The organism is Streptomyces sp. NPDC104761 (genome assembly GCF_055583445.1).
The window spans coordinates 173,015-219,136 of record NZ_JBVJNZ010000006.1 but is presented as its reverse complement, the minus strand read 5'-3'; the positions used below and the strand labels follow the sequence as shown (position 1 = coordinate 219,136).

The 46,122-nt window shown below is 70.4% G+C and carries 48 protein-coding genes and 1 pseudogene (1 of these 49 running past the window's edge); 20 read left to right on the top strand and 29 right to left on the bottom strand.

Features of this window, described 5'->3' with window-relative positions:
- Nucleotides 1-617, bottom strand: a 617-nt coding sequence (locus ACZ63F_RS18680) for a GNAT family N-acetyltransferase (protein WP_469712259.1), incomplete at its 3' end; no start/stop codon positions are given.
- Between the two features lie 132 nt (nt 618-749).
- Nucleotides 750-1,535 carry a glucosamine-6-phosphate deaminase gene (gene nagB / locus ACZ63F_RS18675; RefSeq protein ID WP_469712257.1) on the bottom strand — a complete coding sequence of 262 codons (786 nt, stop codon included), beginning with the start codon at nt 1,533-1,535 and terminating at the stop codon, nt 750-752.
- A gap of 632 nt (nt 1,536-2,167) precedes the next feature.
- On the opposite strand from nagB, the gene ACZ63F_RS18670 reads away from it, so the two are divergent.
- Nucleotides 2,168-3,634: a sensor histidine kinase gene (locus ACZ63F_RS18670; RefSeq protein WP_352363341.1), complete on the top strand. Its 1,467-nt coding sequence runs from the start codon at nt 2,168-2,170 to the stop codon at nt 3,632-3,634.
- A gap of 182 nt (nt 3,635-3,816) precedes the next feature.
- On the opposite strand, the gene ACZ63F_RS18665 is transcribed toward ACZ63F_RS18670, so the two are convergent.
- Together ACZ63F_RS18665 and ACZ63F_RS18660 are read right to left on the bottom strand one after the other, a co-directional pair.
- Nucleotides 3,817-4,074: a WhiB family transcriptional regulator gene (locus ACZ63F_RS18665; RefSeq protein WP_010353616.1), complete on the bottom strand. Its 258-nt coding sequence runs from the start codon at nt 4,072-4,074 to the stop codon at nt 3,817-3,819.
- Nucleotides 4,075-4,394: 320 nt separating this feature from the next.
- Complete coding sequence (locus tag ACZ63F_RS18660; protein WP_352363270.1) at nt 4,395-5,363, bottom strand: diacylglycerol/lipid kinase family protein; 969 nt, start codon at nt 5,361-5,363, stop codon at nt 4,395-4,397.
- 116 nt (nt 5,364-5,479) lie between these two features.
- On the opposite strand from ACZ63F_RS18660, the gene ACZ63F_RS18655 reads away from it, so the two are divergent.
- Nucleotides 5,480-5,920: a hypothetical protein gene (locus tag ACZ63F_RS18655; RefSeq protein WP_469712255.1), complete on the top strand. Its 441-nt coding sequence runs from the start codon at nt 5,480-5,482 to the stop codon at nt 5,918-5,920.
- Between the two features lie 13 nt (nt 5,921-5,933).
- Here the strand turns inward: ACZ63F_RS18655 and ACZ63F_RS18650 are convergent, their stop codons facing one another.
- From ACZ63F_RS18650 to ACZ63F_RS18640, 3 genes are all read right to left on the bottom strand, one after another.
- Entirely contained in the window at nt 5,934-7,046 is a 1,113-nt protein-coding gene (locus ACZ63F_RS18650) for an RNA polymerase sigma factor SigF (protein ID WP_469712254.1), read from the bottom strand.
- Nucleotides 7,043-7,456 carry an ATP-binding protein gene (locus ACZ63F_RS18645; protein WP_004925829.1) on the bottom strand — a complete coding sequence of 138 codons (414 nt, stop codon included), beginning with the start codon at nt 7,454-7,456 and terminating at the stop codon, nt 7,043-7,045. The genes ACZ63F_RS18650 and ACZ63F_RS18645 overlap by 4 nt, the downstream gene beginning before the upstream one ends.
- Before the next feature lie 272 nt (nt 7,457-7,728).
- Nucleotides 7,729-7,989, bottom strand: coding sequence for a UBP-type zinc finger domain-containing protein (locus ACZ63F_RS18640; protein ID WP_351957889.1), 261 nt, complete (start codon nt 7,987-7,989; stop codon nt 7,729-7,731).
- 61 nt (nt 7,990-8,050) lie between these two features.
- Between ACZ63F_RS18640 and ACZ63F_RS18635 the strand changes: the two genes are divergently transcribed.
- Nucleotides 8,051-9,646: a Na+/H+ antiporter gene (locus ACZ63F_RS18635; protein ID WP_469712252.1), complete on the top strand. Its 1,596-nt coding sequence runs from the start codon at nt 8,051-8,053 to the stop codon at nt 9,644-9,646.
- A gap of 53 nt (nt 9,647-9,699) precedes the next feature.
- On the opposite strand, the gene ACZ63F_RS18630 is transcribed toward ACZ63F_RS18635, so the two are convergent.
- Together ACZ63F_RS18630 and ACZ63F_RS18625 are read right to left on the bottom strand one after the other, a co-directional pair.
- Nucleotides 9,700-10,581 (bottom strand): 1-aminocyclopropane-1-carboxylate deaminase/D-cysteine desulfhydrase, encoded by an 882-nt coding sequence (locus ACZ63F_RS18630; protein WP_469712251.1) that lies wholly within the window; start codon nt 10,579-10,581, stop codon nt 9,700-9,702.
- A gap of 34 nt (nt 10,582-10,615) precedes the next feature.
- Nucleotides 10,616-11,206, bottom strand: coding sequence for an N-acetylmuramoyl-L-alanine amidase (locus ACZ63F_RS18625; protein ID WP_469712249.1), 591 nt, complete (start codon nt 11,204-11,206; stop codon nt 10,616-10,618).
- Nucleotides 11,207-11,505: 299 nt separating this feature from the next.
- On the opposite strand from ACZ63F_RS18625, the gene ACZ63F_RS18620 reads away from it, so the two are divergent.
- The 4 genes from ACZ63F_RS18620 to ACZ63F_RS18605 all read left to right on the top strand — a co-directional run bounded on the left by ACZ63F_RS18620 (nt 11,506) and on the right by ACZ63F_RS18605 (nt 14,865).
- Nucleotides 11,506-12,912 carry a family 2B encapsulin nanocompartment shell protein gene (locus tag ACZ63F_RS18620; RefSeq protein ID WP_469712248.1) on the top strand — a complete coding sequence of 469 codons (1,407 nt, stop codon included), beginning with the start codon at nt 11,506-11,508 and terminating at the stop codon, nt 12,910-12,912.
- 113 nt (nt 12,913-13,025) lie between these two features.
- Nucleotides 13,026-14,126 (top strand): family 2 encapsulin nanocompartment cargo protein polyprenyl transferase, encoded by a 1,101-nt coding sequence (locus tag ACZ63F_RS18615; RefSeq protein ID WP_469712246.1) that lies wholly within the window; start codon nt 13,026-13,028, stop codon nt 14,124-14,126.
- 169 nt (nt 14,127-14,295) lie between these two features.
- The gene (locus ACZ63F_RS18610; protein ID WP_469712245.1) at nt 14,296-14,508 is read left to right on the top strand and encodes a hypothetical protein; all 213 of its coding nucleotides are present in this window, start codon (nt 14,296-14,298) and stop codon (nt 14,506-14,508) included.
- A 9-nt stretch (nt 14,509-14,517) separates the two neighbouring features.
- Entirely contained in the window at nt 14,518-14,865 is a 348-nt protein-coding gene (locus tag ACZ63F_RS18605; RefSeq protein WP_469712243.1) for a DUF952 domain-containing protein, read from the top strand.
- Here ACZ63F_RS18605 and ACZ63F_RS18600 read toward each other — a convergent pair.
- The 3 genes from ACZ63F_RS18600 to ACZ63F_RS18590 form a co-directional block, all read right to left on the bottom strand.
- On the bottom strand, nt 14,862-15,623 hold the full coding sequence (locus tag ACZ63F_RS18600; protein WP_469712241.1) for a VOC family protein: 762 nt from the start codon (nt 15,621-15,623) through the stop codon (nt 14,862-14,864). The genes ACZ63F_RS18605 and ACZ63F_RS18600 overlap by 4 nt on opposite strands.
- Before the next feature lie 18 nt (nt 15,624-15,641).
- Complete coding sequence (locus ACZ63F_RS18595; RefSeq protein ID WP_093499150.1) at nt 15,642-16,061, bottom strand: VOC family protein; 420 nt, start codon at nt 16,059-16,061, stop codon at nt 15,642-15,644.
- A gap of 68 nt (nt 16,062-16,129) precedes the next feature.
- A complete protein-coding gene (locus tag ACZ63F_RS18590) occupies nt 16,130-16,483 on the bottom strand; it encodes a helix-turn-helix transcriptional regulator (RefSeq protein ID WP_093499149.1) in 354 nt (117 codons plus the stop codon).
- A gap of 154 nt (nt 16,484-16,637) precedes the next feature.
- Between ACZ63F_RS18590 and ACZ63F_RS18585 the strand changes: the two genes are divergently transcribed.
- The 4 genes from ACZ63F_RS18585 (at nt 16,638) to ACZ63F_RS18570 (ending at nt 19,634) form a co-directional block, all read left to right on the top strand.
- Nucleotides 16,638-17,792: an inorganic phosphate transporter gene (locus ACZ63F_RS18585; protein ID WP_469712240.1), complete on the top strand. Its 1,155-nt coding sequence runs from the start codon at nt 16,638-16,640 to the stop codon at nt 17,790-17,792.
- A 14-nt stretch (nt 17,793-17,806) separates the two neighbouring features.
- On the top strand, nt 17,807-18,037 hold the full coding sequence (locus ACZ63F_RS18580) for a hypothetical protein (protein ID WP_469712238.1): 231 nt from the start codon (nt 17,807-17,809) through the stop codon (nt 18,035-18,037).
- A gap of 28 nt (nt 18,038-18,065) precedes the next feature.
- On the top strand, nt 18,066-18,977 hold the full coding sequence (gene ppk2, locus ACZ63F_RS18575; RefSeq protein ID WP_469712237.1) for a polyphosphate kinase 2: 912 nt from the start codon (nt 18,066-18,068) through the stop codon (nt 18,975-18,977).
- A gap of 177 nt (nt 18,978-19,154) precedes the next feature.
- Nucleotides 19,155-19,634 (top strand): GNAT family N-acetyltransferase, encoded by a 480-nt coding sequence (locus tag ACZ63F_RS18570; protein WP_469712235.1) that lies wholly within the window; start codon nt 19,155-19,157, stop codon nt 19,632-19,634.
- A gap of 343 nt (nt 19,635-19,977) precedes the next feature.
- Here ACZ63F_RS18570 and ACZ63F_RS18565 read toward each other — a convergent pair whose 3' ends face one another.
- The 3 genes from ACZ63F_RS18565 to ACZ63F_RS18555 all read right to left on the bottom strand — a co-directional run bounded on the left by ACZ63F_RS18565 (nt 19,978) and on the right by ACZ63F_RS18555 (nt 22,665).
- Nucleotides 19,978-20,808, bottom strand: coding sequence for a hypothetical protein (locus ACZ63F_RS18565; protein WP_469712233.1), 831 nt, complete (start codon nt 20,806-20,808; stop codon nt 19,978-19,980).
- Between the two features lie 73 nt (nt 20,809-20,881).
- Nucleotides 20,882-21,739, bottom strand: coding sequence for a hypothetical protein (locus ACZ63F_RS18560; RefSeq protein WP_469712232.1), 858 nt, complete (start codon nt 21,737-21,739; stop codon nt 20,882-20,884).
- A complete protein-coding gene (locus ACZ63F_RS18555) occupies nt 21,736-22,665 on the bottom strand; it encodes an ABC transporter ATP-binding protein (RefSeq protein ID WP_469712230.1) in 930 nt (309 codons plus the stop codon). The genes ACZ63F_RS18560 and ACZ63F_RS18555 overlap by 4 nt, the downstream gene beginning before the upstream one ends.
- A 123-nt stretch (nt 22,666-22,788) precedes the next feature.
- Between ACZ63F_RS18555 and ACZ63F_RS18550 the strand changes: the two genes are divergently transcribed.
- On the top strand, nt 22,789-23,970 hold the full coding sequence (locus ACZ63F_RS18550) for a sensor histidine kinase (RefSeq protein WP_469712229.1): 1,182 nt from the start codon (nt 22,789-22,791) through the stop codon (nt 23,968-23,970).
- Nucleotides 23,967-24,611: a response regulator gene (locus tag ACZ63F_RS18545; protein ID WP_469712228.1), complete on the top strand. Its 645-nt coding sequence runs from the start codon at nt 23,967-23,969 to the stop codon at nt 24,609-24,611. The genes ACZ63F_RS18550 and ACZ63F_RS18545 overlap by 4 nt, the downstream gene beginning before the upstream one ends.
- Before the next feature lie 103 nt (nt 24,612-24,714).
- On the opposite strand, the gene ACZ63F_RS18540 is transcribed toward ACZ63F_RS18545, so the two are convergent.
- Both ACZ63F_RS18540 and ACZ63F_RS18535 read right to left on the bottom strand, forming a co-directional pair.
- On the bottom strand, nt 24,715-25,182 hold the full coding sequence (locus tag ACZ63F_RS18540) for an NUDIX domain-containing protein (protein ID WP_469712226.1): 468 nt from the start codon (nt 25,180-25,182) through the stop codon (nt 24,715-24,717).
- Nucleotides 25,183-25,217: 35 nt separating this feature from the next.
- Nucleotides 25,218-26,547, bottom strand: a pseudogene (locus tag ACZ63F_RS18535) (tetratricopeptide repeat protein).
- Nucleotides 26,548-26,598: 51 nt separating this feature from the next.
- Between ACZ63F_RS18535 and ACZ63F_RS18530 the strand changes: the two are divergent.
- Nucleotides 26,599-27,087 (top strand): tyrosine-type recombinase/integrase, encoded by a 489-nt coding sequence (locus ACZ63F_RS18530; protein ID WP_469712511.1) that lies wholly within the window; start codon nt 26,599-26,601, stop codon nt 27,085-27,087.
- Between the two features lie 7 nt (nt 27,088-27,094).
- On the opposite strand, the gene sodN is transcribed toward ACZ63F_RS18530, so the two are convergent.
- Nucleotides 27,095-27,490: a superoxide dismutase, Ni gene (gene sodN, locus ACZ63F_RS18525; RefSeq protein ID WP_352363237.1), complete on the bottom strand. Its 396-nt coding sequence runs from the start codon at nt 27,488-27,490 to the stop codon at nt 27,095-27,097.
- A gap of 145 nt (nt 27,491-27,635) precedes the next feature.
- Here sodN and sodX point away from each other — a divergent pair, with 145 nt between their 5' ends.
- Entirely contained in the window at nt 27,636-28,088 is a 453-nt protein-coding gene (sodX, locus tag ACZ63F_RS18520; protein ID WP_352363338.1) for a nickel-type superoxide dismutase maturation protease, read from the top strand.
- Here sodX and ACZ63F_RS18515 read toward each other — a convergent pair.
- Nucleotides 27,974-28,621: a CGNR zinc finger domain-containing protein gene (locus ACZ63F_RS18515; protein ID WP_352363235.1), complete on the bottom strand. Its 648-nt coding sequence runs from the start codon at nt 28,619-28,621 to the stop codon at nt 27,974-27,976. The two genes, sodX and ACZ63F_RS18515, sit on opposite strands and share 115 nt — an antisense overlap.
- 100 nt (nt 28,622-28,721) lie before the next feature.
- On the opposite strand from ACZ63F_RS18515, the gene ACZ63F_RS18510 reads away from it, so the two are divergent.
- The gene (locus ACZ63F_RS18510; RefSeq protein ID WP_469712224.1) at nt 28,722-29,504 is read left to right on the top strand and encodes a class I SAM-dependent methyltransferase; all 783 of its coding nucleotides are present in this window, start codon (nt 28,722-28,724) and stop codon (nt 29,502-29,504) included.
- Between the two features lie 65 nt (nt 29,505-29,569).
- Here the strand turns inward: ACZ63F_RS18510 and ACZ63F_RS18505 are convergent, their stop codons facing one another.
- The 3 genes from ACZ63F_RS18505 to ACZ63F_RS18495 are packed head-to-tail and all read right to left on the bottom strand — an operon-like array spanning nt 29,570 to nt 32,286.
- The gene (locus ACZ63F_RS18505) at nt 29,570-30,370 is read right to left on the bottom strand and encodes an amino acid ABC transporter ATP-binding protein (RefSeq protein WP_352363231.1); all 801 of its coding nucleotides are present in this window, start codon (nt 30,368-30,370) and stop codon (nt 29,570-29,572) included.
- Nucleotides 30,367-31,296, bottom strand: a complete 930-nt coding sequence (locus tag ACZ63F_RS18500) for an amino acid ABC transporter permease (protein WP_390640831.1) — start codon at nt 31,294-31,296, stop codon at nt 30,367-30,369. The genes ACZ63F_RS18505 and ACZ63F_RS18500 overlap by 4 nt, the downstream gene beginning before the upstream one ends.
- 30 nt (nt 31,297-31,326) lie before the next feature.
- The gene (locus ACZ63F_RS18495; protein WP_469712222.1) at nt 31,327-32,286 is read right to left on the bottom strand and encodes an ABC transporter substrate-binding protein; all 960 of its coding nucleotides are present in this window, start codon (nt 32,284-32,286) and stop codon (nt 31,327-31,329) included.
- Between the two features lie 584 nt (nt 32,287-32,870).
- Between ACZ63F_RS18495 and ACZ63F_RS18490 the strand changes: the two genes are divergently transcribed.
- Both ACZ63F_RS18490 and ACZ63F_RS18485 read left to right on the top strand, forming a co-directional pair.
- Nucleotides 32,871-34,103, top strand: coding sequence for an NAD(P)-dependent malic enzyme (locus ACZ63F_RS18490; protein ID WP_469712221.1), 1,233 nt, complete (start codon nt 32,871-32,873; stop codon nt 34,101-34,103).
- Nucleotides 34,104-34,398: 295 nt separating this feature from the next.
- On the top strand, nt 34,399-35,364 hold the full coding sequence (locus ACZ63F_RS18485; protein ID WP_469712220.1) for a zinc-binding dehydrogenase: 966 nt from the start codon (nt 34,399-34,401) through the stop codon (nt 35,362-35,364).
- A 25-nt stretch (nt 35,365-35,389) separates the two neighbouring features.
- Here the strand turns inward: ACZ63F_RS18485 and ACZ63F_RS18480 are convergent, their stop codons facing one another.
- Nucleotides 35,390-36,463, bottom strand: a complete 1,074-nt coding sequence (locus ACZ63F_RS18480; protein ID WP_469712219.1) for a PadR family transcriptional regulator — start codon at nt 36,461-36,463, stop codon at nt 35,390-35,392.
- A gap of 1 nt (nt 36,464) precedes the next feature.
- Nucleotides 36,465-37,415 carry a DUF4097 family beta strand repeat-containing protein gene (locus ACZ63F_RS18475; RefSeq protein ID WP_469712217.1) on the bottom strand — a complete coding sequence of 317 codons (951 nt, stop codon included), beginning with the start codon at nt 37,413-37,415 and terminating at the stop codon, nt 36,465-36,467.
- A 273-nt stretch (nt 37,416-37,688) separates the two neighbouring features.
- Here ACZ63F_RS18475 and ACZ63F_RS18470 point away from each other — a divergent pair, with 273 nt between their 5' ends.
- Nucleotides 37,689-37,919 (top strand): hypothetical protein, encoded by a 231-nt coding sequence (locus ACZ63F_RS18470; protein ID WP_469712216.1) that lies wholly within the window; start codon nt 37,689-37,691, stop codon nt 37,917-37,919.
- Between the two features lie 99 nt (nt 37,920-38,018).
- Here ACZ63F_RS18470 and ACZ63F_RS18465 read toward each other — a convergent pair whose 3' ends face one another.
- The 5 genes from ACZ63F_RS18465 to ACZ63F_RS18445 all read right to left on the bottom strand — a co-directional run bounded on the left by ACZ63F_RS18465 (nt 38,019) and on the right by ACZ63F_RS18445 (nt 45,142).
- The gene (locus tag ACZ63F_RS18465) at nt 38,019-38,198 is read right to left on the bottom strand and encodes a DUF6104 family protein (RefSeq protein ID WP_023586593.1); all 180 of its coding nucleotides are present in this window, start codon (nt 38,196-38,198) and stop codon (nt 38,019-38,021) included.
- Between the two features lie 122 nt (nt 38,199-38,320).
- Nucleotides 38,321-42,142 (bottom strand): multifunctional oxoglutarate decarboxylase/oxoglutarate dehydrogenase thiamine pyrophosphate-binding subunit/dihydrolipoyllysine-residue succinyltransferase subunit, encoded by a 3,822-nt coding sequence (locus tag ACZ63F_RS18460; protein WP_469712214.1) that lies wholly within the window; start codon nt 42,140-42,142, stop codon nt 38,321-38,323.
- A 326-nt stretch (nt 42,143-42,468) separates the two neighbouring features.
- Nucleotides 42,469-43,605: a HAMP domain-containing sensor histidine kinase gene (locus ACZ63F_RS18455; RefSeq protein WP_469712213.1), complete on the bottom strand. Its 1,137-nt coding sequence runs from the start codon at nt 43,603-43,605 to the stop codon at nt 42,469-42,471.
- Nucleotides 43,602-44,342, bottom strand: coding sequence for a response regulator transcription factor (locus ACZ63F_RS18450; protein ID WP_093499134.1), 741 nt, complete (start codon nt 44,340-44,342; stop codon nt 43,602-43,604). The genes ACZ63F_RS18455 and ACZ63F_RS18450 overlap by 4 nt, the downstream gene beginning before the upstream one ends.
- Nucleotides 44,343-44,452: 110 nt before the next feature.
- Nucleotides 44,453-45,142 (bottom strand): spermidine synthase family protein, encoded by a 690-nt coding sequence (locus tag ACZ63F_RS18445; RefSeq protein WP_469712211.1) that lies wholly within the window; start codon nt 45,140-45,142, stop codon nt 44,453-44,455.
- A gap of 254 nt (nt 45,143-45,396) precedes the next feature.
- On the opposite strand from ACZ63F_RS18445, the gene ACZ63F_RS18440 reads away from it, so the two are divergent.
- On the top strand, nt 45,397-46,122 hold the 5' portion of the coding sequence (locus tag ACZ63F_RS18440; RefSeq protein ID WP_469712210.1) for a rhomboid-like protein. 72 nt of this gene lie beyond the right edge of the window; only the first 726 of its 798 coding nucleotides appear in the window; the start codon lies at nt 45,397-45,399; its stop codon lies off the right edge, out of view.

Genomic DNA, 46,122 nt, shown 5'->3' with positions numbered 1-46,122 from the left:
GGCGGCTGTGGTTGGGGAGGGGGGGGGGGGGGGGGGAGCGGGGGGGGGGGAAGGCGAAGAAAGCCTTTTGGGGGGTGCCCCACCGGGCCGGGCGCCCCCCCCCCGAACCACTGCTCGGCGCCGTACTCCTCGAACCTCTGGACCTCGGTGAACCCGAGCCTGGCCGCGAGACGCATCGAGCGGACGTTGGCGGTCTGGGTGTAGAGCACCACCGGCTCACCGGGACGCGCGCCGGAGAACCAGTCGAGCGCCGCCGCGCACGCTTCGCGGGCGTATCCGTGCCCCCAGGCCTCCGGCAGGAACAGGTAGCCGAGGTGGGTGTCCCCGGCCGCCAGGCGTTCGGCAGGTGCGTCGGGACTCTGCGCGTTGAGCTCGACGGTGCCGATCGCCGCTCCGTCGAGCTCGACCACGAAGTACCCGGGGCGCCGACCGGGGACCTCGGGCAGCACGCGTTCGAGCTCGGCACGGGGCCGGGGCCCACCGACGTAGGCGCCCACTTCCGGCGAGGTGTTGATCTCGATGACCGCGGCCCGGTCCCGTGCCTCGGCCTCACGGAGCACGAGGCGTTCGGTCCTGATCGGGGCAGGCGGCCAGACGTCGGTTCCCAGCACAGTCATACCGGGCAACGTAGCGCCCCGTAAGGGGCGCTGGGGGTACCCCCGGCCGAAGGCTGGGGGAGGAACTGCGCGAGCAACCCCCCACCCCCCGTCAGTCCGCATCGCACGAACCCGGCAGACGGAACGGAACCGTCAAATCCCCTGCCACTCGGGCTTGTTGGCAAAGGTGTACCGGAAGTAGTCCGCGAACTTCAGCTTCGACGCGGCGGCCTCGTCGACCACCACCGTGGCGTGCCGGTGGAGCTGCAGCGCCGACGCCGGGCACACCGCGGCGACCGGTCCCTCCACCGTCGCCGCGACCGCGTCGGCCTTGCCCTCGCCCGTGGCCAGCAGCACCAGGTGCCGTGCCTCCAGGATCGTCCCGATCCCCTGGGTGATGACGTGGTGCGGCACCTGCGTGATGTCCCCGTCGAAGAACCGCGCGTTGTCGACGCGCGTCTGCTCGGTCAGCGTCTTGATCCGGGTGCGCGAGGCCAGCGACGAGCAGGGCTCGTTGAACCCGATGTGCCCGTCGGTCCCGATCCCGAGCAGCTGCAGGTCCACGCCGCCCGCCCTCGCCAGCTCCGCGTCGTACGCCTCGCAGGCGGCCTGCACGTCCTCGGCCGCCCCGTCGGGGCCGAGGAACGCGTCCATACCGATCCCGAGCGGCTCCAGCACCTCGCGCCGCAGCACCGACCGGTAGGACTCCGGGTGGTCGGCCGGCAGCCCCACGTACTCGTCGAGCTGGGCTATGCGCGCCCGTGAGGCGTCCACCGCACCGGCGCGGACCTTTGCGGTGAGCGCCTGGTAGATCGGCAGCGGGGTCGAGCCCGTGGCCACCCCGAGCAGCGCGGCCGGCTTGTGCCGGAGCAGTTGAGCCATGGCCTCGGCGATCAGCTCGCCACCCGCGGCGGCGTCCGGAACGATGACAACTTCCACGCTGGGCCTGCCGTTCTGAAGAGGGCTGGAGGGGTCTGGAAGGTCTATGTGGTTTAGACCAATCTGATGGGACCAATCTAACAGAACCGACCCCTGTCGCCGGAGGCCGGGCACAGGGAAAGCGGACAAGTGCGAGGTTACGTGAATACGTCAGATGGGGTGAATTGAGGAAAATTTCCGCAACGAGCGGCCGTGTCTCGCCCGGGCCGCCGAAAATTGCCACGGACATCCGCCCCCACGGCCGCTCCCGGCGGGCTACGCTGCGATCGCACCAACTGTGAACAGTCTCCAACGCATGGACACACACCGTGGTCTAGTCCACAATTGCGTACGGGGGCTGAACGAGTACGGCATCAGCCGTACGGCACAGTCACACTCTTCCGTCTTCCCCGCACAGGAAGGCGGACCGAGGAACCGGAGCTCTCTGCCCTGACTGCCCCGGCTCCTCACCTTCGGCCGACCGGGACCGCACACCCCACGGCCGTTGCTGCTCCGGGCTGCGGTGCCGGGAGGGTTGAGGGTCCCTCCCAGGCGCCGCGGCCCGCGGGTGTCTCCGGGCCTCGCCTTCCCGCCGTACTCGCCGATTTTCGGCCATCCACATACCCCCAGGTACGCTCACAGACGTGCCCTCCATGAACGAACTGGTCCGCCAGCACACCGCCCTCGACGACTCCGACCTCGAGTGGCTCCATCTGCTGGTCTCGGAGTGGCAGCTGCTCTCCGACCTCTCCTTCGCCGACCTGGTTCTGTGGGTCCCCACCCGGGACGGCACCCGGTACGTCTCGGTGGCGCAGATGCGCCCCAACACCGGCCCCACCTCCTACCAGGACGACATGGTCGGCCACCTGGTCCCCCGCGGACGGCGGCCCATGCTGGACATCGCCCTGGACGAGGGCCGGATCGTCCGCGAGGGCGACCCGGAGTGGCGCGAAGAGGTCCCCGTACGGGTCGAGTCCATCCCGGTACGGCGCGAGGGCCGGGTGCTCGGGGTCATCGCCCGCAACACCAACCTGCTGACCGTGCGCACCCCGAGCCGCCTGGAGCTCACCTACCTCCAGAGCGCTTCCGACCTGGCGCAGATGATCGCTGCCGGATCGTTTCCCTTCCCGAACCAGCAGGTCGACATGGACGCCTCGCCACGCGTCGGCGACGGCCTGATCCGGGTGGACGGCGACGGCATCGTCCAGTACGCCTCACCGAACGCCCTCTCCGCCTACCACCGCCTCGGCCTCGCCGCCGACCTGCTCGGCCACCACCTGGGCCAGACCACGGCCGAACTCGCCCCGACCAAGGGGCCGGTGGACGAGGCGCTCGCCAAACTCGCCAGCGGCTGGGCGCCGCGCGAGTTCGAGATCGAGTCCGAGGACGGCGTCATCCAGTTCCGGGCGATCCCGCTCAAGCCCAAGGGCACCCGCATCGGTTCCCTGGTGCTGCTCCGGGACGTCACCGAACTGCGGCGCCGCGAGCGTGAGTTGATCACCAAGGACGCGACCATCCGGGAGATCCACCACCGGGTGAAGAACAACCTCCAGACGGTCGCCGCACTGCTGCGCCTGCAGGCCCGGCGCATCGACTCGGAACGCGGCCGGGAGGCCCTGGAGGAGGCCGTACGGCGGGTCGGCTCGATCGCCATCGTGCATGAGACGCTGTCCCAGAACCTGGACGAACGCGTCGAGTTCGACGAGATCGCGGACCGGGTGCTCGCGATGGTCGCCGAGATCTCGCCGGGCAAGGTCACCGGCCGGCGCACCGGCCGCTTCGGGATACTCGACGCCGAGGTCGCCACCCCGCTGTCGATGGTGCTCACCGAAGTCCTGCAGAACGCCCTCGAACACGGCTTCCGCGAGGGCGACACCGGCACCGTCGAGGTCTCGGCGGTCCGCGGCGGCACCACCAAGGAGGCCCGGCTCCTCGTCACCGTCCAGGACGACGGCGTCGGCCTGCCCGAGGGCTTCGACCCGCACCGCTCAGGCAACCTCGGCCTGCAGATCGTACGGACGCTGGTGGAGGGCGAGTTGGGTGGCACGTTCGACATGGTGCCGGCGCCCGAGCGCGGGACCCGGGTGATCCTGGACGTGCCGGTGCGCCCGCAGAAGTGAGCCTCCTGGCGCAGCTCCGGGACAGCAAAGAGCCCCGGACCTGGTGGGTCCGGGGCTGCTCGCTCGTTGCTGCTCTTACTGCTAAGCGCATCGGGGGGTACTGCGCGCTGCGGCTCGGGGGCGGGAGATGCGTACTCGCTGTACGCGCCGCCAAGCTCAGGCTGTCATCAGGGGTGGGACTGTCAGGCGGTGGCCTGACGGGCCCGGTTGCGGGCGGCACGGCGCTTCATCGCGCGACGCTCGTCCTCGCTGAGACCACCCCAGACGCCGGAGTCCTGACCGGACTCGAGCGCCCACTGCAGACACTGATCCATAACGGGGCAGCGCCGGCAGACGGCCTTGGCTTCCTCGATCTGCAGCAGCGCAGGACCGGTGTTGCCGATGGGGAAGAAGAGCTCGGGGTCTTCCTCGCGGCAAACGGCGTTGTGACGCCAGTCCATGGCTGCTACCTCTCCTTGGTATTACATGCACGTTGCTTGTGAATGTGAACGCTTTCACGAATCCCTCAACAAGTGAAGGGCCGACCGCCAGGTTCCCTGGCAGGGGTCCTGTGAGTTGAAGGGGGATTCCGGTGATCAGCGGACGCCGGTGTTGCGGGCTGTCCCGACCGCCACGTAGAGACTCGCAAACCTCAGCGACGGATACAACCCCTTCCGGAAAGTTTTTTTTGATTCCTCGGTGTCGACTGGGTCACAGCCGTACTTCCATGGGGTGGATCCTGGCCTAAACGTTCGAGTGAAAGGACTTTGGCCCGTTCCGCTCACACAATCACACGCAGTGCGCGGCGTACGCCTGTGAACGTCACGCTCGTACGCAGTCCCAGGTGGTCGCCGTCCATCTGGAGGGGGAGTGGGACCTTCGAATGCAAGGTGAACTGGTCCAGATCGTGCAGCGACACCGCGTGCTTGCCGTGGGGTCCCTTCTCGGGGGACGAAGTGAGCAACTGCGTGCCATACCGGGCAGCCGCGGCCGTCGACAGGCGGCTGAGACCGAGTACGTCGATGCCCTTATCGAACGAGGCCTTAGGCGACGTGTACATCGGACGATTGCCGAGATACGTCCAGGGCGAGGTGTTGCAGACTATCGCCACGACAAGATCCGTGACCGGGTCGGCGCCCGCCCGCTCCAGTGTGATCGGCCCGTGCCGGCGGTGCTGCTCGCCGAGGAACTGCCGGACGACCTGCCGCACGTACAGCGCGTGTGTGGATTTCTTACCGAGTTCGCGCTGCTGCTCGACCCGGCCGACGACGCCCGCATCGAAGCCGAGCCCCGCGTTGAAGGTGAACCAGCGGGCCGGGACCGCCTCGTCCTCGGTGCCGGGCGTGCCGGCGGTCAGGCCGAGGCCGACGAAGCGCTCGCGTTTCTCGCGCAGCGCGTCCAGCAGGTCGCCGGTGGCCTCGACCGGGTCGTTGGGCAGACCCAGGGCGCGGGCGAAGACGTTGGTGGAACCGCCGGGGACCACGGCGAGGCCGGGCAGCCGGTCCGGGTCGGGTCCGTTGTGGAGGAGTCCGTTGACCACCTCGTTGACCGTGCCGTCGCCGCCGAGCGCCACGACGAGATCGATGTCCTCGCTCTCCGCCGCGAGCCGTGCCAGGTCACGGGCGTGGCCGCGGTACTCGGTGGTGACCGCCTCCAGCTTCACTTCGCTCGCGAGCGCGTGGATGAGGACATCGCGCCTACGTGCGCTTGTGGTGGTTGCCGCCGGATTGACCACGAGAAGTGCACGCATGGATTGCAGCGTACCTACTGGAAAGTACCGATCCCAGACCGAGTTAGGGATCCGGTAAGAGAGAGGGGCGTGAGCCTCAACACTTACGGGTGGCGGCCGCGGGCTACCCTTCTGGGGTGAGTGAAGCACCTGCGGCTGAGAAGACCGGCGGAATCGAGGAGTCCCGTCCGCGGCGGCTGACGTACGCCGCCGGGCTGGTCGGGCTGGAAGGGCTCGCCCTGCTGGCCGGCGGGGTGTGGCTGGCCGTGCTCGGGGTAACCGGGGATCCGGACGACAGGGGACAGGCGATCACGGGAGGAATCACCGTCATCGTGCTGGCGCTGCTGCCGCTGCTCGCCGCACGGGGTCTGCTGCTGCGCAAGAGCTGGAGCCGGGGCCCGGCGGTGATCACGCAGATCATGGCGCTGCCGGTGGCGTACAGCCTGCTGCAGGCCGACAGCGTGGCGATTCCGGTGGGGATCGTGCTCGCGGTGGTGGCGATCGCCTCGCTGGTGTTGCTGGTGAACTCCGCCACCACCCAGGCCCTCGGGATCAAGGGACCCGGGCGTAGTAGCTGACCTGCGGGGCGCTCTACTCCTCCACCAGGAGCTTCTCCCGCAGCTGGGCCAGGGTCCTCGCCAGCAGGCGTGAGACGTGCATCTGGCTGATGCCGACCTCCTGGGCGATCTGGGACTGGGTCATGTTGCCGAAGAAGCGCAGGAGAAGGATGCGCTTCTCGCGGGGCGGGAGGTCTTCCAGGAGGGGCTTGAGGGACTCGCGGTACTCGACGCCCTCCAGGGCCTCGTCCTCCGCGCCCAGGGTGTCGGCGACCGCGGGCGACTCGTCGTCGGTGTCGGGGACGTCCAGGGACAGCGTGGAGTAGGCGTTGGCCGACTCCAGGCCCTCCAGGACCTCCTCCTCCGAGATCGCGAGCTTCTCGGCCAGCTCGTGCACCGTGGGGGAGCGGCCGTGCTGCTGGGACAGCTCCGCCGTGGCGGTGGTGAGCGCGAGGCGCAGCTCCTGCAGACGGCGTGGAACGCGGACGGCCCAGCCCTTGTCGCGGAAGTGGCGCTTGATCTCGCCGACCACGGTCGGAGTGGCGTACGTCGAGAACTCCACGCCCCGGTCCGGGTCGAACCGGTCGACCGACTTGATCAGGCCGATGGTGGCGACCTGGGTGAGGTCGTCCAGCGGCTCGCCGCGGTTCCGGAACCGGCGAGCGAGGTGCTCCACGAGCGGCAGATGCATGCGGACCAGCCGATTGCGCAGCTCCGCGTACTCGGCGCTGCCCTCCTTCAGCCCGCGCAGCTCGACGAACAGGGCGCGCGCGCCGCTGCGGTCCTGAGGTTCGGCGCGCTCCTGAGGTTCGTGCTGGGTCGCCTGCACCACCTCCGCGGCCAGCGCCTCGTCCTCGGCGTATCGCTCGTGCTCGCTCATCGTCCCGCCCGTCGCCCTTCCGCGAGCCTTCGCCCCGGCTCGGTGCGGGGCCGCGACCCCGCTCCGCCCTTCCGGGGGCGCGCTCTGCACGGCACCCTCCAGACCGGCCCGCGCGGAGGAGTCCTCCGGGTGCGGCCTGGCCTGCTCCGGGATGCCGTCGATGCCGTCAGCCATGCGGCGGGAGCCGGCCCCGGGGCCTTCGCCCCCGGCCGGCAGCTCCCGTGTGCCGCGCTCTTCGTCCCGCACCGGCCCGTCCCCGTTCCTCACGCCGGCCCGGGTCCCGCGCCGCGCTGTTTGTAGAGGCTGATCGACACGGTCTTGTCCTCGTCGACGGCCGACGAGACCTTGCCCGCCAGGGCCGAGAGCACGGTCCAGGCGAAAGTGTCGCGCGAGGGGGCGTGGCCGTCCGTGGTCGGAGCGGAGACCGTGACCTCCAGCGAGTCGTCGACGAGGCGGAAGACACAGCTGAGCACCGAGCCGGGAACGGCCTGCTGGAGCAGGATCGCGCAGGCCTCGTCGACCGCGATGCGCAGATCCTCGATCTCGTCCAGGGTGAAGTCCAAGCGGGCGGCGAGACCGGCCGTGGCCGTGCGCAGCACCGACAGGTAGGCACCCGCAGCCGGCAGCCGGACTTCCACGAAGTCCTGGGTCGCGGGCTCGCCTGCGATCTGGGACACCCTCACCTCCATGGTGGTACAAGCTTTTCGGGGCCGAGGGTCGCCCCCCGGGGTAACGCACTACGTGGTTCAGCGGTGACGCTACCGCGCTCCGAACTTCTCTGTCCCCGGGACCCCGACCCCCTGGCGTCACTCACAGTAAACCTGTGGATACGCTCCGTGTCTAGAGGTCTGCCTTGCCCAATTGGGAAGAGCGCGCGCCGGGTTGACGTACCCCGGCGCCGAACCGTCGAACCGTCGCCGCTGTCGTCTTCAGCAGCCGTAGTGCAGTGTCACACGAGGACGTGGTCGACGAAGCACCAGCGCCAGTCCTCGCCGGGCTCGAACGTCCGCATTATCGGGTGACCGGACGATTCGTGGTGGCCTGTCGCGTGTCTTCCGGGCGACGAGTCGCAGCAGGCGACGTGGCCGCAGGTCAGACAGAGCCGCAGCTGCACCGGGTGCCAGCCCTTGGCGAGACACTCCGGGCAGGTCTCGTTCTGCGGCTCGGGTTCCGGGAGCGGCAGCGCGTCGCGGTGCGTGCACTGTTTCATGATTGCCAGATTACGACGGGTGTGCGGGTGGCCGCGCGGAAAAAGAGGGCGGGCGAGGACCATGGACGTGATGCCACTGCTGTTGCTGGTGGCGGGGAGCGCCGCGATCGCCGGAGCGGCCCGGCGCACCCCTGTGCCCGCGCCCCTGCTGCTGGTCGCGGTCGGCCTGCTCGTGTCGTACGTGCCCGGGGTCCCCGACTACACCCTCGACCCGGAGATCGTGCTGCCGCTGGTGCTGCCCCCGCTGCTGTACAAGGAGGGCACCGAGAGCTCGTACCTCGACCTGCGGGCGAACATGCGGCCGGTGGCGCTGCTCTCGGTCGGGTACGTGCTCTTCGCGACCTTCGTCGTCGGCTGGGCCGCCTATCTGATCGTGCCCGGGCTGCCGCTGCCCGCGGCGCTCGCGCTGGGCGCGGTCGTGGCGCCCACGGACGCGGTCGCGGCCGCCGCGATCGCCCGCCGGGTCGGCCTGCCGTCCCGGCTCACCACGATCCTGCAGGGCGAGTCCCTGCTGAACGACGCCACGGCGATCACCGCGTACCGGGTGGCCGTCGCGGCCGCCGTCGGCGAGGGCGCCTCCTGGGCCGCCGGCATCGGGGAGTTCCTGCTGGCCGCCGTCGGCGGTGTGCTCGTCGGCGTGGTGCTGATGGTGCCGATCCACTGGCTGCGCCTGCATCTCAAGGAGCCGCTGCTCCAGAACACGCTGTCGCTGCTGATCCCGTTCGTCGCCTACAGCGTCGCCGAGCAGTTCCACGCCTCCGGCGTGCTGGCGGTCGTCGTGGTCGCCCTCTACCTCGGCCACCGTGCCTGGGAGGTCGACTTCGCCACCCGCCTCCAGGAGGAGGCCGTCTGGCGGATGGTGGCGTTCGTGCTGGAGTCGGCGGTCTTCGCGCTGATCGGACTGCAGCTGCCGGTCGTCCTCAAGGGCCTCGGCGCGTACGAGGGCATCGACGCCGCCTGGTACGCGTTCGCTGTCTTCGTGGTCGTGGTGGCGGCCCGGTTCGTGTGGATGTACCCGGCGGCCTTCCTGCCACGGATCCTGTCCCGGCGGATCCGTGAGCGGGAGGACAACCCCACCTGGCGCAGCCCGGCGGTCGCCGGCTGGGCGGCCATGCGGGGCGTGGTCTCGCTGGCCGTCGCCTTCTCGATCCCGCTCACCGTGCACGGCGGCGCCGCCTTTCCGCAGCGCAACCTGATCCTGTTCCTGACCTTCACGACGGTCATCGGCACCCTCGTGGTGCAGGGCCTCACCCTGGCCCCGCTGATCCGTCTGATGAAGTTCCCGCCCCGCGACTCCCAGGCCGAGACCCTCGCCGAGGCGAACGCCCAGGCCCAGGCCTCCCGTGCGGCCGAGGCCCGCCTCGACGAACTCCTCTCGGACGACCGCAACGATCTCCCGCCACCGCTCGCCGACCGCCTGCGCACGGTCCTGGAGCGCCGCCGCAACGCCGTCTGGGAGCGCCTGGGCCAGACCAACCCGGTCACCGGCGAGTCGGTCGACGACACCTACCGCCGGCTCTCCCGCGAGATGATCAGCGCCGAGCGCACGGTCTTCGTCCGGCTCCGCGACCACCGCTACATCGACGACGAGATGCTGCGCACCCTGCTGCGCCGGCTGGACCTGGAGGAGGCGGCGGCGTACCGGGAGGCCGGGTGAGCAGCGGAAACCGCAGGGGCTACCGGGACGCGGTCCGCGCGCCCGCCCGCCGGTCAGGCCGTCAGCACCGCCGCCACGGACACGTCCCGCCCCAGGCCGCCCTCCCGCGCCAGCTCGACAAGTCCGTACAGCAACTTGGCGACATACAGCCGCTCCACCCGCACGCCGTGCCGCTCCTCGAAGTCGTCCGCGAAGGAGTCGAGTTCGGGTGTCGTACGCCCGTACCCGCCGAAGTGGAACCGCTCGTCGAGCGACCACTGCCCGCGCCGCCCCCCGAACGCCTCCGCCTGCAGGCGCCGTATCTCGCCCGCCAGGAACCCGCCCCGCAGCACCGGAACCCCCAGCGCCCGCTGCGCCGGACCCAGTCCGGCGGCCAGTCCGGCCAGCGTGCCCCCGGTGCCGCAGGCGATCGCCACCACGTCGGCCCGTCCGCGCAGCTCCGCGCCGAGGGCCCGGCAGCCGCGTACCGCGGCCGCGTTGCTGCCGCCCTCCGGCACCACGTAGGCGTCCTCGGCCGCCGCGGCCCGCAGCAGGCCGGCCAGCACCTCGGGCTCGGCCTTGCGCCGGTACATCGACCTGTCGACGAAGTGCAGCCGCATCCCGTCGGCCGCGCACCGCTCGAGCGACGGGTTCAGCGGCCGGGCGGCCAGCTCCTCGCCCCGCACCACCCCCACCGTCGGAAAGCCCAGCAGGCGGCCCGCGGCGGCCGTCGCGCGCAGGTGGTTGGAGTACGCGCCACCGAAGGTGAGGACCGGCCGGCCGGCCGCCGCCTCGATGTTCGGGACCAGCTTGCGCCACTTGTTGCCGATCAGCTCCGGGTGGATCAGGTCGTCCCGCTTGAGGAGGAGACGGACGCCGTGCCGGGCGAAACGGTCGTCGGCCACCTCCTCGAGCGGCGAGGGAAGCCGGGGGGCGAGTATGTCGGCGCTGGTCACGTCGTCATTGTCGCCCGGGGGCACCGGTGCGGGCTCACTTCAGCCGCTCCCCGACACGGTCGCGCAGCCAGGCCATCGAGAAGCCGCGCGGGTCCACCTTTCCCGGCTGCCACTCCAGGTGCCCGATCACCGACCGCTCCGACCAGCCGTGCCGCCGGCACACCGCCGCGGCCACCCTCTCGATCGCGTCCAGCTGGGCCTCGGGCCAGGGGTCCGCGCCGTCGCCCAGGTTCTCGCACTCGAAGCCGTAGAAGTGCCGGTTGCCGTCGGTGTTCGCCTCGTTGTCGGGGGGCAGGGCCTTCTCGGCGATCACCGCGCGCAGCACGTCGTCGTCGCCCAGGCCCGCGTGGTTGGCGCGGCCGTGACCGACCAGGTGGACCCTGCCGTCCTTGGTGATGACGCCGTGGCACAGCGGTCCGGGGAGGCCGGGGTGGCCGTCGCGGCAGATCCGGACCGTGGTCCCGGCGCCCTGGGTCACCGTGTGGTGGATCATCACGCCGTGGACGGGGCCCCAGGGGCCCTTGTGGTTCCGGTTGTGGTCCCTCCAGTCGCCGACCTCGACGACCGTGACGCCCTCGTCCCGCAGCGCGTCGAGGAAAGCGTCCGCGGACATGGGTGGGGCCATGACCGCCTCCTTCGCATCTGAACTCTTCGGACCTTCCAGATCTTCTGGGCTTTCTACAGAAGTCGGGCTTACCGGGCCAGCCTCGTTCGAGCTGTTCGGATCCTGTGCGAGTCAATCGGGACAAGTCGGCATGTCGAGGGGTGGGGGATGAGGTGATATGTCGGCATGCCCAGTAGTGCGATGATCTATTCCCGCTCTTTCGGGTAATGGTCCCGGCACGCTCCGTGATGACAGGGTGGCCCGTGAGACCGATGCGTGGGCAGTTCGGCGCCCACGCAGGTATGGGAGGGCATTTCCTTATGTCGGTAGGCGAAGAGGTCCGCACGGATCAGGGCAAGCCGCAGCAGTCTCTGGACACGGCGGCAGCGCGGAACCTGGCCACCACTACCAAGTCCGCGCCCCAGATGCAGGAGATCAGCTCCCGCTGGCTGCTGCGCACACTGCCCTGGGTCGACGTCCAGGGCGGGACGTACCGGGTGAACCGACGGCTCACCTACACGGTCGGCGACGGCCGCATCACGTTCCTGAAGACCGGCGACCGTGTCGAGGTCATCCCCGCGGAGCTGGGCGAGCTGCCCATCCTGCGGTCGTACGACGACGAGGAGGTGCTGGCCGAGCTGGCCCAGCGCTGCCGGCAGCGCGACTTCGCCCCGGGCGAGGTCATCGCCTCGTTCGGCAACGGGGCGGACGAGGTCCACCTGCTGGCCCACGGACGCGTCGAGAAGGTCGGCACCGGCCCCTACGGCGACGACGCGGTGCTCGGCGTCCTCGGCGACGGCGCCTACTTCGGCGAGCAGGGCCTGATCGATCCGGACGCCATCTGGGAGTACACGGCCCGGGCAGACACGGCCTGCACCGTGCTGACCCTGTCCCGGCAGGACTTCGAGCAGGTCGCCGAGCGGGCCGACTCGCTGCGCGAGCACCTTCAGCAGCTGCGCGCGATCCCCGAGCAGCGCACCAACAAGTACGGCGAGAAGGAGGTCGCCCTCGCGGCCGGCCACAGCGGCGAGCCCGACATCCCGCACACCTTCGTCGACTACGAGGCCCGGCCGCGTGAGTACGAGCTGAGCATCGCCCAGACCGTGCTGCGCATCCACACCCGCGTGGCCGACCTCTACAACCAGCCGATGAACCAGACCGAGCACCAGTTGCGGCTCACCGTCGAGGCGTTGAAGGAGCGCCAGGAGCACGAGCTCATCAACAACCGGGAGTTCGGCCTGCTCAGCAACTGCCAGTACGACCAGCGGCTGCAGCCGCACGACGGCGTGCCCAGCCCGGACGACATGGACGAGCTGCTCAGCCGCCGGCGCGGCACCAAGCTCTTCCTCGCCCACCCGCGCGCGATCGCCGCCTTCGGCCGTGAGCTCAACAAGCGCGGACTGGTCCCGGAGACCGTCGAGATCGGCGGCAACCGCATCCCGACCTGGCGCGGGGTCCCGATCTACCCCTGCAACAAGATCCCGGTCACGGAGGCCCGGACCACCTCGATCATCGCCATGCGTACCGGCGAGGACAACCAGGGCGTCATCGGACTGCGGCAGGCCGGGATCCCCGACGAGATCGAGCCGAGCCTCTCGGTCCGCTTCATGGGCATCAACGAGCAGGCGATCATCAGTTACCTGGTCACGGCCTACTACTCGGCCGCCGTACTGGTCCCGGACGCCCTCGGTGTGCTGGAGAACGTCGAGATCGGCCGCTGGAGGTGACGTTTCCGCACTTGGTGGCCGTGTCCCCGCCCTCCGGGGCGGGTACACCCTCGGGGTACGTGCCGAGGCGGGGCGGAGACGCCACCGTCCGCGTGCTCCGCGAGGGGGAGGCCATGGCCGAGTTCGTGACGGAACGGCAGCAGCGTGCCACGCAGCCGCCGCAGGGGAGGCCGGAGCCGCTCGACGGGGCCGCGGCGGCGGTGATCCTGGAGCGGGTCCGGGCGTCCGTCGACCCCGAACTGCGCACCGCCGTGGCATCGTTGCCCGGTTCGATGCGGCGCGTCGCGCGCTACCACTTCGGCTGGGAGCACGCGGACGGCACCCCGGCGGACGGAGACGCGGGCAAGGCCATCCGGCCAGCGCTGGTCCTCGCCGCCGCCGACGCGCTCGGCGGCCCGGCGGCCCGCGCGGCCGCCGTACGGGCCGCGGCCGCCGTGGAGCTGGTGCACAACTTCACCCTGCTGCACGACGACGTCATGGACCGGGACACCTCCCGCAGGCACCGGCCCACCGCGTGGACCGTGTTCGGCGACGCGGACGCGATCCTCGCCGGCGACGCCCTCCAGGCGCTGGCCCTCAGGCTGCTCGCCGAGGACCCGCACCCGGCGGCCGCGGCCGCCGCCGTCCGGCTCGCGGACTGCGTCCTCGAACTGTGCGCGGGACAACACGCGGACACGGCCATGGAGGACCGGGCGCCCGACGAGGTCACCCTCGACGAGGTGCTCGCCATGGCCGAGGCCAAGACCGGGGCGCTGCTCGGCTGCGCCTGCGCCCTGGGAGCGCTGTACGCGGGGGCGGGAGCGGCGGAGGTGGCGGCGCTCGACGGCTTCGGCCGCCAGGCCGGGCTCGCCTTCCAGCTGATCGACGACGTCATCGGGATATGGGGCGACCCCGGGCGCACCGGCAAGCCGGCCGGTGCGGACCTGGCGGCCCGCAAGAAGTCCCTGCCGGTCGTCGCGGCCCTCACCTCCGGCACCCCGGCCGCCGCCGACCTCGCCGAGCTGTACGCCAAGCCGCACGTGCGATCCGACGCCGACGAGATCGCGCGGACCGCCCAGGCCGTGGAGCGGGCGGGCGGCCGGGACTGGGCGCAGTCCGAGGCGGCCGACCGGATGGCCCGGGCGCTGCAGGAACTCGCCCGCGCCGTGCCCGGCCCGGAGGCGGCGGGCGGTTTGCTCGCGCTCGCCGAGTTCGTGACCCGGCGCAGCAGGTGAAGACCCCGGAGCCCCCCGGACCGTGCGGCTCCTGACCCCGCACGGTCCACCGGGGGCTCCGGCCCGACGGGTCCCGCGCATCCCCACGGTGTGCGGGGCCCGCCGATGACCGCCGGGACGCCTCCCGCCGCGGCGGGCGCGGCTGCCGGGCCCGGCCTACGCTGGGGGCATGGACAGCCAGGACCAGGTCTGTCCGGCCTGCGGACAGCCCGTCGAGCGTGTGGTGCGGCGGCACAAGACGCTGGGTGCCTGGGTGCCGGTCTGGGGACCCGGTCCCTGCCGCAATCCCGACTGCGCCCAGTACCCGGGACCGTCCCGCTCGCGAAAGGCGCCCCCGCCGGCGCCCTCCCCGCCCGAATCCGCGGGCCGGCCCACGCCGTAGCGTGTCCGCATGACCGGACTCCCGAACATCCTGCACATCACGGAACGCGCCCTGTGGGACGAGGCCCGCGCCCGGGGCGGCTACGAGATGTCCACCCGCGGCCGCACCCTCCAGGAGGAGGGCTTCATCCACTGCTCCACCCGCGACCAGCTCCCGCGCATCGCGGCCTTCCTGTACGGCGCCTACGACGGCCCGGACGAACTGGTGGTGCTGGTCGTGGACCCGGCCCGGGTCGGCGCCCCGGTGAAGTGGGAGGCGCCGGAGCCGGGCGGTGAGGAGTTCCCGCACGTGTACGGACCGATACCGGTCGCGGCCGTGGTGGACGTGGAGCCCTGGCCCCCGCACCCGGCCGGCTAGTTCCCGGCCCCCGGCACCTGGTCCCGGCTCGGCAGGCCGCCGGTCTGCGGGTCGCGGCCGGTGAGGCAGTAGACGCCGCCCGCCGGGTCGCGCATCACCGTCCAGTGGCGGCCGTCGGCCACGTGCACGGCGCCGAGTTCCTCGTGCCGGGCGCGGGTCGCGGGGATGTCCGCGCAGGCCAGGTCGAGGTGGGCGGCGGCGGGCCGCTCGTCGTCCAGCCGCTGGAGCAGGATCCGCACCGGCAGCCCGGCCGGCGGCCTGAGCACCCGGAACTCCGGCAGCGAGCCGGTCAGCAGCTCCCAGCCGGTCAGCTCCGCCCAGAACGCGGTCTCCGTCTCGTACACGGACGGCGGGACGTCGAGGCTGACCTGGTCGAGCCTGCTGCCCGCGACGACCGGCGGCCGCACCGACTCCCCGTGCCACGGCGCCGCGCACCACACCTGCCCGCCGGGCGACCGCAGCACGGCCCACCCGTCGTGCTCGGCGACCGTCTCGGCGCCGAGTTCCCGGGCCCGCTTCACCAGGCCCGGCACGTCCTCGACGCAGAGATCCAGGTGGGCCCCGCCGGGGCCGGACCAGACCCCCTGGAGCTTGACGCAGGCGTCGACGCCGGTGGTGGGCAGCAGCGTCACGAACTCGTCGTCCTCGCCACGGGGCGCGGACAGGAAGGTGCCGGTGACGGCGGTCCAGAACGCCTGGGCGGCGGCGAGGTGCGCGGCGGGCCGGTCGGCGAAGGCGTACGTCCAGCGGATGCTCATACGGTGATCGTAAGTGCGCTAATCGGCCGCCCGGCGCTCCGTGAAGCGCAGCAGGTTCCCCGCCGGGTCCCGGAACGCGCAGTCCCGCACGCCCCAGTGCTGGTCCATCGGCTCCTGGATCACGTCACCGCCGTACTCCCGCACCCGCTCGTACAGCGCGTCGCAGTCGGTGGTGGAGAAGATCACCCCACGCAGCATGCCCTTGGCGAGCAGTTCGGCCATGGCCTGCCGGTCGGCGGGCGAGGCGTCCGGGTTGGCGCCCGGCGGCTCCAGCACGATCTCCACACCCGGCTGCTGCGGCGAGCCGACGGTCACCCACCGCATCCCCTCGAACTCCACGTCGTTGTGGACCTCCAGGCCCAGAACGTCCCGGTAGAAGGCCAGCGCCTTGTCGTGGTCGTCGACGGCGATGAAACACTGCGCGAGTTTTACGTCCATGGGGTCAGGCTAGGAGGAAACGCCCGGCGGTGCGTGCGGTCCGGCGTCCGCGGGGCGGTCGCGTGCCGTCAGTACGGCCGGCGGCGCGGCCGGGTGAACGTACGGGCCACGCAGGACGGGATGACCGTGCTCTCCTCGTGGTCCCGCGCCCGGTACGCGCTCGGCGTCTCCCCGACCAGCTCGGTGAACCGCGAACTGAAGGACCCCAGCGACGTACAGCCGACGGCCATGCACACCTCGGTCACCGTGAGGTCGCCGCGGCGCAGCAGCGCCTTGGCCCGCTCGACCCGCCGGGTCATGAGGTAGCTGTACGGCGTCTCCCCGAAGGCCTTGCGGAAGCTGCGCTGGAAGTGGCCGGGGGACATCAGGGCGGTACGGGCGAGCTCGGCCATGTCGAGCGGCTCCGCGTACTCGCGGTCCATGCGGTCGCGCGCCCGGCGCAGCCGCCTCAGGTCCTCCAGGGGGGTCACCCGCCCAGCATGGCATGCACATCGCACACACGACGGGGGCTTGTTTTTGGACGTGCGTTTGCCTTCGGTTCTCGCGCAATTGGCCCGCACTTGTTTGCATAAAGGAATGGACCACATCACGTTCCTCGTGGCGGTCGTGATCGTCACTGCACTTGCGTTCGACTTCACCAACGGGTTTCACGACACGGCGAACGCGATGGCCACGTCCATCGCGACCGGCGCGCTCAAACCGAAGACCGCGGTTCTGATCAGCGGCGTGCTGAACCTGGTCGGAGCCTTCCTCTCCACGGAGGTCGCCAAGACGATCTCCGGCGGCATTGTGAACGACGCCAAGGTGACCCCGGCGATGATCTTCGCGGGCCTCGTGGGGGCGATCCTGTGGAATCTGATGACCTGGCTGGTCGGCCTGCCGTCCAGTTCCTCGCACGCGCTGTTCGGCGGGCTGATCGGGGCCGTGTGGGTCGGCGCGGGCTCCAGCGCCGTCAACTTCGACAAGGTTGTCGAGAAGATCATCATCCCGGCGTTCGCCTCGCCGGTGGTGGCCGGTGTCGCGGCGCTGATCGCGACGTACTGCGCCTACAAGCTCACCGCGCGCGGCCGCGAGGGCTCGGTGACCAAGGGCTTCAGGCTCGGGCAGATCGGCTCGGCCTCGCTGGTCTCGCTCGCCCACGGCACCAACGACGCCCAGAAGACCATGGGCATCATCACCCTGACCCTGATCTCCGTCGGCGCCCTCCCCGGCGACGCCGGCCCGCCGGTCTGGGTGATCTTCAGCGCCGGTCTCGCCATCGCCCTCGGCACCTACATCGGCGGCTGGCGGATCATCCGCACCATGGGCAAGGGCCTGACCGAGATCCAGTCCCCGCAGGGCTTCGCGGCGGAGACCGCCTCCACGGCCGTCATCCTGACCTCCGCCCACATGGGCTTCGCGCTGTCCACCACGCAGGTCGCCTCCGGCTCCATCCTCGGCGCGGGCATCGGCCGGCGGCTCGCGGAGGTCCGCTGGGGCGTCGCCGGCCGCATGGTGGCCGCCTGGGTGATCACGCTGCCCTGTGCCGCGCTGGTCGGCGGCATCTCCGCGTACGCGGTCAAGCACGGCGGCAACGTCGGCACGGTCGTGGTCGCGCTGGTCGGCGCCGCGCTCGCGGCCGGCATCGTCATGCTGTCGCGCCGCAACCCGATCGACGCGAAGAACGTCAACGACGGCCACGAGGTCGCCATCCGCACTACGCCGCCGTCCAGCGTCGGCACCGCCGCCTGACCGAGGGAGTTCCCATGAACATCGACTGGACCGCACTGGGCCAGGTCACCGCGGTGAGCATCGGAGTTACATTCGCTGTGGTGGTCGTCTTCGCCTTCGGCGTCCTCGGGCTCGCCCGCTACGAGGGAGCCAAGGAGCAGGGCGGCACCAGCGCCGCAGGCGTCGCCCAGGCAGGGCTGTGCTTCCTCGCCTGCGTGGCAGTGGTGGCGTACAGCATCTACCTGATCGTGCCGCAGTTCCACTGAGACACCCCAAGACGCTGAGGAGGACTGGATGACGACGCCGGACCTGCTGTCCGACCTGGCCGACCTGGCCCATCTGAAGGTCGACTACAGCGACCCCGACGACCCCGTGCTCATCCGCCCGGACGGATCCCCGATCGACACCTGGCGGGAGAACTACCCGTACGCGCAGCGCATGGAGCGCAAGGAGTACGAGTGGCACAAGCGGCTCCAGCAGATCGAGCTGCTGAAGCTGCAGACCTGGGTCAAGGAGACGGGACGCCGGATAGTCATCGTCTTCGAGGGCCGGGACGCGGCCGGCAAGGGCGGCACCATCAAGCGCTTCACGGAGCACCTGAACCCCCGTGGCGCGCGTGTGGTGGCCCTGGAGAAGCCCACCGAGCGCGAGAGCGGTCAGTGGTACTTCCAGCGCTACGTCGAACACCTGCCGACCGCCGGTGAGATCGTCATGTTCGACCGCTCCTGGTACAACCGGGCCGGCGTCGAGCGGGTCATGGGCTTCTGCTCGGACGACCAGTACCGGCGGTTCATGCGCCAGGCCCCGCTCTTCGAGCGGATGCTGGTGGACGACGGCGTGGACCTGGTGAAGTTCTGGTTCTCGGTCTCGCAGGGCGAGCAGCGGACCCGCTTCACCATCCGCCAGGTCGACCCGGTACGGCAGTGGAAGCTGAGCCCGATGGACGTGGCCTCGCTGGACCGCTGGGACGACTACACGGCCGCGAAGGTCGCGATGTTCCGCGAGACGGACACCGAGTACGCGCCCTGGACCGTGGTGAAGAGCAACGACAAGAAGCGGGCCCGGGTCGAGGCGATGCGCAGCGTGCTGGCCCGCTTCGACTACGCCGACAAGGACGCGGAGGTCGTCGGCAGCCCGGACCCGCGGGTCGTGGGTGCGGCGGCCGGCCTGCTGGAGGCGGGCGAGGACGACCACGGCGGGCAGTAGCGCCCGTCTCCCGACAGGGGCCGGCCGGACATCCGGCCGGCCCCTCCTCGTGCCCCGCCCGCCCGAGGCGGACCTCATGATCGGGATTGCGCTCGGGAACGACTGCGCAGGGTGCCGCGCCGCGGGCCGGGGTGACCGGATGGACAGGGTTCGGCCCGGTGACCGATGATCCCTTGCATGATCCGCGCCGCCACCGAGAACGACGTCCCCGAGATCCGCGCCATGATCCGCGAACTCGCCGCCTACGAACGGGCCGAGGAGCAGGCCCGGGCCACCGACGAGCAGCTCAGCGCGGCGCTGTTCGGCCCGCACCCGGCGGCCGGCGCGCTGGTCGCCGAGGACGAGACCACGGGCGAACTCGCGGGCTACGCCCTGTGGTTCCCCACCTTCTCGACCTGGACCGGAACCCGGGGCATGCACCTGGAGGACCTCTACGTACGCCCGCACGCCCGCGGCGGCGGCCACGGCCGGGCCCTGCTCGCCGCCCTCGCCGCGTTCTGCCTGCGCAGCGGTTTCGAGCGCTTCGAGTGGTGGGTGCTGGCCTGGAACGAACCTGCGATCGGCCTCTACCGGTCGCTCGGCGCGGAGTTCCTGGACGAGTGGCGCATCTGCCGGCTGACCGGCGATCCGCTCAAGGAACTGGCCGCCGCGTCATAGGCCTTCGTCCGCGAAAAGCAGCCCACACCCGGAAAAGGACCGCACCCGAACCCTCCGGAACCACCGTGAACGGCGGTCCGTCGGGCCGGGTGCGGTCCGTTGAGGCCCTGGCAACCGGTGCGGGTGCGGGTCAGGCCTTCCCGGTCTCCTGGTAACGGACCGGGTAGGTGACCTGCGGTGATCCTGCCTGCACGTCGCTGACCTGGCCTTTTGTTGATGGGTGGCGACGGGTGCGACGGTCGTGAGCGGGTGTCTTGCGGACCGTGTGCGGACTGCTGAGCCAGTTGATCGGCACCACCCCACTGGCCCGCGGGTTACGACCAGCCGCAGCCGCGTGGACTGGTCAGACGTCACGGCGGTGCACGAGGACGAGGGCGGTGAGAAGGGTGAGGAGCGGCCAGGAGGCGAGCGCGATCCAGGACTGGAGTGCCGTGGGAGGGAAGGGACCGACGCTGTCCCACTCGGTGCCGAGGCTGGTCAGGGCGTTCCAGGCGTTCTGGGGTGCCGAGTTGCCCAGAGCGGCCGTCAAGTGGTTGCTGCCGGAAGGTACGACGCCCAGCAGGACCGGGGCCAAGACGGCTGTGAACAGGGCGGCCACGGAGGTTCGGATGAGTGTGCCGATGGCCATGCCGCTGACCGCGCAAACCGGCAGGATTGCGGTGGATGCCACGAAGCCTTGCAAGACACTGGGCTGACTGATCGAGATGTCTACTTGGTCGCCGGACAGGATCGTCTGGGCGGTAAGAAACGAAGCGATCGCGGTGATGAGGCCGACGACGCACGTGACGCTCGCGAGGACGACCGCCTTGGCGAGTACGACCCGCAGGCGGCTCGGTACGGCGAGGAAGGTCGTGCGGATCAGTCCGCTGGAGTACTCGCTGCTCATTGTCAGGACACCGAGCATGCTGGCGCCGACCATGAGGAAGCCCCACGTGCCGGAGTTGAAGGAACCTCTCAACGGATCGTAAGCGGCGTGCGCCGACGCGCCGACAAGGTGGACACCCGAGCAGGTGAACCACTCACCGCAGATGGCGATCACCGGGGCAAGTGCCAGCAGGACGTAGGTCGAGCGCTGCGAGAACAGTTTGATCCGTTCGGCGGCGAGCAGGTTGCGAAATCGGCCGCGGAGTTCGGCACCGGCCGCGACCGTTGTCGGTCTGGTGGTTGTGACCATCAGGGGTTCCTTGTCGCATATGTCAGTCCCGGAGGGGGCGAGCTTGGTCTGGCGTCCGGCTTCGGTGGCGCCGTCACACGTCGCGGTGGCGCAGGACCGTCACGGTGGTGGCTACCGAGACGACGGCCCAGACGATGAGCGATATCCAGGCCGCCGGGATGGAGGAGACGTGTTCGACGAGGCGCCCGTGGCTCATGATGGTCAGGCGGCCCCAGGCGTATGCGGGAAGGGTGTTGCCCAGGTCTGCCCGCTGGTTGTCGGACAGCAGGGGGAGGGGTGCCTTGACGGCCAGTGGACCGACGAGGAAGAAGACGAGGACGGCGAAGACGGTGCCGGCCGTGTTGCGGATCAGTGTGGCGGCGGCCATGCCGATCAGGCCGCAGGCCGGGACCATGACCGTGGTGCCTGCGATGAGACGCCAGATGCCGGGGGTGGTGAAGGAGAAGCCGGTGATCCGGTCCGAGATGACGGCCAGAGTGATGCCCCAGCACCCGATGCTGATGAGCAGGCCGAGGACGGCCAGCACGGCGCTCACCACCGTGACCTTGGCGAGCATCACCCGGCCTCGGGCCGGCACAGCGATGAGGGTGGTGCGGATCAGGCCGCTCGCGTGTTCACCGGCGACGTTCATCGCGCCGATCGTGCCGGCGGTTGCCATGAGTAGGAGGAACTTCGGGAAGTCGAAGGCGTCGTGCGCGGGGTCGGGGTCGAGCTTGGCGAACGCGGGCCACGTCGGATAGGAGTCGTGGGCGAGCTGAGCGGCGCGGTAGGCCAGGTAGAGGTAGCAGACGAGGAGGACGCCCAGCACGATGGGGGTCGAGCGCAGCGACCAGAGTTTGATCCACTCGGCGCCGAGCAGATCGCGCCAGCGGGCAGGTCCGGCAGGGCCGCGTCGGGTGGCAGTTGCGGGAGGCGTCGAGAGAGCGGTCATCGGTCCGTGCTCCTCTCGGGCGTGGCTGAGGCGCGGTACTGGACGCTGGCGGCTGTCAGTTCCACGAAGGCGTCCTCCAGCGTTCCGTCGTGCGCGGCGACCTCGTGGACCAGGACACGGTGGGTGAAGGCGAGTTCGTTGATGCGGGCCGCGGTGAGGCCGGTGACAGTGAGGACGTCACCGCCCTGCGACAGCACCGAGGCTCCCGCGTTGCGCAGCACCTCGGCCAGCACAGTCGGGTCTGGGGTTCGCACGGTGGCGCCTGTGGTCGTGGCGCGGGCGGCGAAGTCGGCGAGGGGCTCGTCGGCGAGCAGCCTGCCACCGCCGACGACGACGAGGTGGTCCGCGGTGTGCTCCATCTCGCTCATCAGGTGGCTGGAGACGAAGACGGTACGTCCCTCGGCGGCCAGGCGTCGGAACAGCTCGCGGGCCCACCGGATGCCCTCGGGGTCCAGGCCGTTGATCGGTTCGTCGAAGAGCAGGACCGGGGGATCACCGAGCAGGGCGGTGGCGATGCCCAGGCGTTGGCGCATGCCGAGCGAGAACCCGCCGACCCGCTGGCGGCCCGCCTCGCCCAGACCTACCATCTCAAGCACCTCCTGGACCCGGCGGCGTGGCAGGCCGTTGCTGCGAGCCAGTGCGGCCAGGTGCGCGTTCGCGGTGCGACCCCGGTGGACGTCGCCCGCGTCCAGCAGGGCGCCGACGTGGCACAGCCCGGTATCGAAGTCCTGGAAAGGGCGGCCGTTGATGGTGGCCGTGCCACTGGTGGGGGCGTTCAGGCCGAGAAGCATGCGCATCGTGGTGGTCTTGCCGGCGCCATTGGGACCAAGGAACCCGGTCACCTGCCCGGGCCGGACGCAGAAGTCCAGGCCGTCGACGGCCAGTACGCTGCCGTAGCGCTTGGTCAGCTGGTTGAATTCGATCACGCCGTCCAGGCTGTCGGTGACCGGGTCGGTGTCACATCAGTCCGCGGGCTCCCGCCTTGTCAGCCCACGGGATGCAGACCACGGTCCGATACCGCCGTCGACGTCGGTGGATAGCATCGCCGGGTGCGATCCCGCCTCCTTACGCCCGCGGCTCTGCTGCGCCGGTTGTCGCCGGACCCGCTGACGACACTTGGCTGGTGCGCCGTCCCCGCCTTCGCACTGGTCCTGTACACCGCGATGCCTCAACCTGCGCACCCGGTCTTCCTGTCGTCCGGTCACTTCGTTCACATCGGGCGCTGGGCCTTGGTGGGGCTGGCTCTGCTGATGGCGTGGCCGGCAGGCTGGGCGAGTCGCCGGCCGTTGCCGGTCCTTGCGGTGCTGCTGACCGAGGCGGTCGTGGCCCGGGTGTGCGGGGACACGACGTGGCCCCTGTTCCTCGCGGCGGACGTGCTGGTCTTCTACACAGCCGTCACCCGTTCGCGCCGGGCCGCCGCCGCAGCGGTGGCCGGCGTGCTGGCCGCCTGGGCCCTGGTCGCGACGGCCTTCGTCCCGGAAGCGGCCGCCTTCGAGGTCCTCACCGGTCCTTGGTCGGTCCTCGTCGTGACCACCGCCGTCGCCTGGATCATCGGCAGCTGGATCCGACTGCGGCAGGACCACGCCGAAGCCCTGCGAGCACAGGCCGCGACGCAGGCGGTCCAGGCCGAGCGGCTGCGCATCGCCCGGGAGATGCACGACATGGTGGCCCACAGCATCGGTGCCATCGCGATCCAGGCCGGAGCGGCGAAGCGGGCCGTCGACAGCCAACCGGACGGCGTGCGCGAGGCACTGGGCATCATCGAGCAGACCAGCCGGGAGACGCTGACCGGGCTGCGGCGCATGCTCGGCGTCCTGCGCGAGGCCGAATCGGAGTCGGCGCCGTCCACCCCGGCGCCGGGCTTGGCGGACGTCGACCGGTTGGCCGTAACGGTGGCGGACGCCGGAGTGCGGCTCGAGGTGCAGTGGCATGGCCGGCGACGCCAGCTCACCCCCGACATTGAGCTCGCCGCCTACCGCGTCATCCAGGAGTCGGTGACCAACGTCGTACGTCACGCGGACGCCGCCCACTGCCTCGTCCGCGTCGAGTACGAGGAGGAGGAGCTGTCCATCGACATCACCGACGACGGACACGCAAGGGCGACCACGAACCCGCCTAGCGGCTACGGAATCACCGGAATGCGCGAGCGTATCGCCCTGCTTCACGGCCACTTCAGCTCCGGACCGCGGACCGAAGGCGGCTTCCGTGTCGCGGCTAGGCTGCCTCTATGACGATCAGGGTGCTCCTGGCCGACGACCAGCCGGTAGTCCGCGCCGGACTTCGCATGCTGATCAATGACATCCCGGACATCGAGATCGTCGGGGAAGCCGGAACCGGTGCCGAGGCTGTCCGGTTGGCCACCGATCTCCGCCCCGACGTCGTCGTGATGGACATCCGGATGCCCGTCATGGACGGGATCGAGGCCACCCGGCTCATCAAGACAGGGACCCCGGCGAGCGTGGTCATCCTCACCACCTTCGACGACGACGAGAACGTATACGCGTCGCTGTACGCCGGCGCGAGCGGCTTCCTGGTCAAGGACATGGTGCTGGACGACATCGTGACGGCGGTACGTGTCGTCGCCGCCGGTGACGCCCTGATCGCACCCGGCGTCACCCGCCGCCTCATCCAGGAGTTCACCGGCCGGGGCGCCGTCCCGGCCCGACGCCGACGCGAGATCAAGGGGATCACCGACCGCGAACGCGAAGTGCTGACCCTTGTCGGACGCGGTATGTCCAACGCCGAGATCGCCGCCCACCTGTACATCACCATGGCCACCACCAAAAGCCACGTGGCGCGACTACTGACCAAGCTCGACGCCCGCGACCGAGTCCAGCTCGTCATCGCCGCCTACGAGTCAGGCATGGTCTGACCATCCGAGTGGAACGCTGCGGGCGGATCTCGCTCGTCGCTCCGGTCTGCGGAAGGGCGGTCGACGGTTCCGCCGGAGCTGGCCGCGGCAACCACCCTCCAGCTCAGGTTGCAACATCAGCAGCGTATTGGATCTCGATGGCCAGCGCGCCGAGTGCTTCCTTCTCGGGTGGGTAGATGGCGACCTGGGCGCGTTTGCGGGGTTCGCGGTTTTCGGGTTCGCCGGTCCATTCGTGGGCGGCGAAGACGACGGTGAGGAAGCCGTTGGGGGCTTCGACGCCCCAGGCGCCATGGATGATGTGGGCGACTGTGAGGGATTCCGGCTTCACGGTCAGGCCGGTCTCCTCATAGAGCTCCCGTACTGCCGTCTCGGTGATGGGCTCACCGGGTTCGCTCTTGCCGACGGGGAGGTCCCACATGCCCTGGGCGAACTTGGCGTACTGGCTGCGTTGGAGGAGGACGACGCGGTTGGTGGCCTTGTCGTGGACGATGACGGCGGCGACCAGCAGGGTCATGGATTCGAGGGCGGCCGGCAGGGTTTTGGGCTGGTCGTCGGTTGTCCGCTGAGCCACGGCTTGTGTCCCTTCGTCGGCCGGATGATGGCAGCTCAGGCCAGTGCTTCGCGTGCGCGGCGGGCGAGTTCGGCGGCTCCGGGCACTTTGCGGCGCTGACTGATGGAGAGGGTGGAGCGGAGCGAGGTGATCGCTTTGCGGGTGCGGTCGGACGTCATTCCCTCCATGAGGGGCAGGGCCTCTGACCAGGCGGCGACAGCTTCGTCGGCTCGGGCCTGGGCGGCGAGGCTGTCGCCGAGATCGGCGTGCGTAAGGGCGTGGACGCGCTTGTACTCCTCGGGGTCCCAGCGCACCAGGGCATCGCGGTGCTGTTGCTCGGTACCGACGTGGTCGGCGAGGTCGGTCAGAGTGCGGGCGGCGTGGCCGGCGACAGTGCCGGCGGCCGGGCCGCTGACGCGGGAGTAGCTGGGCTGGGGGCCATCGTCGCGCGAGAGGGCGCGCTCAGCGGCGAGCAGGGCGCGGGCCGCCGCGGGCTTCTCGCCGACCGCGGCGTGGGCGCGGGCGTGGGTGATGTCCAGCTGCGCCTCGGTCTGGCCGTCGACGTGGCCCGACAAGGTCGACGCACTGGTGGGGCTGCTTGAGGCTCAGTGCCTGATGGGCGAGGGCGCGCATCATCCAGGCGGCGTGGCCGCGTGGATCGGCTTCGCAGGCGAGCTGACAGCCGACCTGGTAGGAGCGCTGGGCGCCGCCTTCGTGGCCAAGGTCGTGATGCTTCCACCCAGCGAGGTACGCGAGTTCGGCGACGGCACCGAAGGCCGCCTGCCGTAAGGCTTCGTTCGGGAAACGGCCGCGGAGCATGGGGGCGGCCGTGTCGGCGAGGTAGGCCGTGACCGTGGTCAGGCCGTGGCCGCCACCGAGGCGTTCATCGGCCGCGCTGAAGGCCGCGGTGATCTGCCCAACGACATCCACGTCCGCCATCCCGATCAGGGAGCTGCCGGTGCGGGCCCGCAGCGTGCGGGCGGTGGCCTCGTGGTCGTAGAGGAGCGGCATGACCACGCCAGCCGTGGTGAAGGCCGCGACGGCGAGGAAGCGGCGGCGTTCGACGTCGGCTCGGCCCAGATCGGTTGCGGCCAGAACCGGATCGGGCTCCTCCGACACCGCAATTCCGGGTGAGCGAAGGCCGATCTCGACGAGGGTGATGGCGCGGCCTGCTCGGCGGGACAGCGCCTCAGCGAGGTACTGGCCGGTCCGTCCGGTCGGCCGGCGTGTGCCGTTCACCCAGTGGGAGACGGACTTGTTGGTCTGGAGGACCTCGCCGTTCTCGGCCGCGATACGCCGGATGTCCCTCGCCAGAGCCTCGTACGTGCAGCCGATCGCCTCGATGACGTCACGCAGGCGGGAGTTGGGCCCGCTCGGCGCTGCCACGATCAGGCCGCCACCCTCCGCGTCGAGCGCCAGCGTCTCCAGTCCGGGAAGATCGGGCCGCCCAAGACCGCAAAGTCCCGGCGCACTGCCCCCGTCGGCGAGGTCGTCACCGACGCACTCTCACGCACCGTGCCGCACGGCCCTCCAAGGAGTGGCTGTTCACGATGGAGGAGGGCGAACCGCTCGACTACCGCCCCTGGAAGACCGAATGGGAACTGCGCTCGTAAGGAGCTGCAGAAGGCGGGGAACGAGGCGGCCGAACGCGAGGGCCGCAAGCCCGTCGAGCTGCCGCACATGGTGACCGACGACCTGCGCCACTTCTACGCCTCCGCCCTCATCGCCGGCGGAGCGAGCGTCAAGCAGGTCCAGCTGGTCCTCGGCCACGCGTCCGCCGTCATCAAGCTGCGGATCTACGCCCACCTGTGGCCAGGGGAAGAAGACCGCACCCGGACCGTCATGGACGCCGTGCTCGGCGGCCTGCGGACCGGGTGCGGACTCGGAGACACTGCAACCAAAATAATCGCAGGTCAGAAGGCATGAAGAAAGATCAAGCCTTCTTGGTCTCCCAGAAGATCTTGTCGATCTCGGCGATGAGCTCCAGGGCCTTCTCACCGGTCTTCGGGTCCGTGGACGCCTTGGCGGCGGACAGGGCCTTCAGGGTGTCGTTGACCAGCTGGTGCAGCTGGGGGTACTTCTCGAAGTGCGGGGGCTTGAAGTAGTCGCTCCAGAGCACCGAGACGTGGTGCTTCGCGAGCTCGGCGCGCTGCTCCTTGATGACGGTGGCGCGCGTCTGGAAGTGCGGGTCGTCGTTGGCGGCCATCTTCTCCTGCACGGCCTTCACCGACTCCGCCTCGATGCGGGCCTGGGCCGGGTCGTACACACCGCAGGGCAGGTCGCAGTGCGCGCTGACCTTGACCTTGGGGGCAAACAGGCGGGAAAGCATGGAGCATTCCTTCCTCGTGATCGTCTTCTCAGGTGGGACATTACTCCCTGGGAAGCCTGATTTCGCGAGTGCCCCCATGGGCTTAGGACAAAAGTCCAGGGTCAGACTGAGACTGGTGGAGGAACGGACCGGGGAGGTGCCGGGGATGCCGGAGCTGTCGCAGGAGACCGAGCGGGGGAGGGGCGCAGCGCTCTTCGGACTGGCCGAGGTGACCGGCCCGTCCATGGTGCCCACGCTGTACCAGGGGGATCAGCTCCTGGTGTGGTACGGGGCCCGGGTGCGGGCCGGAGACGTCGTCGTCCTGCGTCATCCGTTCCAGCAGGACCTGCTGGTCGTCAAGCGGGCCGCGGAGCCGCGCGAGGGCGGCTGGTGGGTGCTCGGGGACAACGCGTACGCGGGCGGGGACAGCACGGACTACGGGACCGTGCCGGCGGAGCTGATCCTCGGCCGGGTCCTGTTCCGCTGGCGGCCGCGCAAGGCGGGTCAGCGGTCGCCGCTGGCGCTGGTGCGCTGGGCCGTCTCGGCCGCCAGGCCGGTGCTGCCCGAGCGCACCGGCCGGTCGGGGCGCTCCGCCTCCAGGCGTTTGCGGGCCCGGTAGGCGGCCACGTTGGCGCGGGTCGCGCAGCGGTCCGAGCAGTAGCGCCGGGAGCGGTTGGTCGAGGTGTCGAGGTAGGCGTTGCGGCACGGCACGGCCTCGCACAGGCCGAGCCGGTCGACGCCGTACTCGGTGAGGTGGAAGGCCAGGCCCATCGCCGCGATCGCGGTGTAGCCGGCGGTGGCGTTGGAGGGGTGGTCGGCCAGGTGCATGTGCCACAGCGGACGGCCGTCCTCGTCCCGGAAGTCGTGCCCGGAGATCTGCGGGCTGACCGGGAACTCCAGCAGGAGTGAGTTCAGCAGGTCCACCGCGAGGGTCTCCTCGCCCTTGTCGGCCGCCTCGAAGACCGCGCGCAGCCGGGCCCGGACCGAGCGGAAGCGGGTGAGGTCGGCCTCGGTGGCACGCCGGGCCGCCTGCTGGTTGCCGCCGAACAGGTCGCGGACGGCCTCGACCGAGGTCAGGGAGTCCTTGCCCCGGGCCGGTTCCTCGCTGTTGACGAGCCGGACGGCGTAATCCGAGTAATAGGCCAGTTCCACTTGTAGTCCTTACGCGGGCACTCTAGGGTCGGTCGTGCGGTCGGGTAACAGCCGGTCGTGCTTCCAGGGTATTACGGGACTTGTGCGGTGGAGGGTTGCCATGACGGACGCGCCGACGACCACGACGACGGGCACGACCGGGGCCGACTGGGGTGCCTGGCAGGAGAGCTGGGACCGGCAGCAGGAGTGGTACATGCCGGACCGCGAGGAGCGGTTCCGGATCATGCTCGACATGGTGGAGGCCCTGGTCGGTACGGCACCCCGGGTCCTCGACCTGGCGTGCGGCACCGGCAGCATCACCGCCCGCCTGCTCGCCCGCTTCCCGGACGCGGTGAGCACCGGGGTCGACCTCGACCCGGCCCTCCTCGCCATCGCCGAGGGCACCTTCGCGGGCGACGACCGGGTCACGCTCGTCACCGCCGACCTCACGGACCCGGAGTGGACCGCGCGGCTGCCGTACGACTCGTACGACGCCGTCCTGACCGCCACGGCCCTGCACTGGCTGCACAGCGAACCCCTCGCGGCCCTCTACGGTCAGGTCGCGGAACTCGTCCGCGACGGTGGTGTCTTCATGAACGCGGACCACATGATCGACGACAGCACGCCCCGGATCAACGCCGCGGAACGGGCGCGGCGGCACCGGGGTATGGATCAGGCCAAGGCGGCGGGGGCGCTGGACTGGGCCGACTGGTGGCAGCTGGCGGCGCAGGACCCGGTGCTCGCCGCGCCCACCGCCCGGCGCTTCGAGATCTACGGGGAGCACGCGGAGGGCGACATGCCCTCGGCCGCCTGGCACGCGCGCGTGCTGCGCGAGAAGGGGTTCGGCGAGGCGCGTGCGGTGTGGTGCTCGCCCTCGGACACGCTGCTGCTCGCCCTCAAGTAGCCCCCGCGCGCACGCACCGAAGGGGCGGTACGAGCGACCTCGTACCGCCCCTTCGTGCCGTACCGCTACAGCACCTTGGACAGGAACGACTTCGTCCGGTCGTGCTGGGGGTTGGTCAGGACGTCGCGCGGGTGGCCGGACTCGACCACCACGCCGTCGTCCATGAAGACCAGGCTGTCGCCGACCTCGCGGGCGAAGCCCATCTCGTGCGTGACGACGATCATCGTCATGCCGTCCTCGGCGAGGTCCCGCATCACGTCCAGGACCTCGCCGACCAGCTCCGGGTCGAGCGCGGAGGTCGGCTCGTCGAAGAGCATCAGCTTCGGCTGCATGGCGAGCGCACGGGCGATCGCGACACGCTGCTGCTGGCCGCCGGAGAGCTGCGCCGGGTAGTGCCCGATGCGGTCGCCGAGGCCGACCCGGTCGAGCAGGCGCTGCGCCCGCTCCCGGGCCGACGCCTTCGACTCGCGCTTGACCTGGACCGGCGCCTCCATGACGTTCTCCAGCGCCGTCATGTGCGGGAAGAGGTTGAAGCGCTGGAACACCATGCCGATGTCCCGTCGCTGCGCCGCGACCTCCTTCTCCTTCAGCTCGTAGAGCTTGTCGCCGTGCTGGCGGTAGCCGACCAGGCTGCCGTCGACGTAGAGCCGGCCGGCGCTGATCTTCTCAAGGTGGTTGATGCACCGGAGGAACGTGCTCTTGCCGGAACCGGACGGGCCGATCAGGCAGAACACCTCGCGCGGCAGCACCTCGAGGTCGATGCCCTTGAGGATGTGCGACAGCCCGAACGACTTGTGCACGCCCTCGGCCTTGACCATCGGGGCGCCGCTGCTCGGCGGGGTGATGTCCTTGGCGAGAGAGCTCATCGGGCCACCTCCGGGCGACGGAACGAACCCCACTGGGCCAGATTCTTCCGCAGCCGCTGCAGCGGGGTGGGCGGGAGGTTGCGCGAGGAGCCGCGGGCGTAACGGCGTTCGATGTAGTACTGGACGATGCTGAAGATCGTGGTCAGGAACAGGTACCAGATGCAGGCGACGAAGTACATCTCGACGACCGCCAGCGAGGTGCTGGAGATGTCCGTGGCCTTCTTGATCAGCTCGGGGAGCTGGACCGCGTAGGCCAGCGACGAGGTCTTCAGCATGTTGATGAACTCGTTGCCGGTCGGCGGGATGATGACCCGCATGGCCTGCGGGAGGATCACCCGGCGCAGCGTCTGGCCCTGGGTCATGCCCAGCGCGTGCGAGGCCTCGGTCTGGCCCTCGTCGACCGACTGGATGCCGGCGCGGACGATCTCCGACATGTACGCGGCCTCGTTCAGGCCGAGCCCCAGCAGCGCGGTGAGGACGGGCGTCATCACCTGGTTCATCTCGTCCTTGTAGAACCCCAGGTTCAGGATGGGGAAGACGAGCGCGATATTGTACCAGAGCAGCAGCTGGACCAGGACCGGGGTGCCGCGGAAGAACCAGATGTAGAACCAGGACACCGTGCTGGTGACCGGGTTCGACGACAGCCGCATCACCGCGAGGATCACGCCGAGCGCGACGCCGAGCACCATGGCCAGCACCGAGATGTAGAGCGTGGTCCAGGCGCCGGAGACGATGCCCTGGTCGAAGAGGTAGTCGGGGATGACGCTGTAGTTGATCTTCGCGTTGGAGAAGGCGATCCCGATCAGCACCAGGAGGGCGATGACCACGACGCCGGACACCCAGCGTCCGTAGTGGCGGACCGGGATGGCCTTGATCTGCTCCGGCGGCACGGACGGCGCCGGAGTCTTGTCGACCGTGTCAGTCACAGTGACGGCCCTTCAGTCGTGCCCGGGCGTTCAGGAGCCGCCGTTGATCTTGGCCTCGGTCACCGCGCCCTGCGTGACGTTCCACTTCTCCAGGATCTTCTGGTAGTCGCCGCTCTTGATGATGGCGGCCATCGCTGCCTGCAGCGCGTCGCGCAGCTGGGTGTTGTCCTTGCTGACCGCTATGCCGTACGGGCCGGCCTCGATCTGCTCGCCGACGACCTCGAAGTCCTTGCCGCCGCCCGACGTCTTGGCGTTGTACGCGGCCACCGGGAAGTCGTTCAGGTCGGCGACGGAGGCGCCCTGCTTCAGCCGGAGCAGCGCCTCGGGGTCGGTGTCGAAGGTCTGGAGGTCGATGGCCTTGTTGCCGTCCTTCGTACACTTCTCGCTCTGCGCCTTGGCGATCCCCTCGGACGTGGTGCCCTTCTGCAGGGCCACGACCTTGCCGCACAGGTCGTCCAGGGACTTGATGCCCTTCGGGTTGCCCTTCTGGACCAGGATCGAGGTGCCGGCGGTGAAGTAGTCGACGAAGTCGACGCCGCTGCCGACCTTCTTGCCGGTGTCGGAGTCGATGCCGTTCTGGCGGTCCTTGGTGTCGTTCATCGCCGACATGATCACGTTGAAGCGGTTGGCCTGGAGGCCCACGATCAGGTTGTCGAACTTGCCGTTCTGGAACTCGAACTTCACGCCCAGCTGCTTGCCCAGCGCGTCCGCGATGTCCGGGTCGACGCCGACGGCCTTGCCGTTCTCCATGTACTCGACCGGCGGGTAGGCGATGTCCGAGCCCACCTTGATCACGCCGGCCTTGCGAATGCTGTCCGGCAGCTTGCTCGCCAGCGGGGCCGAGGACGTCGAGGAGGAGCCGTTGTCGCTGCCCTTGTCCGTCTGGTCACCGCAGCCGGTGAGGATCAGGGCGCCTGCGACCGCGATCGCACCGAACGCGGCAATCCGGGAGCGCGAGGCGGTGGTACGACGGGTGGAGCCTGCGGTCATGGTGGGTTCCTCCGGCAGTGGGTAGGACAAGCCGATATACCGATGCGTCTGATATGTCGATATGCCGATGGGTCGACGGAAACACACACCTTCGGGTGTCGCGACCTCGTGGGTTTACGGCATCCTGCCATTGGGATTGCTCCAAGCAGACGTGTCACCATGTCAAAATCGGATAACGGGTGACCCCCGTGACACGTCAGGCCGGTCCTTCCCCGACCCGCCGCCCCGCACATCTGCGGGAATCCGACCTTCTGGCCGGAAGATCTTCGGTTCACCGCCGGTTCACCCCGGGCTGCACCCCGTGATCTTCTGCCGGTCACCGGGCCGCTCATCTGTCGGCTCTCTACGACATCCGTGATGTGACCTTGCGCCTATTCGACTCGTCGTGAGCGCTGTCCGTCCGGTAAGAAGGTTCTTTACACCCCTCATCCGGGGCTCAGGGCGCGTGTGCGGCGCGCCCGTCGCGCAGGTGCTCGTACGTGCCACTCGTACGTATCAGTGATCGGGCCCTGCGCGGTGCCCGCCCGTTCCCTCACCGGGAGCGGCCGACCCTCAAAACCATGCATACCTAAGGGGTAAGACAAGTGGCAGCGGAGATCGTCAATCCTCGCAGCGACAGCGCGTCGGGCAGTACGGACCAGGACGGCGGGGCCGAGCCCCTCGATTCCTTCGATCCGGTGTTCGCGCTGCACCGCGGCGGCAAGATGGCCGTGCAGGCCACCGTGCCGCTCCGTGACAAGGACGACCTTTCCCTCGCGTACACGCCCGGAGTCGCGCGCGTGTGCACCGCGATCGCGGAACAGCCCGAGCTGGTCAACGACTACACGTGGAAGTCGTCCGTCGTCGCCGTCGTCACCGACGGCACGGCCGTGCTCGGCCTCGGGGACATCGGTCCCGAGGCCTCCCTCCCCGTGATGGAGGGCAAGGCGATCCTCTTCAAGCAGTTCGGCGGCGTGGACGCGGTCCCCATCGCCCTGGCCTGCACCGACGTCGACGAGATCGTGGAGACCGTCGTCCGGCTCGCCCCGTCCTTCGGCGGGATCAACCTGGAGGACATCTCGGCACCGCGGTGCTTCGAGATCGAGCGCAAGCTCCAGGAGCGGGTCGACATCCCGGTCTTCCACGACGACCAGCACGGCACCGCCGTCGTCACCCTGGCGGCCCTGCGGAACGCCGCGCGGCTCAGCCGGCGGGAGATCGGGCAGCTCCGCGCGGTCATCTCGGGCGCCGGCGCGGCCGGGGTCGCCATCGCCAAGATGCTGGTCGAGGCCGGTATCGGGGACGTCGCCCTCGCCGACCGCAAGGGCATCATCTCGGCCGACCGCGACGACCTCACTGCGGTCAAGCGCGAGGTCGCCGGGTTCACCAACAAGGCCGGGCTCAAGGGCAGCCTGGAGGACGCGCTGGCCGGCGCCGACGTCTTCATCGGCGTCTCCGGCGGTACGGTCCCGGAGGAGGCCGTCGCCTCGATGGCCGAGGGCGCGTTCGTCTTCGCCATGGCCAACCCGAACCCCGAGGTGCACCCCGACGTCGCCCACAAGTACGCGGCGGTCGTGGCGACCGGGCGGTCGGACTTCCCGAACCAGATCAACAACGTGCTGGCGTTCCCCGGCATCTTCGCGGGCGCGCTGCAGGTGCGGGCCTCCCGGATCACCGAGGGGATGAAGATCGCGGCGGCGGAGGCGCTGGCGGCGGTCGTCGGCGACGATCTCGCCGCCGACTACGTCATTCCGTCTCCCTTCGACGAGCGGGTCGCTCCCGCGGTGACCGCGGCGGTGGCCGCGGCGGCGCGGGCGGAGGGGGTTGCTCGCCGCTGACCCGAGTGGCCTCGCCCTGGTGGGGGCGGGGCCATTTCTTTGCCCACCCGCCCACCCGATCGGGCGCTTGCTGGGCGACCGTTGTGCTGGGGGCTGCCGCCCCCAGACCCCCGCGATCGGGGCGGGGGCGGCCGACGTCGGGTGCCGGTCGGTGGGGCTTCTCGCGCAGTTCCCCGCGCCCCTGGCGGGGCGCTCAGTGCGGGGCGCTTGTGCGGGGTGCCGCGGGGCGCAAGAGGGTATGTGTCACAGCGGCCCCCGGTTTCGCCCGCGGCCCCGGGAACCTATCGTCGGCCATATGTTCGCCGTCTACGCCGCCCGAATCGACCGCGACCAGCCGCTTACCGGCCTTGAGTTGGGGGAGCGCCCCGCCCCCGTGGCCCGGCCCGGCTGGAGCACCGTCGACGTTCGGGCCGCCTCCCTCAACCATCACGATCTCTGGTCCCTGCGCGGCGTCGGTCTTCCCGAGGACCGGCTGCCGATGATCCTCGGCTGTGACGCCGCCGGCGTCGACGAGGACGGCAACGAGGTCGTCCTGCACTCCGTGATCGGGCAGAGCGGCCACGGGGTCGGACCCCACGAGCCCCGGTCCATCCTCACCGAGCGCTACCAGGGCACCTTCGCCGAGCAGGTCGCCGTGCCCACCTGGAACGTCCTGCCCAAGCCCAGGGAACTGTCGTTCGCCGAGGCCGCCTGCCTGCCGACCGCCTGGCTGACGGCCTACCGGATGCTCTTCACCAACGCGGGCGTACGGCCCGGCGACTCGGTCCTCGTCCAGGGCGCGGGCGGCGGTGTCGCCACGGCCGCGATCGTGCTCGGCAAGGCCGCCGGGCTGCGGGTCTTCGCCACCAGCCGTGACGAGGCCAAGCGGAAGCGGGCCCTGGAGCTCGGTGCCGTCGAGGCGGTCGAGCCGGGGGCCCGGCTGCCGCAGCGCGTGGACGCCGTCATCGAGACCGTCGGCGCGGCCACCTGGTCCCACTCGGTGAAGTCGCTGCGCCCCGGCGGCACCATCGTCATCTCCGGTGCCACCAGCGGTGACCGTCCCTCGCACGCCGAGCTGACCCGGATCTTCTTCCTGGAGCTGAAGGTCGTGGGCTCGACCATGGGCACCAAGGACGAACTGGAGGACCTGCTCGCCTTCTGCGCCGCCACCGGGGTACGCCCCGTCATCGACGAGCTGCTCCCGCTCGACCGCGCCCGCGAGGGATTCGAACGGCTGGAGTCGGGCGACCAGTTCGGGAAGATCGTGCTGACCACTTCCTGAGGGGCCCGACTCGTACGGACTGCCCTCAGGGCTTCGGGGCGCGCAGCAGCGCTCCTATGTGGGCCGCCGCCGTCGAGAGGTGGCGGCGGGCCTCGCGGAGCTGGTCCGTGGTGACCCCGTGGTCGCGGGCCGCGTCGCGGATGTCGTCGCGGAAACGGTCCAGGAGCCGGTCGAGGTCGCGGGCCGCGTCGCCGGTGCCGGTCTCCTCGTCGTGCGCCCACGCGGGGACGTACTGCGCCGGGAAGTCCTCCGGGGTCTGCGCGTACTCCGGGACCGGTGCGGACGACGGTGCCGGCTTGCGCAGGTTCGGGCCGGTGCCGGGATCCGGGTCGGTGCGGGTGCCGAAGTTCCTGCCGAACTCCTTGCCGTAGTCCTTTCCGAAGTCGCCGAACTCCTTGGCGAGTTCGGTGATGCCCTCGCGGACTCCCGTCGGCCAGTCGCCGCGCGCGAAGTGGTCCTGGACGTGCTCCTGCACCCGGCGGGCGATGCGCTGCATCTCCTCCTGGGCCTGGGCACGCGCCCTGGCCTGTGCCTCCTGGGCCTGCCGGCGGGCCCGCTGGGCCTCGTCACGGGCGCGGCGGCTCTCGTCCTTGGCGCGGCGGGCCTGCTCCTTCCACTCCTGCTTGACCCGGCGCATCTCCTCCTTGGCGGCCCGCCACGACTCCTTGTCGCCGAGGTCGCCGTGGTCCCCGGCCCCGGTGCCCGCGCCGTGCCGGGCCTCGGAGGCGGCCTCGCGCACCTCGCGGCGCAGGTCACCGGCGGCTCCGCGCACGTCGGCCCTTATCTCGGCGGCCAGTTCGGCCACCGACTCCCGGATCTCCAGCTCCAGATCGGCCAGCTCGCCACTGCGGTCGGCCAGTTCGGCGCGGCCGGCGTCCGTGATGGCGTAGACCTTGCGGCCGCCCTCGGTGGTGTGCGTGACCAGCCCCTCGGCCTCCAGCTTGGCGAGGCGGGGGTAGACGGTGCCCGCCGACGGGGCGTAGAGGCCCTGGAAGCGCTCTTCCAGCAGCCGGATCACCTCGTAGCCGTGGCGCGGGGCCTCGTCGAGCAGCTTGAGGAGGTAGAGACGGAGGCGGCCGTGGGCGAAGACGGGAGGCATGTCAGAGCACCTTCTTGTCGGTCGGGCCGTCGGTCGGGCCGTCGGCCGGGCCCCGGGGCGTGCCTTCGGCCGGGGCGGCGGCCGGTTCCGCCGGGCCCGTGGGTGGCTCGGCTGCCCAGGCCGCCCGCTCGTCGTCGTCCTCCTTGGGCGGACGGCGCAGCAGGGCGATGGAGCCGGAGACCGTGGTGGCGCGGAGCTTGCCGGTGCCGGCGCCGAGGCGGCCGGTGATCTTGTGGGCGCCCCACTGCCCGTGCACCCGCAGTCCGTCGAAGGCGTTGGAGATCGTGCCGCTCGCGGTGTTGGCCTCGACCTCGGCGTCGGCCGGGTGCGGCAGCCGGATGGCGATCTCGCCGGAGACGCTGGTCAGCCGGACGTCGGTCGGACCGTCCGGGTCCAGGTCGATGATCATGGAGCCGCTGACCGAGTCGGCGCGCACGGCGGAGCCCGAGCCCTCGACGACGGTCAGGTCGCCGGAGACGGAGTTGAACCGCAGGTTGCCGGTGACGGCCTGGGCCTCCAGGTTCCCCGACACCGTGTCCGCGCGGACCTCGCCGGAGAGGCCGACCAGGGTGGTGTCGCCGGTGACGCCCTTGACCACCGAGGTGCCGGTGATCCCGGAGACGACGGCCGCCGCGCCCACCACGCCCACCTCCACGCGGGTGTCCGCAGGGACGGCGAGGGAGACCACCGCGCTGCGCCGCCAGCCCTTGCGGTCGAGCCACTTGAGGAAGCCCTTCCAGGGCAGGTCCTCGTAGGCCACCGTCAGGGTGCCGCCCTCCTGGGTGACGACCAGGGGCGGGCCCTCGATCTGGGAGATCTCCAGGCGGGTGGAACCCTCGTCGGTGCCCACGACGTTCACTGTTCCGTTGACGATGCGGACGTGCAGGTCGCTGACGGGGGTGTCGAAGTCGAGCTTCTCGGGCTCGGCGACGGACCACTCGGACTTGGGCATGGTGCGGACCTCCTCGGGCCGGACACGACGGCTGGACGCGGCCGGTTGGTGCGGCCGATGGACGCGAAGGCGATGCACGGCTCGCGCCATATCGCGTCTTCCATGAAACACGATATATCGCGGGCGTGGGAAGTCAAGACACACGTGGGTGTGGCCGGTTGGGTGCGGTGTTGACGTCGGGAAGCGGACCGGTGGGTCGTCCGTGGTGCCGTTCGGAGTCCTGAGCGGGTGGCATATCGGGCGATAAGTGGACGAATTGCTTACCTTGTGTGCATGTCGACGGATGAATCCAGAGCCGTCTCCCGGCCGCCGGAGGCTGAGGCGCAGGGCGCGGAAAGCGTGCCGCGGGCCCACCGGCTGGCCCTGGCCGAGGTGGCGGTGGGGCTGCCGGCCGCCGCGTGGGGGATGCGGCGGCGCAGCGTGGGGTGGGCGGCCGTGGGGGCGGTGCTGACGGTGCACGGGGTGCTGGAGCTGTCGTACGAGACGGTGTTTCCGCGGGACTGAGCGACGACGGGACCGGGACCGTACTTCGGCCGCGGGCCGGTGGGGCTGGTCGCGCAGTTCCCCGCCCCCCTTCGGGGCGCCGCCCTGGGAGGGGGGCGCCTACTCCTCGTCCTCGTCGTCCAGCCGGGCCAGCCAGGTGGCCAGGCGCTCCACCGGGACCTCGAAGTCGGGGTTCAGGTCGACGAAGGTGCGCAGCTGTTCCGCGAGCCACTCGAAGGTGACCTCTTCCTCTCCGCGCCGCTTCTCCAGTTCCTCGATGCCCCGGTCGGTGAAGTACATGGGTTGCTCTCCTGCTGCCTGCCTGTGTGGATGCCCGGTGGTGGGCGTCTACCAGCCTAGGCGGACGCCGAAGGGCCCGGCCCCCGAGGCGGGAACCGGGCCCTTCGGCGTACTGGTGAGGCTTACGCCTCGAAGACCTCACGCACCAGCTGCTCCTGCTCGGCCTGGTGGCGCTTGGCCGAACCCACCGCCGGGGACGAGGAGTGCGGGCGGGAGATGCGGCGCAGGCGCTCGCCGGCCGGGACGTCCGCGCCGACCGCCAGGTCCAGGTGGTCGATCAGGTTGAGCGCGATGAACGGCCAGGCACCCTGGTTCGCCGGCTCCTCCTGGGTCCACAGGTACTTCTCGGCGTTCGGGTACTTGTTGACCTCGGCCTGGAGCTCGGCACCCGGCAGCGGGTACAGGCGCTCGAGGCGGATGATCGCGGTGTCCGTGACGCCGCGCTTCTGCCGCTCGGCCTCCAGGTCGTAGTAGACCTTGCCGGTGCAGAAGACGACCTTGCGGACCGCGGCCGGGTCGACCGAGGCGTCGCCGATGACGGGGCGGAACTGCCCGCTCGTGAACTCCTCCGCCTTCGAGGCCGCCGCCTTGAGGCGCAGCATCGACTTCGGGGTGAAGACGACCAGCGGCTTGTGGTGCGGGTTGTGCACCTGCCACCGCAGGAGGTGGAAGTAGTTCGACGGGAGGGTCGGCATCGCGACCGTCATGTTGTTCTGCGCGCACAGCTGCAGGAAGCGCTCGATGCGGGCCGAGGAGTGGTCCGGGCCCTGGCCCTCGTAGCCGTGCGGGAGCAGGAGCGTGACGCCGGAGGTCTGGCCCCACTTCTGCTCCGCCGCCGAGATGTACTCGTCGATGACCGACTGGGCGCCGTTGGTGAAGTCACCGAACTGCGCCTCCCACATCACCAGCGCGTCCGGACGGGCGAGCGAGTAGCCGTACTCGAAGCCCATCACCGCGTACTCGGAGAGCAGCGAGTTGTAGACGTTGTAGCGGGCCTGGTCCTCGGACAGGTAGAGGAGCGGCGTGTAGTCGGCGCCCGTCTCGCGGTCGATGAGGACCGCGTGGCGCTGGCCGAAGGTGCCGCGCTGGGAGTCCTGGCCGGACAGGCGCACCGGGGTGCCCTCCATCAGCAGCGAGCCGATGGCCAGGGTCTCGCCCATGCCCCAGTCGATCGTGCCGTCCTCGATCATCGCCGCCCGGCGCTGCAGCTGCGGCAGCAGACGCGGGTGGACGGTGAAGTAGTCCGGGATGTTGACCTGGGACTCGGCGATGCGCTTGACGACCTCCGTGGAGATCGCGGTCGGCACGGCGACCGGGAAGCCGTCCTGCGGCTCCTGGGCGGGCGCGGCGGCGGGCTGCGCGGTGGCCTCGCGGACCTCCGTGAAGACCTTCTCCAGCTGGCCCTGGTAGTCCTGCAGGGCCTGCTCGGCCTCTTCCAGGGTGATGTCGCCGCGACCGATCAGGGACTCGGTGTAGAGCTTGCGCACCGAGCGCTTCTTGTCGATCAGGTCGTACATCAGCGGCTGGGTGAAGGCCGGGTTGTCCGACTCGTTGTGACCGCGGCGGCGGTAGCAGATGAGGTCGATCACCACGTCCTTGTTGAACGCCTGGCGGAACTCGAAGGCCAGGCGCGCGACGCGCACGACCGCCTCCGGGTCGTCGCCGTTCACGTGGAAGATCGGGGCCTCGATCATGCGGGCCACGTCCGTCGCGTACATCGAGGAGCGCGAGGACTCCGGGGCGGCGGTGAAGCCGACCTGGTTGTTGATGACGATGTGGACCGTGCCGCCGGTGCGGTAGCCGCGCAGCTGCGACATGTTCAGGGTCTCGGCCACCACGCCCTGGCCCGCGAAGGCCGCGTCGCCGTGCAGCGCGACCGGCAGGACCGTGAAGTCCGTGCCGCCCTTGTTGATGATGTCCTGCTTGGCGCGGGCGATGCCCTCGATGACCGGGTCGACCGTCTCCAGGTGGGACGGGTTGGCGGCCAGCGAGACCTTGATCTGCTCGCCGTCCAGGCCGGTGAAGGTGCCCTCGGCGCCCAGGTGGTACTTCACGTCGCCGGAGCCGTGCATCGACTTCGGGTCGAGGTTGCCCTCGAACTCGCGGAAGATCTGCGCGTACGACTTGCCGACGATGTTGGCGAGGACGTTCAGGCGGCCGCGGTGGGCCATGCCGATGACGACCTCGTCCAGGCGGGACTCGGCGGCCGAGTCCAGGACGGCGTCGAGCAGCGGGATGACGGACTCGCCGCCCTCCAGGGAGAAGCGCTTCTGGCCGACGTACTTCGTCTGCAGGAAGGTCTCGAAGGCCTCCGCCGCGTTCAGCCGGCGCAGGATCCGCAGCTGCTCCTCGCGCTCCATCTTGGAGTGCGGGCGCTCCACGCGGTCCTGGATCCACTTGCGCTGCTTCGGGTCCTGGATGTGCATGAACTCGATGCCGGTGGTGCGGCAGTACGAGTCGCGCAGCACGCCGAGGATGTCGCGCAGCTTCATCATCGACTTGCCGGCGAAGCCGCCGACCGCGAAGTCGCGCTCCAGGTCCCACAGGGTGAGGCCGTGCTCGGTGATGTCCAGGTCGGGGTGCTTGCGCTGCTTGTACTCCAGCGGGTCGGTGTCGGCCATGACGTGGCCGCGGACCCGGTAGGAGTGGATCAGCTCGAAGACGCGGGCGGCCTTGGTGACGTCGTCGTCGTGGGAGGCGTCGATGTCCCTCAGCCAGCGGACCGGCTCGTAGGGGATGCGCAGGGCCTCGAAGATGTCGTCGTAGAAGCCGTTCTCGCCGAGGAGAAGGTTCGCGACGGAGCGCAGGAACTCGCCGGAGGCGGCGCCCTGGATGACCCGGTGGTCGTAGGTCGACGTGAGCGTCATGACCTTCGAGATGCCGAGCTTGTTCAGGGTGTCCTGGCTGGTGCCCTGGAACTCCGCCGGGTAGTCCATGGAGCCGACGCCCATGATGACCGACTGGCCGGGCATCAGACGCGGGACCGAGTGGACGGTGCCGAGGCCGCCGGGGTTGGTCAGGGAGACCGTGACGCCGGTGAAGTCGTCCATCGTCAGCTTGTTGTCGCGGGCGCGACGGACGATGTCCTCGTAGGCCTGCCAGAACTCGAAGAAGTTCAGCGTCTCGGCCTTCTTGATGGCCGCGACGACCAGCTGGCGGTCGCCGTTGGGCTTCACCAGGTCGATGGCCAGGCCCAGGTTGACGTGGGCCGGCTTGATCAGGGTCGGCTTGCCGTCCTTCTCGCCGAACGCGTAGTTCATCGACGGCATGGCCTTGATCGCCTGGACCATCGCGAAGCCGATCAGGTGCGTGAAGGAGATCTTCCCGCCCCGGGCGCGCTTCAGGTGGTTGTTGATGACGATCCGGTTGTCGAAGAGCAGCTTCACCGGGACCGCGCGGACCGAGGTGGCCGTCGGCAGCTCCAGCGAGGCGTTCATGTTCTTCGCGACGGCCGCGGCCGGACCACGCAGCGTGACCAGCTCGGGGCCCTCCGGGGCCTGGCCGGCGGGCGCGGCGGCCTTGGCGGCGGCGGCCGGCTTCGCGGCGGCCGGGGCCGGCGCGGCAACGGGCTTCGCGGGCGCCGGGGCGGGCGCTGCGGCCTTCGGAGCGGCAGGCGCGGCCGGAGCGGGCGCGGCGGGCGTCTGGGCGGCCGGAGCGGCCGCGGCGGGCGCCGGAGCCGCCGGCTGGGCCGGCGCGGGCGTGGAGGTGGTGCCCGCGGCCCCCGCGGCCGCGGTACCCGCCGGAGCCGAGGCGGCGGGCGCCCCCGGCTTGTAGTCGGCAAAGAAGTCCCACCAGGCTCGGTCTACCGAATTCGGGTCCTGGAGGTACTGCTGATAGATCTCGTCGACGAGCCACTCGTTCGGTCCGAACGCGGCTGCGGGGTTCTTGCCCGCTTGGTCTGCGTCGGTCGAGATGCTCGAGTTACTGGGGGACTGTGGCGACACGGCGGCAACCGCCCTCTTCCGCTTCACAAGGTTATGGACAGCGGGAATAAAGGCTACGCCTCCAAGACCGCGAAGGTCAGGTCGGGCAGGTTCATCGTCGCGTAAGTCACATCGAAAACTGTGTTTCAGGGCTTGATATGGCGGGAAACAAGCGTGGTTGTGTTGCGCAGGGTCTGAACCGGGCATGGCTCCGCCAGGCCGGCGACCACCTCACGCCGAACCCCCGCGCGACATGCGCGGGGGCCGCACCTGATCACACGTGTCCGGCGGCGCGGACGACCGCGCCGGGCACAGATGGATCTTGAGGCTCCGGTTCGAACTTTACGTCAACTTGGGATGGATGAAAGCCCCGGGAGGGTGACGATAATCCTGCAGCCCCGGTCGGATTCGGCCACACCGATCCGGCCGCCGTGCAGATCCACCGCCCAGCGGGCGATCGCCAGGCCCAGCCCGGTGCCGCCGTCGCTGCCCGGCCCGTGCGGCCGCCGTACCGAGCCGCGGTTGAAGCGCTCGAAGACGCGGTGCCACTCCGAGCGCGGAATGCCCGGGCCCTCGTCCAGGACCTCCAGCTCCAGCGACTCCGGCTGTGGTCCGCGCCGTGCCCGCACGGTCACCCGGCCGTGCGCGGGGCTGTGCTTGACCGCGTTGTCGATGAGGTTCGCCACCACCTGGTGGATGCGCTCAGGGTCGGCGTGCGCGGTCAGCTCGGGCGGCGAGACGTCGAGGTGCAGATGGACGTCCTTGCGCGTGTGGTTCCCCGAGCCCGAGGCCATGCCCCCGCGCGCCCCGGCGACCATGTTGGCCTCCTTGAGCACGCCCGAGAGGTACGGCCACACCTCGAAGCGGCGCTGGCGCAGCGGGACCACGCCGTTGTCGAGCCGGGACAGGTCGAGGAGGGTCTCCACGAGCCGGCCGAGGCGCTCGGTCTGCTTCAGGGCCGTGCGCATGGTCTCGGTGTCCGGCTCGGCGATCCCGTCGACGACGTTCTCCAGGACGGCCCGCAGTCCCGCGATGGGCGTGCGCAGCTCGTGCGAGACGTTCGCGACCAGCTCCTTGCGCTGGCGGTCCTGGGCCTCCAGCTCGTCGGCCATGACGTTGATCGTCTCGGCCAGGTCGCCCAGCTCGTCCCGGCGGTTCTCGCGCACCCGGCGCGTGTAGTCGCCCTGCGATATCGACCGGGCGACCGCGTTCATGTCGTCCAGCGGCGCGGTGAGCGAATGCGCCACGAACTGCGTTATCAGCAGGGTGGCGATCATCGAGAAGACCGTGATGAAGCGCAGCTCCGTCTTGGTGTGCACCGCGACGATCGACAGACCTGTGGTGATCAGGACCGAGACGACGACCAGCGCGCCCAGCTTGGTCTTGATCGAGAACGGACGTACACCGCCCCAGGGCTCCTCCCCGGAGCCCCCCGGGCCCCCGGGACCCCCGGGGCCTCTTGGTCCGGCCGGCCCGGCGCTCATGGCGTCGGGGTCTCCAGCGCGTAGCCCACGCCGTGCACGGTGCGGATCCGCTCGGCGCCGATCTTCCGGCGCAGCGCCTTGATGTGGCTGTCGACCGTGCGGGTGCCGGAGGCGTCCGCCCAGTCCCACACCTCGGCGAGCAGCTGCTCACGGGAGAGCACCGCGCGCGGGGTGTTCGCCAGGCACACCAGGAGGTCGAACTCGGTGGGGGTCAGGTGCACGTCCTCGCTGCGCACCCGGACCCGGCGCTGCGCGTGGTCGATCTCCAGCTCGCCGAGGCGCAGGATGCCGGAGCGGGGCGTGGAGGCCGCGATGGCCGCCCGCTCCACCCGCCGCAGCAGCACGTGCACGCGCGCCGCCAGCTCCCGCATGGAGAACGGCTTGGTCATGTAGTCGTCGGCGCCGACCCCGAGGCCGACCAGCATGTCGGTCTCGTCGTCCCGCGCGGTGAGCATGAGCACCGGCACCGGCCGGGCGGCCTGCACGCGCCGGCAGACCTCCAGACCGTCGAAGCCGGGCAGCATGATGTCGAGGATCAGCAGGTCGGGCTGCCAGGCCTCGGCGGTGTCGACGGCCGCCGGACCGTCGCCCGCCGTTTGCACGAGGAATCCCTCGGCGCGCAGGCGGGCCGCGATGGCGTCGACGATCGTGGGGTCGTCCTCGACGACCAGAACCCGGCGCTGCGCGCCCTGAGTGGCCGTCGCCGTGCCGTTGTGGGAGGTGTGTGTCTGCTCCATCGCCCGCCCCTGTGTGCTTTCCGGAACCAGTGGGGTGATCCCATGACTGCGATTGACGCTTGAATGATCCGCGTCAGGGATGCACATTACGGGGACAGGAGGCGCACTCGCTATCCAGGGCGGACGGCAAGGTGAACGACGTCCGGAACGCCCCGGGCAACGGGGATCTCTTCGGTACGCACCCGTTGGAAACCGGCATTCCGCAAGGTTCCCTCGAATTCCGCAGAGGGCTGCGCCGACCATACGGCAAGTACTCCGCCGGGCCTCAACACCCTTGCGCAGCTTGCGAGTCCGGCTGGTGAGTAGAGCCCCTCGTTGCCCTGGTCGACGGTCCAGCCGGGGCCGTTGTCGATGTCCAGGCACAGGGCGTCGAACGTGTCCGATGTCTCATTGACGTAAGTGACGAGATCGCGCTCGACGATCACCGTGCGCGGATCGGCGAGCGCGCGGCCGGAGACCGCGGCGAGCGGACCGTCCCGGTGCCAGCCGACGACCGCCGTCTCCCGCTCCACGACCGTGATCCGTCCCCAGCCGGGCTCCTGCGCGGCGCGGGCGAGCGAGAACCCGACGCCCAGCCCGCCGATCAGCACCGCCGGCTCGCTCCGTCCGTCCAGCGCCCGGAACGCGGCGTCCACCAGCAGCCGTTCCGAGCGTCCGTCGGAGGTGTCCATCAGGAAGCAGCCGTTGGCGATGATTTGCAGGAGTCCGCCGTGCCGGCGCAGCACCACCTCGCCGTACGGTCCGTCCCGCCGGTCCAGGACCACCGGGCGGCTGTCGGGTGCGGAGGCCGAGGTCGTCATGGGGGCCATCCTGCCCCAACAGGGCTTTGCGGCCAGCCGAATTACGAGTGCCGGGCAGCCGCCCGGGTGTCACCCGTTCGAGGGGACGCCCGGCGCTTCGCGCCCACGGGTGACGGGAAGCGGCTCGTATGGTTCCTCTTGACCCCTCTTGGTTCTTCAGAAAATCCTTTGAATCGTTCCGTGGGTGGCCTCGGTCATAGACAGCGGTTCGTGGGACGGCGAAGGGTGGGGCGAAACGGAAGGAGCCCCTCACCGTGGAACGGACCGCGAGGGCCGCATCGACGCCCACGCCCGAGCCCCTTCCCGCCGCGGACCTCGCCGCACTCCTCGACGGCGTGCCCCGCCAGCGCGGCCCGGCCGCTGCGCCGGCCCCGAGGCTTCCGCGCACGGTCCTCCTCCCGCGCCCCTGGCGGCTCTTCCCCAGCCCCACCGGCACCCCCGTCACCTTCGCCTACACGGCGATCCTGGCCCTCACCTCGCTCTTCGCGAGCTGGGCCAGCCCCGGTCTGCTGTACGCGCTCTACCAGGACTCCAGCACCGACGTCGCCCACCTGCTGCGCACCCCGGTCTTCGTCCTGCTGGCCAGCGCGCTGTGGATCGCGGGCGGGCTGCTGTCGCCGTACGCGCTGGCCTTCGTGCTCGTCCTGACCGCACTGGAGCGGCGGATAGGCGGTGCCCGCGCGATCCTCGTCTTCCTGGCCGGCCATGTCCTCGCCACCCTCGCGACCGAGGTCCCGGTCGGCCTCGCGGTCCTGGCCGGCCACCTTCCCGACACCTCGCTGCACCGCCTCGACTACGGCATCAGCTTCGGCGTGGCCGCCAGCATCGGCGCGCTCTGCGGCCTCCTCGCCCCCTGGGTGCGCTGGCCGCTGCTCGCCCTGGTCGGCTACAGCCTCGTCACCGACCTCATCGCCTTCCAGGACCCGATGACCAACTGGGGGCACCTGATCTCGCTGGGCATCGGCACGGGGCTCTGGCCG

What these genes read in the sequence shown, in the direction of transcription:
- ACZ63F_RS18670 (WP_352363341.1), top strand. Translation starts at nt 2,168, where the DNA reads ATGAACGAACTGGTCCGCCAGCACACCGCCCTCGACGACTCCGACCTC.
- ACZ63F_RS18665 (WP_010353616.1), bottom strand. Translation starts at nt 4,074, where the DNA reads ATGGACTGGCGTCACAACGCCGTTTGCCGCGAGGAAGACCCCGAGCTC.
- ACZ63F_RS18660 (WP_352363270.1), bottom strand. Translation starts at nt 5,363, where the DNA reads ATGCGTGCACTTCTCGTGGTCAATCCGGCGGCAACCACCACAAGCGCA.
- ACZ63F_RS18640 (WP_351957889.1), bottom strand. Translation starts at nt 7,989, where the DNA reads ATGAAACAGTGCACGCACCGCGACGCGCTGCCGCTCCCGGAACCCGAG.
- ACZ63F_RS18635 (WP_469712252.1), top strand. Translation starts at nt 8,051, where the DNA reads ATGGACGTGATGCCACTGCTGTTGCTGGTGGCGGGGAGCGCCGCGATC.
- ACZ63F_RS18625 (WP_469712249.1), bottom strand. Translation starts at nt 11,206, where the DNA reads ATGGCCCCACCCATGTCCGCGGACGCTTTCCTCGACGCGCTGCGGGAC.
- ACZ63F_RS18620 (WP_469712248.1), top strand. Translation starts at nt 11,506, where the DNA reads ATGTCGGTAGGCGAAGAGGTCCGCACGGATCAGGGCAAGCCGCAGCAG.
- ACZ63F_RS18615 (WP_469712246.1), top strand. Translation starts at nt 13,026, where the DNA reads ATGGCCGAGTTCGTGACGGAACGGCAGCAGCGTGCCACGCAGCCGCCG.
- ACZ63F_RS18610 (WP_469712245.1), top strand. Translation starts at nt 14,296, where the DNA reads ATGGACAGCCAGGACCAGGTCTGTCCGGCCTGCGGACAGCCCGTCGAG.
- ACZ63F_RS18605 (WP_469712243.1), top strand. Translation starts at nt 14,518, where the DNA reads ATGACCGGACTCCCGAACATCCTGCACATCACGGAACGCGCCCTGTGG.
- ACZ63F_RS18600 (WP_469712241.1), bottom strand. Translation starts at nt 15,623, where the DNA reads ATGAGCATCCGCTGGACGTACGCCTTCGCCGACCGGCCCGCCGCGCAC.
- ACZ63F_RS18595 (WP_093499150.1), bottom strand. Translation starts at nt 16,061, where the DNA reads ATGGACGTAAAACTCGCGCAGTGTTTCATCGCCGTCGACGACCACGAC.
- ACZ63F_RS18590 (WP_093499149.1), bottom strand. Translation starts at nt 16,483, where the DNA reads ATGGACCGCGAGTACGCGGAGCCGCTCGACATGGCCGAGCTCGCCCGT.
- ACZ63F_RS18585 (WP_469712240.1), top strand. Translation starts at nt 16,638, where the DNA reads ATGGACCACATCACGTTCCTCGTGGCGGTCGTGATCGTCACTGCACTT.
- ACZ63F_RS18580 (WP_469712238.1), top strand. Translation starts at nt 17,807, where the DNA reads ATGAACATCGACTGGACCGCACTGGGCCAGGTCACCGCGGTGAGCATC.
- ppk2 (WP_469712237.1), top strand. Translation starts at nt 18,066, where the DNA reads ATGACGACGCCGGACCTGCTGTCCGACCTGGCCGACCTGGCCCATCTG.
- ACZ63F_RS18570 (WP_469712235.1), top strand. Translation starts at nt 19,155, where the DNA reads ATGATCCGCGCCGCCACCGAGAACGACGTCCCCGAGATCCGCGCCATG.
- ACZ63F_RS18565 (WP_469712233.1), bottom strand. Translation starts at nt 20,808, where the DNA reads ATGGTCACAACCACCAGACCGACAACGGTCGCGGCCGGTGCCGAACTC.
- ACZ63F_RS18560 (WP_469712232.1), bottom strand. Translation starts at nt 21,739, where the DNA reads ATGACCGCTCTCTCGACGCCTCCCGCAACTGCCACCCGACGCGGCCCT.
- ACZ63F_RS18545 (WP_469712228.1), top strand. Translation starts at nt 23,967, where the DNA reads ATGACGATCAGGGTGCTCCTGGCCGACGACCAGCCGGTAGTCCGCGCC.
- sodN (WP_352363237.1), bottom strand. Translation starts at nt 27,490, where the DNA reads ATGCTTTCCCGCCTGTTTGCCCCCAAGGTCAAGGTCAGCGCGCACTGC.
- sodX (WP_352363338.1), top strand. Translation starts at nt 27,636, where the DNA reads ATGCCGGAGCTGTCGCAGGAGACCGAGCGGGGGAGGGGCGCAGCGCTC.
- ACZ63F_RS18510 (WP_469712224.1), top strand. Translation starts at nt 28,722, where the DNA reads ATGACGGACGCGCCGACGACCACGACGACGGGCACGACCGGGGCCGAC.
- ACZ63F_RS18505 (WP_352363231.1), bottom strand. Translation starts at nt 30,370, where the DNA reads ATGAGCTCTCTCGCCAAGGACATCACCCCGCCGAGCAGCGGCGCCCCG.
- ACZ63F_RS18495 (WP_469712222.1), bottom strand. Translation starts at nt 32,286, where the DNA reads ATGACCGCAGGCTCCACCCGTCGTACCACCGCCTCGCGCTCCCGGATT.
- ACZ63F_RS18485 (WP_469712220.1), top strand. Translation starts at nt 34,399, where the DNA reads ATGTTCGCCGTCTACGCCGCCCGAATCGACCGCGACCAGCCGCTTACC.
- ACZ63F_RS18480 (WP_469712219.1), bottom strand. Translation starts at nt 36,463, where the DNA reads ATGCCTCCCGTCTTCGCCCACGGCCGCCTCCGTCTCTACCTCCTCAAG.
- ACZ63F_RS18475 (WP_469712217.1), bottom strand. Translation starts at nt 37,415, where the DNA reads ATGCCCAAGTCCGAGTGGTCCGTCGCCGAGCCCGAGAAGCTCGACTTC.
- ACZ63F_RS18470 (WP_469712216.1), top strand. Translation starts at nt 37,689, where the DNA reads ATGTCGACGGATGAATCCAGAGCCGTCTCCCGGCCGCCGGAGGCTGAG.
- ACZ63F_RS18465 (WP_023586593.1), bottom strand. Translation starts at nt 38,198, where the DNA reads ATGTACTTCACCGACCGGGGCATCGAGGAACTGGAGAAGCGGCGCGGA.
- ACZ63F_RS18455 (WP_469712213.1), bottom strand. Translation starts at nt 43,605, where the DNA reads ATGAGCGCCGGGCCGGCCGGACCAAGAGGCCCCGGGGGTCCCGGGGGC.
- ACZ63F_RS18450 (WP_093499134.1), bottom strand. Translation starts at nt 44,342, where the DNA reads ATGGAGCAGACACACACCTCCCACAACGGCACGGCGACGGCCACTCAG.
- ACZ63F_RS18445 (WP_469712211.1), bottom strand. Translation starts at nt 45,142, where the DNA reads ATGACGACCTCGGCCTCCGCACCCGACAGCCGCCCGGTGGTCCTGGAC.